General features: G+C 56.7%; 52 protein-coding genes, 3 tRNA genes and 2 riboswitches (2 of these 57 running past the window's edge). Of the genes, 32 read left to right on the top strand and 23 right to left on the bottom strand.

Annotation, left to right across the window (positions count from 1 at the left end; all coding sequences use genetic code 11):
- The 6 genes from BM347_RS14735 to dgoD all read right to left on the bottom strand — a co-directional run.
- Positions 1–519 carry the 5' portion of a DUF5060 domain-containing protein gene (locus tag BM347_RS14735; RefSeq protein WP_093917256.1) on the bottom strand. The gene continues 1,008 nt to the left of window position 1, outside the view, so only the first 519 of its 1,527 coding nucleotides appear in the window; it begins with the start codon at positions 517–519; its stop codon lies off the left edge, out of view.
- Complete coding sequence (locus BM347_RS14730) at positions 516–1,613, bottom strand: ABC transporter ATP-binding protein (protein ID WP_093917255.1); 1,098 nt, start codon at positions 1,611–1,613, stop codon at positions 516–518. Before BM347_RS14730 ends, BM347_RS14735 begins: the two co-directional genes overlap by 4 nt.
- Before the next feature lie 45 nt (positions 1,614–1,658).
- Positions 1,659–2,510: a carbohydrate ABC transporter permease gene (locus BM347_RS14725; protein ID WP_093917254.1), complete on the bottom strand. Its 852-nt coding sequence runs from the start codon at positions 2,508–2,510 to the stop codon at positions 1,659–1,661.
- Positions 2,507–3,406: a carbohydrate ABC transporter permease gene (locus tag BM347_RS14720; RefSeq protein WP_093917253.1), complete on the bottom strand. Its 900-nt coding sequence runs from the start codon at positions 3,404–3,406 to the stop codon at positions 2,507–2,509. The genes BM347_RS14725 and BM347_RS14720 overlap by 4 nt, the downstream gene beginning before the upstream one ends.
- An 85-nt stretch (positions 3,407–3,491) precedes the next feature.
- On the bottom strand, positions 3,492–4,727 hold the full coding sequence (locus BM347_RS14715; protein WP_093917252.1) for an extracellular solute-binding protein: 1,236 nt from the start codon (positions 4,725–4,727) through the stop codon (positions 3,492–3,494).
- A 73-nt stretch (positions 4,728–4,800) separates the two neighbouring features.
- Complete coding sequence (gene dgoD, locus BM347_RS14710) at positions 4,801–5,976, bottom strand: galactonate dehydratase (protein ID WP_093917251.1); 1,176 nt, start codon at positions 5,974–5,976, stop codon at positions 4,801–4,803.
- A gap of 212 nt (positions 5,977–6,188) precedes the next feature.
- On the opposite strand from dgoD, the gene BM347_RS14705 reads away from it, so the two are divergent.
- Entirely contained in the window at positions 6,189–6,980 is a 792-nt protein-coding gene (locus BM347_RS14705; protein WP_093917250.1) for a FadR/GntR family transcriptional regulator, read from the top strand.
- Between the two features lie 186 nt (positions 6,981–7,166).
- Here BM347_RS14705 and BM347_RS14700 read toward each other — a convergent pair.
- A tRNA-Leu gene (locus tag BM347_RS14700) sits at positions 7,167–7,252 on the bottom strand.
- Between the two features lie 204 nt (positions 7,253–7,456).
- On the opposite strand from BM347_RS14700, the gene BM347_RS14695 reads away from it, so the two are divergent.
- On the top strand, positions 7,457–8,440 hold the full coding sequence (locus BM347_RS14695) for a complex I NDUFA9 subunit family protein (protein ID WP_093917249.1): 984 nt from the start codon (positions 7,457–7,459) through the stop codon (positions 8,438–8,440).
- A gap of 53 nt (positions 8,441–8,493) precedes the next feature.
- On the opposite strand, the gene BM347_RS14690 is transcribed toward BM347_RS14695, so the two are convergent.
- Positions 8,494–9,297 (bottom strand): undecaprenyl-diphosphate phosphatase, encoded by an 804-nt coding sequence (locus BM347_RS14690; RefSeq protein ID WP_093917248.1) that lies wholly within the window; start codon positions 9,295–9,297, stop codon positions 8,494–8,496.
- 225 nt (positions 9,298–9,522) lie between these two features.
- Here BM347_RS14690 and BM347_RS14685 point away from each other — a divergent pair, with 225 nt between their 5' ends.
- The 7 genes from BM347_RS14685 to BM347_RS14655 all read left to right on the top strand — a co-directional run bounded on the left by BM347_RS14685 (position 9,523) and on the right by BM347_RS14655 (position 20,705).
- Complete coding sequence (locus tag BM347_RS14685; RefSeq protein WP_093917247.1) at positions 9,523–10,956, top strand: NAD(P)-dependent oxidoreductase; 1,434 nt, start codon at positions 9,523–9,525, stop codon at positions 10,954–10,956.
- 33 nt (positions 10,957–10,989) lie between these two features.
- On the top strand, positions 10,990–11,433 hold the full coding sequence (locus tag BM347_RS14680; RefSeq protein WP_245764285.1) for a GFA family protein: 444 nt from the start codon (positions 10,990–10,992) through the stop codon (positions 11,431–11,433).
- A complete protein-coding gene (gltB, locus tag BM347_RS14675) occupies positions 11,430–15,962 on the top strand; it encodes a glutamate synthase large subunit (protein WP_093917245.1) in 4,533 nt (1,510 codons plus the stop codon). The genes BM347_RS14680 and gltB overlap by 4 nt, the downstream gene beginning before the upstream one ends.
- Positions 15,963–16,090: 128 nt before the next feature.
- Positions 16,091–16,816: a monofunctional biosynthetic peptidoglycan transglycosylase gene (gene mtgA / locus BM347_RS14670; RefSeq protein WP_093917244.1), complete on the top strand. Its 726-nt coding sequence runs from the start codon at positions 16,091–16,093 to the stop codon at positions 16,814–16,816.
- A 58-nt stretch (positions 16,817–16,874) separates the two neighbouring features.
- The gene (gene fzlA / locus BM347_RS14665) at positions 16,875–17,540 is read left to right on the top strand and encodes an FtsZ-binding protein FzlA (protein WP_093917243.1); all 666 of its coding nucleotides are present in this window, start codon (positions 16,875–16,877) and stop codon (positions 17,538–17,540) included.
- Positions 17,541–17,603: 63 nt separating this feature from the next.
- Positions 17,604–18,632: a tRNA epoxyqueuosine(34) reductase QueG gene (gene queG / locus BM347_RS14660; protein ID WP_093917242.1), complete on the top strand. Its 1,029-nt coding sequence runs from the start codon at positions 17,604–17,606 to the stop codon at positions 18,630–18,632.
- 66 nt (positions 18,633–18,698) lie between these two features.
- Positions 18,699–20,705, top strand: a complete 2,007-nt coding sequence (locus BM347_RS14655; protein WP_093917241.1) for a hydantoinase/oxoprolinase N-terminal domain-containing protein — start codon at positions 18,699–18,701, stop codon at positions 20,703–20,705.
- A gap of 283 nt (positions 20,706–20,988) precedes the next feature.
- Here BM347_RS14655 and msrA read toward each other — a convergent pair whose 3' ends face one another.
- The 6 genes from msrA to ade form a co-directional block, all read right to left on the bottom strand.
- Positions 20,989–21,498 (bottom strand): peptide-methionine (S)-S-oxide reductase MsrA, encoded by a 510-nt coding sequence (gene msrA, locus BM347_RS14650; protein ID WP_093917240.1) that lies wholly within the window; start codon positions 21,496–21,498, stop codon positions 20,989–20,991.
- Entirely contained in the window at positions 21,495–21,944 is a 450-nt protein-coding gene (gene msrB, locus BM347_RS14645; protein WP_093917334.1) for a peptide-methionine (R)-S-oxide reductase MsrB, read from the bottom strand. Before msrB ends, msrA begins: the two co-directional genes overlap by 4 nt.
- Positions 21,945–22,040: 96 nt before the next feature.
- Positions 22,041–22,910, bottom strand: a complete 870-nt coding sequence (locus tag BM347_RS14640) for a DMT family transporter (protein WP_093917239.1) — start codon at positions 22,908–22,910, stop codon at positions 22,041–22,043.
- 132 nt (positions 22,911–23,042) lie between these two features.
- Entirely contained in the window at positions 23,043–23,333 is a 291-nt protein-coding gene (locus tag BM347_RS14635) for an HU family DNA-binding protein (RefSeq protein WP_175498591.1), read from the bottom strand.
- A gap of 128 nt (positions 23,334–23,461) precedes the next feature.
- Positions 23,462–24,925 (bottom strand): AMP nucleosidase, encoded by a 1,464-nt coding sequence (locus tag BM347_RS14630; RefSeq protein ID WP_093917238.1) that lies wholly within the window; start codon positions 24,923–24,925, stop codon positions 23,462–23,464.
- Positions 24,922–26,724, bottom strand: coding sequence for an adenine deaminase (gene ade / locus BM347_RS14625; RefSeq protein ID WP_093917237.1), 1,803 nt, complete (start codon positions 26,722–26,724; stop codon positions 24,922–24,924). The genes BM347_RS14630 and ade overlap by 4 nt, the downstream gene beginning before the upstream one ends.
- An 87-nt stretch (positions 26,725–26,811) precedes the next feature.
- On the opposite strand from ade, the gene BM347_RS14620 reads away from it, so the two are divergent.
- The 7 genes from BM347_RS14620 to BM347_RS14590 all read left to right on the top strand — a co-directional run bounded on the left by BM347_RS14620 (position 26,812) and on the right by BM347_RS14590 (position 34,626).
- Positions 26,812–27,567, top strand: a complete 756-nt coding sequence (locus BM347_RS14620; RefSeq protein ID WP_093917236.1) for a class II aldolase and adducin N-terminal domain-containing protein — start codon at positions 26,812–26,814, stop codon at positions 27,565–27,567.
- A 24-nt stretch (positions 27,568–27,591) separates the two neighbouring features.
- The gene (locus tag BM347_RS14615; RefSeq protein ID WP_093917235.1) at positions 27,592–28,752 is read left to right on the top strand and encodes an acyl-CoA dehydrogenase family protein; all 1,161 of its coding nucleotides are present in this window, start codon (positions 27,592–27,594) and stop codon (positions 28,750–28,752) included.
- A gap of 276 nt (positions 28,753–29,028) precedes the next feature.
- Complete coding sequence (locus BM347_RS14610) at positions 29,029–31,044, top strand: acetate--CoA ligase family protein (RefSeq protein WP_093917234.1); 2,016 nt, start codon at positions 29,029–29,031, stop codon at positions 31,042–31,044.
- 12 nt (positions 31,045–31,056) lie between these two features.
- Complete coding sequence (locus tag BM347_RS14605; RefSeq protein WP_093917233.1) at positions 31,057–31,836, top strand: carnitinyl-CoA dehydratase; 780 nt, start codon at positions 31,057–31,059, stop codon at positions 31,834–31,836.
- 70 nt (positions 31,837–31,906) lie between these two features.
- Positions 31,907–33,166, top strand: a complete 1,260-nt coding sequence (locus BM347_RS14600; RefSeq protein WP_093917232.1) for a glycosyltransferase family 4 protein — start codon at positions 31,907–31,909, stop codon at positions 33,164–33,166.
- 7 nt (positions 33,167–33,173) lie between these two features.
- Positions 33,174–34,028, top strand: coding sequence for an SDR family oxidoreductase (locus BM347_RS14595; RefSeq protein WP_093917231.1), 855 nt, complete (start codon positions 33,174–33,176; stop codon positions 34,026–34,028).
- A gap of 13 nt (positions 34,029–34,041) precedes the next feature.
- Positions 34,042–34,626, top strand: a complete 585-nt coding sequence (locus BM347_RS14590; protein WP_093917230.1) for an exopolysaccharide biosynthesis protein — start codon at positions 34,042–34,044, stop codon at positions 34,624–34,626.
- Here the strand turns inward: BM347_RS14590 and BM347_RS14585 are convergent, their stop codons facing one another.
- Genes BM347_RS14585 through thiB form a run of 3 tightly spaced genes read right to left on the bottom strand, consistent with a single transcriptional unit; the run spans position 34,627 to position 37,815 of the window.
- A complete protein-coding gene (locus tag BM347_RS14585) occupies positions 34,627–35,319 on the bottom strand; it encodes a thiamine ABC transporter ATP-binding protein (protein WP_093917229.1) in 693 nt (230 codons plus the stop codon).
- On the bottom strand, positions 35,306–36,862 hold the full coding sequence (locus BM347_RS14580) for a thiamine/thiamine pyrophosphate ABC transporter permease ThiP (protein ID WP_093917228.1): 1,557 nt from the start codon (positions 36,860–36,862) through the stop codon (positions 35,306–35,308). Before BM347_RS14580 ends, BM347_RS14585 begins: the two co-directional genes overlap by 14 nt.
- Positions 36,838–37,815: a thiamine ABC transporter substrate binding subunit gene (gene thiB, locus BM347_RS14575; protein WP_093917227.1), complete on the bottom strand. Its 978-nt coding sequence runs from the start codon at positions 37,813–37,815 to the stop codon at positions 36,838–36,840. Before thiB ends, BM347_RS14580 begins: the two co-directional genes overlap by 25 nt.
- A 34-nt stretch (positions 37,816–37,849) precedes the next feature.
- A riboswitch (TPP riboswitch) is annotated at positions 37,850–37,949 on the bottom strand.
- A gap of 92 nt (positions 37,950–38,041) precedes the next feature.
- Here thiB and aroC point away from each other — a divergent pair.
- The 3 genes from aroC to BM347_RS14560 all read left to right on the top strand — a co-directional run bounded on the left by aroC (position 38,042) and on the right by BM347_RS14560 (position 41,288).
- Positions 38,042–39,142, top strand: a complete 1,101-nt coding sequence (aroC, locus tag BM347_RS14570) for a chorismate synthase (RefSeq protein ID WP_093917226.1) — start codon at positions 38,042–38,044, stop codon at positions 39,140–39,142.
- Between the two features lie 103 nt (positions 39,143–39,245).
- Positions 39,246–40,223 carry a DMT family transporter gene (locus tag BM347_RS14565; RefSeq protein ID WP_093917225.1) on the top strand — a complete coding sequence of 326 codons (978 nt, stop codon included), beginning with the start codon at positions 39,246–39,248 and terminating at the stop codon, positions 40,221–40,223.
- Positions 40,224–40,340: 117 nt separating this feature from the next.
- Positions 40,341–41,288 carry a cyclase family protein gene (locus tag BM347_RS14560; RefSeq protein ID WP_093917224.1) on the top strand — a complete coding sequence of 316 codons (948 nt, stop codon included), beginning with the start codon at positions 40,341–40,343 and terminating at the stop codon, positions 41,286–41,288.
- A 76-nt stretch (positions 41,289–41,364) separates the two neighbouring features.
- Here BM347_RS14560 and BM347_RS14555 read toward each other — a convergent pair whose 3' ends face one another.
- Complete coding sequence (locus BM347_RS14555; protein WP_093917223.1) at positions 41,365–42,234, bottom strand: branched-chain amino acid aminotransferase; 870 nt, start codon at positions 42,232–42,234, stop codon at positions 41,365–41,367.
- Between the two features lie 162 nt (positions 42,235–42,396).
- On the opposite strand from BM347_RS14555, the gene BM347_RS14550 reads away from it, so the two are divergent.
- The 5 genes from BM347_RS14550 (at position 42,397) to dxs (ending at position 46,831) form a co-directional block, all read left to right on the top strand.
- Entirely contained in the window at positions 42,397–42,909 is a 513-nt protein-coding gene (locus BM347_RS14550) for a MarR family winged helix-turn-helix transcriptional regulator (RefSeq protein ID WP_093917222.1), read from the top strand.
- Positions 42,906–43,607 carry a response regulator gene (locus BM347_RS14545; protein ID WP_093917221.1) on the top strand — a complete coding sequence of 234 codons (702 nt, stop codon included), beginning with the start codon at positions 42,906–42,908 and terminating at the stop codon, positions 43,605–43,607. The genes BM347_RS14550 and BM347_RS14545 overlap by 4 nt, the downstream gene beginning before the upstream one ends.
- Positions 43,608–43,749: 142 nt before the next feature.
- Positions 43,750–43,992 carry an exodeoxyribonuclease VII small subunit gene (locus tag BM347_RS14540; protein WP_093917220.1) on the top strand — a complete coding sequence of 81 codons (243 nt, stop codon included), beginning with the start codon at positions 43,750–43,752 and terminating at the stop codon, positions 43,990–43,992.
- Positions 43,979–44,884, top strand: coding sequence for a polyprenyl synthetase family protein (locus BM347_RS14535; RefSeq protein WP_175498590.1), 906 nt, complete (start codon positions 43,979–43,981; stop codon positions 44,882–44,884). Before BM347_RS14540 ends, BM347_RS14535 begins: the two co-directional genes overlap by 14 nt.
- Positions 44,885–44,902: 18 nt before the next feature.
- Complete coding sequence (dxs, locus tag BM347_RS14530; protein ID WP_093917219.1) at positions 44,903–46,831, top strand: 1-deoxy-D-xylulose-5-phosphate synthase; 1,929 nt, start codon at positions 44,903–44,905, stop codon at positions 46,829–46,831.
- Positions 46,832–46,850: 19 nt separating this feature from the next.
- On the opposite strand, the gene BM347_RS14525 is transcribed toward dxs, so the two are convergent.
- A complete protein-coding gene (locus tag BM347_RS14525; protein ID WP_093917218.1) occupies positions 46,851–47,285 on the bottom strand; it encodes a 6,7-dimethyl-8-ribityllumazine synthase in 435 nt (144 codons plus the stop codon).
- Between the two features lie 82 nt (positions 47,286–47,367).
- Positions 47,368–47,521, bottom strand: a riboswitch (FMN riboswitch).
- A 66-nt stretch (positions 47,522–47,587) separates the two neighbouring features.
- Between BM347_RS14525 and BM347_RS14520 the strand changes: the two genes are divergently transcribed.
- The 5 genes from BM347_RS14520 (at position 47,588) to BM347_RS14500 (ending at position 51,843) form a co-directional block, all read left to right on the top strand.
- Complete coding sequence (locus BM347_RS14520) at positions 47,588–48,211, top strand: FMN-binding negative transcriptional regulator (protein ID WP_093917217.1); 624 nt, start codon at positions 47,588–47,590, stop codon at positions 48,209–48,211.
- 74 nt (positions 48,212–48,285) lie between these two features.
- Positions 48,286–48,897 carry a glutathione S-transferase gene (locus tag BM347_RS14515; protein WP_093917216.1) on the top strand — a complete coding sequence of 204 codons (612 nt, stop codon included), beginning with the start codon at positions 48,286–48,288 and terminating at the stop codon, positions 48,895–48,897.
- 175 nt (positions 48,898–49,072) lie between these two features.
- Positions 49,073–49,633: a ubiquinol-cytochrome c reductase iron-sulfur subunit gene (gene petA, locus BM347_RS14510; RefSeq protein ID WP_093917215.1), complete on the top strand. Its 561-nt coding sequence runs from the start codon at positions 49,073–49,075 to the stop codon at positions 49,631–49,633.
- Between the two features lie 12 nt (positions 49,634–49,645).
- Entirely contained in the window at positions 49,646–50,989 is a 1,344-nt protein-coding gene (gene petB, locus BM347_RS14505; protein WP_093917214.1) for a cytochrome b, read from the top strand.
- Positions 50,990–50,994: 5 nt separating this feature from the next.
- Complete coding sequence (locus BM347_RS14500; RefSeq protein WP_093917213.1) at positions 50,995–51,843, top strand: cytochrome c1; 849 nt, start codon at positions 50,995–50,997, stop codon at positions 51,841–51,843.
- A 330-nt stretch (positions 51,844–52,173) separates the two neighbouring features.
- Here BM347_RS14500 and BM347_RS14495 read toward each other — a convergent pair whose 3' ends face one another.
- From BM347_RS14495 to dapF, 3 genes are all read right to left on the bottom strand, one after another.
- Complete coding sequence (locus tag BM347_RS14495; RefSeq protein ID WP_483883288.1) at positions 52,174–52,866, bottom strand: Crp/Fnr family transcriptional regulator; 693 nt, start codon at positions 52,864–52,866, stop codon at positions 52,174–52,176.
- A gap of 104 nt (positions 52,867–52,970) precedes the next feature.
- Complete coding sequence (gene mtaB, locus BM347_RS14490; RefSeq protein WP_093917212.1) at positions 52,971–54,227, bottom strand: tRNA (N(6)-L-threonylcarbamoyladenosine(37)-C(2))-methylthiotransferase MtaB; 1,257 nt, start codon at positions 54,225–54,227, stop codon at positions 52,971–52,973.
- Positions 54,224–55,105 (bottom strand): diaminopimelate epimerase, encoded by an 882-nt coding sequence (gene dapF, locus BM347_RS14485; RefSeq protein ID WP_093917211.1) that lies wholly within the window; start codon positions 55,103–55,105, stop codon positions 54,224–54,226. The genes mtaB and dapF overlap by 4 nt, the downstream gene beginning before the upstream one ends.
- Before the next feature lie 66 nt (positions 55,106–55,171).
- Between dapF and BM347_RS14480 the strand changes: the two genes are divergently transcribed.
- Positions 55,172–55,247, top strand: a tRNA-Lys gene (locus tag BM347_RS14480).
- A gap of 107 nt (positions 55,248–55,354) precedes the next feature.
- Here the strand turns inward: BM347_RS14480 and BM347_RS14475 are convergent.
- Positions 55,355–55,431, bottom strand: a tRNA-Arg gene (locus tag BM347_RS14475).
- Positions 55,432–55,574: 143 nt separating this feature from the next.
- Here BM347_RS14475 and BM347_RS14470 point away from each other — a divergent pair.
- Together BM347_RS14470 and BM347_RS14465 are read left to right on the top strand one after the other, a co-directional pair.
- The gene (locus BM347_RS14470; protein WP_093917210.1) at positions 55,575–56,612 is read left to right on the top strand and encodes a LacI family DNA-binding transcriptional regulator; all 1,038 of its coding nucleotides are present in this window, start codon (positions 55,575–55,577) and stop codon (positions 56,610–56,612) included.
- Positions 56,609–57,671: the 5' portion of a winged helix-turn-helix domain-containing protein gene (locus BM347_RS14465; protein ID WP_093917209.1), read on the top strand. 158 nt of this gene lie beyond the right edge of the window; only the first 1,063 of its 1,221 coding nucleotides appear in the window; the start codon lies at positions 56,609–56,611; its stop codon lies off the right edge, out of view. Before BM347_RS14470 ends, BM347_RS14465 begins: the two co-directional genes overlap by 4 nt.

Raw genomic sequence — 57,671 nt, 5'->3', positions numbered from 1 at the left:
TCCATCCGGCTTGACGGCATATACATCATGCAGCGGATCGTTCTGGTTGTAGGGGTAATGCTTTGGAAACACGCACATCCGCATCTTGTTGAACGCACCGCATTCCAAAGATTTCAATGTCTGTTCTTGCATCTCAACCGGTTGGTGGGTCCATGCGTAGCAGGTGGTGGTAAACGGCGCATAGGGCGTGCCATCGGCATAGGCAAAGTGAAATTTATTTCGGACACCCACGGGGCCATGCACGCCTTCGCGGGCCTCGGTCACTGTAAAATTTGCGGTTTTACCGTCTAGATCGGCGACATCGGATTGCGTTGTAACGGACCAGTTTCCCGTCTGGTCGGGGCTGAATCGCACCTTGAAACTACCGTCTCCATCATAAAAACCCGGCACCCGAATTTGACGGTTTCCTTGCGAAAAGACCCCCCAGATTTCTGTATCCAAATAAGGATTGCCGGGGACATCTGCCTTGGCTTCAAATTCAAAAATGTCCCATTTAGCGACCTGTGTCGTGGCGTTCATTTTAGACTCCTTTCGGTTGGGTTAGATGTTGGCAGTCGGGCCTCGGTCACCGCATCAAAGAAATGTGCGTTCGGTGTTTTGAACGAGATCCGGATTTCGTCTCCGACGGACATTGCGACACGTTGTGCCAAAACGCAGGTCACTTCGTGGCCGGCGACATCGACCAGAACATGGGTGTCCGCGCCTGTCGGTTCGATCAGCTTGATGGTTCCGGGCGTGCCGTTTTCTGGATCGATCTCTATGTCTTGAGGGCGTACGCCCAAGGTAACGGGCGCTTCGGCTGCACTGTCGGGGCGCACGGCAAGCTCCACCGTGGCACCATTACCAAGGGTCAAGGAAGACGATCCATCCTGCGCGAGATGACCTTGCAAGAAATTCATCGCGGGTGAGCCCAAAAACCCGGCCACAAACAGGTTCACCGGATTATCATAAAGCTCAAGCGGGGATCCGATCTGTTCGACCTTCCCGGCCCGCAGCACAACAATCCGGTCCGCCATCGTCATGGCTTCGATTTGATCGTGGGTGACATATACGATTGTCGATCCCAGACGTTGATGCAGCGCCTTGATCTCAGCGCGCATTTTGACCCGCAGGTTTGCATCGAGGTTGGACAGTGGTTCATCGAACAAGAACACATCCGGATCACGCACAATGGCCCGCCCCATCGCGACCCGCTGGCGTTGCCCGCCAGACAGCTGCGAGGGCTTGCGATCCAGCAGCGGCGTTAACCCAAGCGTTTCGGCGGTTTCTTCGACCTTAACCGCGATCTCCGCTTTGCTCATCTTATTGAGCTCGAGTGAGAATCCCATGTTCTGGGCCACGGTCATTTGCGGATACAAAGCGTAGTTCTGAAACACCATCGCGATGTTGCGTTCCTTGGGGGACAGGTCGTTAACCACTTGGCCGCCGATTGAAATGGTGCCGGCGGTGATGTCCTCAAGCCCTGCAATCATCCGCAGCATGGTTGATTTCCCACATCCTGACGGGCCGACAAGGATAATGAACTCACCATGGTCAAACGCCATGCTCACGTCATGAACAACCTCAAGCCCGCCATAGCTCTTGTGCAGGCCATCTATGTCTAGTGTTGCCATTTTCTACGCCCTCTTTCGCGTGTCGTATGTGTTGAATTGCATGGGTCAGCCTTTAACCGCGCCGGATGTCAGCCCGCTGACAAAGTATCGTTGGAAGATGAGGTAAACGAGTGTCGCAGGAAGAACCGTCATCACGATCGCTGCGTTTAACTCACCATAATTGCTTGAAAACTGCCCTTGGAAGGACATCAACCCCAAGGGAAGCGTCCACATGTTTTTGTCCTGCAACAACACCAGCGCCATGGCGAATTCGTTCCACGTGGACACAAAATCTAGGATCAGCAATGCCGCCAGTACCGGCAGTGAAACCGGCAGGAATATGCGCCGGAAGATCGTGAAATGCGTAGCCCCATCGATCAACGCAGCCTCTGTTAGCTCTTTGGGGACGGCCCTAAAAAAGCTGTGCAAGATAAAGACCTGATACGGGACGCCAAATGCCAGATAGGGCAGGATCACACCGGGATATGTGTCGATCAGATCAAGCGAGTTCACAAGGTTGAACAGCGGTGCCAGCATCACCTGAAACGGCAACATCGCCCCGAAAAGAACGAACAATAGCAGCGCCTTGTTCCATCCCAGCTTGATTTGCGCCAAGGCGTAGGCCGCCATCGCCGAGATCAGCAGTCCCAGCGGCACCTTGACCAGCGTGATCACCGTACTGTTGAAAAACGTCTGGCTGAAATTGCCCTTGATCCATGCGACGCCAAAGTTTGACCATTCGATTGCGGATGGCACGGAAAACGCCGCTGTGCTGAATATCTCGGCCTCGGATTTCAACGCTGTGAAGGTGATAAAGACAACGGGGGTCAGCCAGACCAGTGCCACCAGCGCCAAGGATATCCAGAGGCCGATCAGCACCGGATCGCGCCGCTTCATGTTCAGTGCGGGGGCGATCATTGCGCATCACTTTCTTGTTTTTGTGACCAGCGCATGTAGGGGATCACGACGGCCAGCGTCAGCAATAGAAGCACCACCGACACTGCGGACCCACGGCCGTAATCGAAAATTTCCATTGATTGCGTAAAGGCCCAGAGCGCCAGCATCTGCGTAGATTGCGCCGGTCCGCCGCCTGTCATGCCATAGATAATGTCAAAGGCTTTCAGCGATGAGATCGTCGACAAGACCAGCACAATGGTAATTGTCGGCCGCAGTGCTGGCAGCGTGACATTCTTGAAAACCTGCCGCCGGTTCGCGCCGTCAATATGCGCCGCGTCGATCAGCGAACTATCCACGCTTTGCAAGCCGGCCAAAAACAACACCATCGAAAACCCGACGTTCTGCCAGACGTAAGCCACGAAAATAGAATACAGCGCCACATCTCGATCACCTAGCCAATCAACCGCCCAGGATGACAGCCCTAAATCTGCAAGTAACTGGGCAAACAGGCCAAAGAACGGATCATACATCCAGCGCCACATCGTCGCCACCGCGATCGGTGCGATGATCACGGGCAGATAATAGATCGCCCGCAATGGCGCGCGCAGGATCAGTTTCTGGTTGAGCCCTAGGGCCAATCCAAGGCCAAGCAAGGGGGGAATAACCACCGAAAGAACGGTCCAGATAAACGTGTTCTTGAACGCGACCCAGAACACAGGGTCGTTATAAAGGATATGGTAATAGTTGCGCAGCCCGACCCACTCGCGGTTTTCGGTGATCCCGTTCCAGTCCTGAAAACTAAGGATAAGCACGTCAATCATCGGCCATATGGCAAACATCGCGTAGACCCCAAGCGCGGGGGTCAAAAGCAAAATCCCTTGGGTGCGAGGGCTCCGGAACCGTGAAATCAACGTCATTTTATATCTCTCAGAACGACTGCCAATAATCGTAATTGGGTCCGCAAAATGGTCGTATTGCCATCCTGCGAACCCCGCTCAAACCTTAGTGGTTTGAGATGAACCCAGCCATTGCGTCGGCTGCGGCCTGCGGCTCCAGATCGCCAGAGGCGAGTTCATTGATCACACGGAAGTATTCCGTCGTGACATCCAATGGGAACGCTTGGTCACCGTTAACGAAGGTTCCTTCGGCTTGGGCAAACACCTCCAGCCATTCACGGTGCAATGCCAGCGCATCGTCACCCTGCTTGACGTTCTTGTTCACAGAAAGCGCCCCGAACGCACCCAAGTGGGCCGTCTGGAATTCGTCCGATGTGAACATATCAAGGAACTTTGCCGCCAGATCTGCTTGGTCCGATTTTGTCGAAACATACATGTATTCGGCAAAACCATACAAACGCCCGGTGCCGGTTGGGAATGGGAACAGGCCAAAGTTTTCCATGTCGGCATTTTCGTCAATGGTCGGAACGTGCCAGTCGCCTTCCAGCATCATCGCGGCCCGGTTGGCAAACCACAACGTAGTCGACTGACGGTTATCGATGCCCATGAACGGTTTCAGGAAATGATCATCCGTCCACCATTTCATCTCGGTAAATGCTTCGAGGGCGCAAGGCTCTGTTGCCCAATCCAGTTCCATCGCCATCAGGGCGTCATGTTTGTCTACACCACAGGTGGTTTCCAAAATAACGTCCATAAGACGCATGACGTGCCAGTTGACCGTGCCGCCAAAGGTAAATGCCGGAATGCCCGCTGCTTTCAATGCAACCGCGGCTTCCTTCAGTTCCTCATAGGTTTGCGGCTCAGACTCGATGCCCGCCTTCGCAAACAGCTCTTTGTTGTAATAGACAGCCTCGCCCGAGAACCGGAACGGGATGCCGTGTTTGCCTTCTGCGAAGCTTTCGGAGAACGCCTGCGATGGGGCTGTCAGGCGGTCAGACCACCCGTAGCTTTCATAGTATGGCGACAGATCGGTGCTAAGCCCGGCCTGCACATATTCCCCGCCAAGGCCCAGACCGGCCCAGTAGGCATAGATATCCGGACCAGTATCGGACCCGGCAGCGACCCGCAGCGCGGTTTTGTGTTCGTCGGTGCCGCGCATCACAATTTCCACGTCCACGCCGGGCATCAGCGCCTCGAACTCGGCCTCGGCCGCTGTCAGTGCGGACACTTGCCGGTCAGATGTGTAGTTGATCGTCCAGATTGTCAGTTCTTCAGCGCTAAGCGAAGTGCCGCACAACAAAAGTGCCGCCGCAGAGCCTTTAAGTAATGTCGTAGCTTTCATCTTCTCTCTCTCCCTTGTTATTCGTCTTGTCGTTTTCACCCGGCCTAAGCATGTGAATGCGCAGCCGCGTGAGTCACCAATTGGCGATAGTTCCGTCCTCCAAGATCGCATCCATTGCCAGTATATGTTCTGGCTTAAACGGATGTTTTGCCGCCTCTCTTTCGTCAATTTCGATACCTGACCCGGGCGCATCGGGAATATCCCAAGCACCATTTGTTAGCTTGATCGGATAGGTCGCGCAGATGTCCTCGAACCATGGCACAACGCCGACGCATTCTTCCTGAATGACAAAGTTGGTCGTCGCCGCGTCAAACTGCAGTGCAACGGCGCTGGCCACGGGACCCATAGGATTATGCGGACAAACCCCGATGCCCCGGGCCTGTGTGATCGCGGCAATCTTTCGACCACCGGAAAAGCCCATGCAATGCGCCAGATCGGGCTGCGCAAACGTCACAGCCCCCAGTTCGGCAAGTTCTGAAAACTGCGCAGCTTCAAAAAGCCGTTCTCCCGTCGCGAGCGGGCAATCAACCCTGCGTCCCAGCTCTGCCATAGCCTGTGCATTGCCCGGTTGGAGCGGCTCTTCGATGAACATCGGATTGATCGGGGCAATAACGTCAATATAGGCCTTTGCGGCCGCCAAACTTTCGGGGCGACCGTGGAAATCCGTCATAATATCGACGTCATCGCCGACCCTCTCGCGGATCGCTTCCGCAAGCTTGGCCACATGGCGGACGTCCTTTAGCGGCGCGTCATAGCCCGTGTAGGGCACCAGACCGACCTTAACGGCGTTGTACCCCATTTCGACAGTCGCTTGGATGTCGTCACAGACCGCAGATATGTCACTGCTTGGCACCAGCCGCTTTAAATCACCACGCAACGGGTGCGTATAAACCCGCACGTTGTCGCGCACCCGTCCGCCCAGCAATTGCCAAACCGGAACACCAAGGGATTTACCTTTGATATCCCACAGCGCCATTTCGATCCCTGACGCCGCACTCATCCCGATTGCGCCAAGATTCCAGAAGCTGAACCGCGACATCCTGTTGACCAGATGATCAATGCGCAGCGGATCCTGCCCCACCAGAAAAGGCGCGAGATCTTCAATACACCCAGTCACGGCGCGGGTCTTCCATTCCAGCGTCGCTTCGCCCCATCCCCACAGACCGGGCTGATCGGTTTCGACTTTTACAAAGACCCAATTGCGGATGAATGCATTGACGATAACGGTTCTGATTGCTGTGATTTTCATCAGACAGACACCAGACACGGCTTGGATAGTAATGCTGGCTTACTCCGGTGCATCAAATCTGTTGTGTCCCTTTTGCGCCCGTCAAAACCAAGGTATCGAAGATTGAAACGGCGGATTTTTACTTTAGCTTAAGATTTGCTATCATAGATACCATCTAGAGTCTAGATACCATCTAGAATTTGTGGATATGTCGACGGAAAAGGAAAGCTCGGATGATAAAAAATGTTGCTGCACGTGGGCTTAACTTTACAACGCCACTGGATGCGGGATCGTCTTTGCCGACCGGCGTTGCCAAAGAGGCTGTTGAAAAACTGGGCCGTGCAATCGTTAACGGTGACTATCCAGAGGGTGAACCTATGCCGATGGAATCAGATCTGGCTGATGCATTAGGCTTCAGCCGGAACACCATCCGTGACGCAATTAAGGTGCTATCCGGCAAGGGAATGGTTCGCACGGCGCGCCGCTACGGCACCCGCGTGCGCCCGGTCAGTGAATGGAGCCTGTTGGATGCTGACGTTATTTCGTGGCACAACGTCGCCCAGAGCGGCATCGGCAGAATGTTTGTCGAAACCACCGAGCTGCGATGCATCATTGAACCGGCCGCTGCCGAACTTGCCGCTGAACGTGCAACACCTGAACAGGTGGGCGAGATATTAAAAGCCGCCGACGCCATGTCGCCCGGCAGCATGGATGTGACCGAACTTTACGCGGCCGACTGCCTGTTCCATTGCACAATTCTTGATGCGACCGGTAACCGGATGATGCGCCAGCTGCGGCCCATCATCATAGGTATTCTACGAATTTCTTACGAATACGGCGTTCAAACCGACAATGGCACACCCGTTTCAAGAGAAGGCCACACCCGTGTTGCAGAGGCTATCCGTGACCGAAGCGGTGCCGACGCCAAGCGCGAAATGGAAAAGATGCTGGATGCAAACCGGCACACCGCGAAAGAGTACTGGGAAAAACGAACGTCCGGCGCAGGCACTACAACCGAAGAATGAGAGATATGCTCAGGCATTTGAGGGAAGCTCGCGACCCTGCAGTCCGGCTTTGTTGCACAAAGCCAAAGATCGTGCCCGATCCTTACTCTTGGCGGCATCTTTAGAATGATGTCTGAAAGGGGGATTTAAAGGTGGATGAGGAAATTACAATTCCAGATAATGTTATAATAAATTATTTGGAAAAATTGGTGCCCAGAAGAGGACTCGAACCTCCACACCGTTGCCAGTACTAGCACCTGAAGCTAGCGCGTCTACCATTCCGCCACCTGGGCACAGGGGGGTTGTGAAGGCTGCTCTAATCGTGCGGGGCGTAGGTGTCAATTGGATTCGCTGACATTCTTTGATCTAGTTGCCATGCGCGGCAAACGCTGGTGTATGGTCTTAACCAGTTCGATCAAACTGGTCTGATTTGAAGCTTGTTCCCAAACTGGCAAAACTGTATCTATCGATCATATTTTCTGGACAGGAGCATCATCATGTCAAAGCTGGTCACGATCTATGGTGGCTCGGGGTTTGTGGGGCGTTACATTGTGCGCCGTATGGCCAAGGCAGGATGGCGTGTTCGTGTTGCGGTACGCCGCCCGAATGAGGCTATTTTCGTGCGCCCATATGGTGCCGTCGGTCAGGTTGAGCCTGTTTTCTGCAACATTCGTGACGATGCGTCGGTGCGTGCCGCAATGCAGGGGGCCGATGCTGTTGTGAATTGCGTGGGTATTCTGGCCGAAACGGGTAAAAGCACCTTTGAGGCAATTCAATCGGATGGTGCCGAACGGATTGCACGAATTGCGGCCGCGGAGGGTATCAACCGGTTGGTTCATGTCTCGGCGATTGGCGCGGATACTGAATCGGCAAGCGAATACGCGCAGACCAAGGCGATGGGCGAGGCGGCTGTATTAAAGCACGTACCTGATGCCGTTATTTTGCGTCCCTCGATCGTGTTCGGGCCGGAGGATGAATTCTTTAACCGGTTTGCGGGTATGACACGGCTTAGCCCAGTTGTGCCCGTGATCGGCGCGGATACGCTCTTTCAGCCGGTATATGTGGATGATGTCGCGCGCGCGGCTGAGATGGGCGTGCTTGGTGATGCGCCGGCAGGCGCTTACGAACTTGGCGGCCCGGATGTGGAGAGTTTTCGCGCCCTGATGAAGCGGATGCTGGATGTTGTACATCGCCGCCGTTTGGTATTGGCGGTCCCGATGTTCGTGGCCAAGATTATGGCATTCGCCTTTGATCTTTTGCAGTCGGTTACGCTGGGCTTGGTCAAAAATGGCGTGGTGACCCGTGATCAGGTCAAAAATCTGGGCAATGATAATGTGGTCGCAGAGGGTGCTAAAGGCTTTGATACGCTTTGTATTACTCCTGTGTCGATGTCATCGGTTCTGCCGGATTATCTGTGGCGCTTCCGCCCTGCGGGTCAATATGATGACATCATGGCCTCGGCCAAGGATCTGCGCAGCTAATTAACTTATTTTTGTGGAAAAGGCCCTGCCGAAACTGGCGGGCCTTTTTGCATTTATGAATAGGCGTAGGTCAGCAGCGCAATCCCCAAAATGATGCGGTAAATCACATAGGGTGTAAAACTGACGCTGCGCAGCAGGCGCATCATAAATACCAGCGCCAACAATGCCGCGACAAAGGCGAATGCGGCAGCAATTGATGCGTCTTTGGCTAGTTGCCAGTTGGCCTCACCTATGACGTCCAGAGACAGCAAGGCACCAGATGCAAGGATCGTCGGGATCGACATGAGCATCGACAGCGTGGCAGCGCTTGTGCGGTCATAGCCCAGCTTGCGCGCTGCCGTAATCGTGATGCCCGAGCGGGACGTTCCGGGGATCAGCGCAACGGCTTGGGCAAGACCCATCCAGACTGCATCCTTCATTTGCCAATCACCGGCATCGCGTGATTTGCCGCCCGTTTTGTCAGCCCAATACAAGAGAAGGCCAAAGATCAACATGGTCCAACCAATCACGGCGACTGACCGTAGCATTTCATCGATGCCCAGCAGTTTGAACAGCAGCCCCACCACCAAAACTGGAATGGTCGCGAGGATCAGCAAAAGCGCGGTGCGCGCACCGGGGGTGTCGACTTTGCCCCGCAGCAGGCGGCCAAGGCCAAGGGTGGCTTCGGCGACTTCGGCCCGGAAATAAATGATGACTGCCAGTAAGGTGCCAACGTGAACCGCAACATCAATTGCCAGCCCTTGATCGGGGCCACCTGTTACGAAGGGAAGCAGAATGAGATGACCTGACGATGAAACCGGCAGAAATTCCGTCAGGCCCTGAATGATTGCGACGAGCAAAAGTTGAAACAAAGTCATTGTCTTGGCCTGCGGTTTTTATGGTTTGCATGAGGTATAAACCCACCACAACGAATGCAAAGCACTATATTTAAATCCGAATCGGACCTAATTTGTGGCGAAATTTACGGTGCGCACCCTGACCCACCAAAATTATTTACATAAAGGTCAACAATACTGCCTTTATTATCTTTCACCACCTGTGTAAGGGAGGTTAACACAGTTTTTCTGGCGGAGATTTCAACCATGGCCAAGCAGCCCATGCTCAAGTTTATAACGGTTTCACGGGACATGCCTGAAAAAAGGCTCCCGAATCTGCGCCGTGAAGATTTCAACGAAATCTATGCCGAATACGCGGATGAGAAAGCGAAAGAGCAGTCCAGCCGTTGCAGCCAATGCGGCGTTCCCTATTGTCAGACCCACTGTCCGTTGCACAATAACATCCCCGACTGGCTGCGCCTGACCGCCGAAGGCCGCCTGAAGGAAGCGTATGAAGTGTCGCAAGCCACCAATACTTTCCCCGAGATTTGCGGCCGCATCTGCCCGCAGGATCGCTTGTGCGAAGGCAATTGCGTGATTGAACAATCCGGCCATGGCACCGTGACAATCGGGTCGGTCGAAAAATACATCACCGACACCGCGTGGGAAAAAGGCTGGGTTCAGCCGATCTCACCCCGGGCCGAGCGTTCCGAATCCGTTGGTATCATCGGCGCGGGCCCCGGTGGTTTGGCTGCTGCCGACGTGCTGCGCCGTCAGGGCGTTCAGGTCACCATCTACGACCGCTACGACCGCGCGGGCGGGTTGCTGACCTACGGTATCCCCGGCTTTAAACTGGAAAAAGACGTGGTGATGCGCCGCAACGACCAGCTTGCCCAAGGTGGGGTCAAGTTTGAACTGAACTGCGATGTCGGCGTCGACATCAGCTTTGCCGATATTCGGGCCAAGCATGACGCGGTGATCGTCGCGACCGGCGTTTATAAAACCCGTGAAATTCAGGCCCCCGGTGTGGGCGGCGTCGGGCTTGAGCGCGCGATTGATTTCCTGACCGTCAGCAACCGCAAAAGCTTTGGTGACACGGTCGAGGAATTTGAATCCGGTCGTTTCAATGCCCATGGCAAAAAGGTCGTTGTCATCGGCGGCGGCGATACGGCGATGGACTGTGTGCGCACATCTATCCGTCAGGGTGCTACATCGGTGAAATGTCTGTACCGCCGTGACCGCGCCAACATGCCGGGCAGCCAGCGCGAAGTACAAAACGCCGAGGAAGAAGGCGTGGTCTTCGAATGGCTTTCCGCGCCCAAAGGTTTTGTCGGCGATCCAGTGACCGGCGTCATGGTGCAAAAGATGCGTCTTGGTGCGCCGGATGCCACAGGCCGTCAGGCACCCGAGGTGATCGAGGGGGCTGACTACGTAGAAGAGGCCGATCTGGTCATCATGGCGCTTGGCTTTGAGCCTGAAGATCTGCCAACGCTTTGGAACACGCCGGAACTGCCCGTGAACCGCTGGGGCACGATCAAGGCCGATTACATTACGGGTGCAACCGAACTTGATGGTGTCTATGCCGTGGGTGACATCGTACGCGGTGCGTCACTGGTTGTATGGGCGATCAAGGACGGGCGCGATTGCGCGCAGGCGATCCTCGAGAAGATGGGCGCGATGACCGCTGTCGCGGCCGAATAAGCGACCAATCGCCACCAGACTAGGAAGCACAGATTGAACGAAGATAAGACACCATTGGAATTGTCAGGCCGCTGCTTATGCGGTGCAGTCACGGTCACAGCGACCGCGTCTGACCCCATTTTGCGGGCCTGTCATTGCACCATGTGTCAGCAACATACGTCTTCGGTTTTTGTGAACATCCGCGCGGATCAGGACAGCATTGTTATGAATGGCCCTGTCAAAGTCTTCAAATCCTCGGATTGGGCACAACGCGCCTTTTGCGAGGATTGCGGATCGACGCTTTGGTACGGGTTGATCCACGACAATTCGCGCAACCTGGCCGCTGGCCTGTTTGAAAACGCAGGCGGTGCCACTTTGGCGATAGAATATTATACTGATGTCTGCCCACAGGGATACGCCCTTGCTGGTGATCATCAGAAACTGACTAGAAAACAAACTCTCGCGCTGTTTGCGCCCGATGAAGGAGAAGCCCAATGACCAAGTATGATGACGCCTGGGTGGCCCGCGAAGAAGCGAAACGCGCATATATGGCCGAGAACGGTCTGTATTCCGAGGAAGAAGAGCATTCTTCCTGTGGTGTTGGCCTGGTTGTAAACATTGACGGTTCGTGCAGCCGCGATGTGGTTTTGTCGGGGATCAAGGCGCTCAAGGCGATCTGGCACCGTGGTGCTGTCGATGCCGACGGTAAAACCGGCGATGGCGCGGGTATCCACGTGCAAATCCCAGTTAACTTTTTCTATGATCAGGTGCGTCGCACGGGTCACAGCCCTCGCGAAGGTGAACTGATTGCCGTTGGTCAGGTATTCCTGCCGCGCACCAACTTTGCCGCGCAGGAAACCTGCCGGACCATCGTCGAGACCGAAGTCTTGCGTATGGGGTACTACATTTACGGCTGGCGCCACGTGCCGGTCGACATCTCGGTGCTGGGTGAAAAGGCCAACGCGACCCGTCCCGAGATTGAACAAATTCTGATCTCGAACGCCAAGGGCGTGGACGAAGAAACATTCGAGCGTGAGCTGTATGTGATCCGCCGCCGGATCGAAAAGGCCGCGCTCGCCGCGCAGGTGCCAACGCTGTATATCGCGTCGATGTCCTGCCGGTCGATCATCTACAAAGGCATGATGCTGGCCCAGGATGTGGCCACCTTCTACCCCGATCTGATGGATGACCGCTTTGAATCCGCCTTTGCGATCTATCACCAGCGTTATTCCACCAACACTTTCCCACAATGGTGGCTGGCACAGCCCTTCCGCATGTTGGCCCATAACGGCGAGATCAACACCCTTAAGGGTAACCTGAACTGGATGAAGTCGCACGAAATCCGCATGGCGTCTGGCACATTCGGCGACATGGCCGAAGACATCAAACCAATCGTCGCTGCGGGGTCGTCTGACTCGGCTGCTTTGGACGCGGTGTTCGAGGTTCTGGTCCGTGCAGGGCGCAACGCGCCGATGGCAAAAACCATGTTGGTGCCTGAATCATGGTCCAAGCAAGCGGTTGAACTGCCCGAAGCATGGCGCGACATGTATTCTTATTGCAACTCGGTGATGGAACCATGGGACGGCCCTGCTGCCCTTGCCATGACCGATGGCCGTTGGGTCTGTGCCGGTCTTGACCGCAACGGCCTGCGCCCGATGCGCTATGTTGTTACCGCCGATGGCATGCTGATTGCCGGGTCCGAGGCCGGGATGGTCCCGCAGGATGAGGCGAATGTCGTGCACAAAGGCGCGCTTGGCCCCGGTCAATTGCTGGCTGTGGACATCGAAGAAGGCAAGATGTTCGGCGATACCGAGATCAAAGACAAACTGGCGGCGTCCCGTCCGTTTGGCGAATGGGTCGGCAAGATCAACGAACTTGACGAAGCGCTGGCTGACATTGACGAAAAGCCATTGTTCGAAGGCAATGAACTGCGCCGTCGTCAGGTGGCCGCAGGCTATACCATCGAAGACCTTGAGCAGATCCTTGCCCCGATGGCCGAAGATGGCAAAGAGCCGTTGGCCTCCATGGGCGACGATACCCCGTCTGCGGTTTTGTCAAACCAGTACCGCCCGCTGAGCCATTTCTTCCGTCAGAACTTTAGCCAGGTCACCAACCCGCCGATCGACAGCTTGCGTGAATTCCGGGTGATGAGCCTGAAAACACGCTTTGGTAACCTGAAAAACGTGTTGGATGAATCCAGCGCCCAGACTGAAATTCTGGTGCTGGACAGCCCGTTCCTTGCTAACGCGCAATTCGATCAGCTGATGGGGGAATTCAACGCGGATTCCGTCACCATCGACTGTACCTTTGAACCCGGAGGCAGCAACCTAAGCGCAGGTTTGGCCCGTATTCGCGACGAGGCAGAAGACGCCGTGCGTTCCGGTGCAGGGCACATCGTGCTGACCGATCAGTTCAGCGGCGAGGGCCGCGTGGCCATGCCGATGATTCTGGCGACCTCAGCCGTACACAGCCAGTTGACCCGCAAGGGTTTGCGTACATTTACATCGCTGAACGTGCGATCGGCGGAATGCGTTGATCCGCATTACTTTGCTGTTCTGATCGGCTGTGGTGCGACCGTGGTGAACGCCTATCTTGCCGAAGATTCGCTGGCTGACCGTATCGAGCGTGGCCTGCTGGACGTGAACCTGACCACAGCAATGGCCCGCTACCGCGAGGCGATTGACCAAGGGCTGCTCAAGATCATGGCCAAGATGGGCATTTCCGTCGTGTCGTCCTATCGCGGCGGTCTGAACTTTGAGGCTGTTGGCCTAAGCCGTGCAATGTGTGCCGAATATTTCCCCGGTATGACCAGCCGTATCAGCGGCATCGGTACCACAGGTATTCAGCGCAAAGCTGAAGCCGTTCATGCCCGTGGCTGGCAAGGTGACGGCGCCGTGCTGCCCATCGGTGGCTTCTACAAGGCACGTACATCGGGCGAGACCCACGCATGGGAAGCGTCGTCAATGCACATGTTGCAAATGGCGTGCAACAAAGCGTCTTATCAGATGTGGAAACAGTACAGCGCCAAGATGCAAAGCAACCCACCGATCCATCTGCGTGACTTGCTGGATATCAAGCCGCTCGGTGCGGCGATCCCGATTGAAGAGGTCGAAAGCATCACCGCGATCCGCAAGCGTTTCGTGACCCCGGGCATGTCGCTGGGTGCCCTGTCGCCAGAGGCGCACAAGACATTGAACGTCGCGATGAACCGTATCGGGGCCAAGTCGGATTCCGGCGAGGGCGGCGAAGATCCTGCGCATTTTGTACCTGAATCCAACGGCGATAATCCGTCGGCCAAGATCAAACAGGTGGCATCAGGCCGTTTCGGCGTGACAGCAGAATACCTAAACCAGTGCGAAGAGCTTGAGATCAAGGTCGCCCAAGGCGCCAAGCCCGGCGAAGGTGGCCAGCTGCCGGGGATGAAGGTCACCGACCTGATCGCCCGTCTGCGCCATTCGACCAAGGGTGTGACGCTGATTTCCCCGCCGCCGCACCACGATATCTATTCGATCGAAGACCTTGCGCAGCTGATCTATGACCTCAAGCAGATCAACCCGCGTTGTAAGGTCACCGTGAAACTGGTGGCATCCTCCGGTGTTGGCACGATTGCCGCAGGTGTGGCCAAGGCCAAGGCGGACATCATCCTGATTTCTGGCCATAATGGCGGGACTGGCGCATCGCCTGCGACCTCGATCAAATATGCGGGTTTGCCGTGGGAAATGGGCCTGACCGAAGCGCATCAGGTTTTGTCGATGAACCACCTGCGCGACCGTGTCACCCTGCGCACCGATGGCGGTTTGCGCACGGGTCGCGACATTGTCATGGCGGCGATGATGGGGGCCGAAGAATACGGCATCGGCACTGCTGCGCTGATCGCCATGGGCTGTATCATGGTACGTCAGTGCCAATCGAACACCTGCCCCGTGGGCGTCTGTACCCAAGACGAGGCGCTGCGCGGCAAGTTCACCGGCAATGCGGATAAGGTCGTAAACCTCATCACCTTCTACGCCACCGAAGTGCGCGAATTGCTGGCGTCCATCGGCGCGCGCAGCCTTGATGACGTGATTGGTCGTGCCGATCTGCTGGCGCAGGTCAGCCGTGGCTCTGCACACTTGGATGATCTGGACCTTAACCCGCTGTTGATCACCGTCGATGGCGCGTCCGAGATCGTTTATGACCGCAACAAGCCACGCAATGCTGTGCTGGATACGCTGGATGCAGAGATCGTGCGCGACGCCGCGCGGTTCCTTGAAGAAGGGGAAAAGATGCAGCTAAGCTATGCGGTGCAAAACACGCACCGTACCGTTGGCACGCGGACATCCAGCCATATCATTCGCCGCTTTGGCATGAACAACCAGCTGCAACCTGATCACCTGACGGTGAAGCTGACAGGCTCTGCCGGTCAAAGCCTTGGCGCATTTGCTGCACCGGGTCTGAAACTGGAAGTGTCCGGCGATGCCAATGACTATGTCGGCAAGGGGCTGTCGGGGGGTACAATCGTTGTGCGCCCGTCGATGGCCAGCACGATCACAGCGGCTGAGAACACCATTATTGGGAACACCGTTCTATACGGTGCGACCAAAGGGTTCTTGTTCGCAGCGGGTCGCGCCGGTGAACGTTTTGCCGTTCGCAACTCGGGCGCGCATGTCGTGATCGAAGGCTGCGGCAGCAACGGGTGTGAATATATGACCGGTGGTGTTGCCGTGATCCTTGGCAGCATCGGTGCCAACTTTGGCGCGGGTATGACAGGTGGTATGGCCTATCTGTATGATCCAGAGGGGCGGGCGGATTCGATGTTGAACACCGAAACGCTGGTGACCTGCCCGGTCACTGTGGATCATTGGGAGGCCGAGCTAAAGGGCCTGATCGAGCGGCATTTGGAGGAAACCAACAGCCGTAAAGCCGCTGATATCTTGCAGCACTGGCCGATTGAAAAGGATCACTTCATTCAGATCTGCCCAAAAGAGATGCTGGTTCATATTCCGGCACCGCTAAGCCACGATAACAAGGCGATCCCAGCGGAGTAAGCCCTTGGTACTGGCCGGGCATGATGCGCAATCATGCCCGGCCCATGATGCCGCGCACCCGGCAAAAGGCGCGTTCACGGTGTAACACCCGTTCACAACCTCCGCGCTGGGCAGTATAGCTGGTGCCCATGGCAAAACGCGCATCATCGAAAAAGAACAAGGCTGCTGTGAGACAGCGCCGAAGCTTTAAGCAGCGCGTGGTGCGTGCGGCGCTGAAGGTGGCGCTGGTTATTGTCGGAATTTTACTGGCATTTATCCTGCTGTTCGCAGTCATAAATCCGCCCACGACACCCTATATGTTTAGCGAAGCACGCAGGTTGGGCGGCGTCGACCATCAATGGGTCCCGCTTGAGAGTATCGCGCCGGTTATGGCCCGGTCTGTCGTTGCGGCGGAGGACGCGAATTTCTGCAACCATTGGGGTTTTGACCTGCCAGCGATCAAAAAGGCAATTTCCGAAGGGTCAAACCGTGGCGCATCTACCCTTAGCCAGCAGACAGTCAAGAATGTCTATCTTTGGCATGGCCGGACATGGGTGCGAAAAGCATTGGAGGCGGCGATCACCCCGCTTGTTGAGGCGATCTGGTCCAAGCGCCGTATTGTCGAGGTTTATCTGAACGTGGCCGAATTTGCCGAAGGCGTGTTTGGCGTGGATGCTGCGGCACAGTATTACTTTGGTGTGACCCCTTCCAACCTTTCAGCGACGCAAGCCGCGCGGCTTGCCGCGATATTACCCTCCCCGAAAACCCGCTCTGCTTCAAATCCCGGCAGCTATACCAAAAAGCGCACCGCGCGTATCCGCGACGGGGCGGCGACAATCAGCAAGGATGGGCGTGCTGCTTGTTTCGAGAGTTGAAAATGCCAGTTAACACAGGCATGAGTGGAAAAACCTAACCCTAGTTCTGGATCCTCATATGGCCCGCCTGTTTCATGTTCCTCTTTCTCCTTTCTGCCGAAAGGTCCGGCTTAGCCTTGCCGAAAAGAAGATCGAGGTAGAACGGGTAGAAGAAAGATATTGGGAGCAAGACCCTGATTTCATGCGTAGAAATCCCGCTGGAAAGGTGCCCGTTTTGCAACTCGACGGGGTTATGATGTCGGAAAGCGCGGCGATCTGCGAATATATCGAGGAAACGCGCCCCGAGCCGCCGTTGATGCCCAGCGATCCGGCACAGCGCCTTGAAGTGCGACGCCTGGTCAGTTGGTTTGATGATAAATTTCACGCCGAAGTCACATCAAAGCTGCTCTACGAGCGGGTGAATAAAAAGGTCATGGGGCAAGGTTTCCCTGACAGCCGCAACGTCAAGGACGGTGCCAAAGCGATCAAATACCACATTGATTACATGGCGTGGTTGCTGGACCATCGCCGTTGGCTGGCTGGCGATGTCATGACGCTGGCCGATTTCGCGGCGGCCGCGCATCTGTCGTCGCTTGATTACATCTCGGACGTGGATTGGAACCGATCTGACGTGGTCAAGGACTGGTACGCCAAGATCAAATCGCGCCCGGCCTTTAGATCGCTATTGGCCGATCAGGTGCCGGGATTTCCGCCGCCAAAGCATTACAATGACCTTGATTTTTAAGCGGAAAGCGTTGGGGGCTGTCTGCCCCCAAACCCCCGAGGATATTTCGGAGCCAGAGAAGACATGGACGATTTAAAGGATCGTTTGGTGTCTCAGGCTTTGGCCGAGGGGTTTGTGGCCTGCAAGATCTGCCGCCCCTGGGATGTACCGGAGGTTCCCGCGCGGCTCGCCGCCTTTGTTGAGGCCGGGTATCATGGGCAGATGTCATGGATGGCAGACCGGATGGCATGGCGCGGCAATCCGGCGGATTTGTGGCCCGAAGCGCGGTCGGTCATTATGTTGGCTGAAAGCTATGCGCCTGAGCATGATCCGAGGGCTGTACTCGCGCATTCGGATAAGGCCGCAATATCGGTATATGCCCATGGCCGCGATTATCATGATATCGTTAAAAAGCGGCTCAAGCGGTTGGCGCGGTGGTTGATCGAACAGGAAACCTGCGAAGTGAAGGTTTTTGTCGATACCGCGCCCGTGCCGGAGAAGGCGTTGGGCCAAGCGGCCGGGCTGGGATGGCAGGGCAAACACACCAATTTGCTGAGCCGTGATTGGGGAAACTGGGCTTTTCTAGGTGCCATTTTCACCACGCTTGAGCTGCCTGTGGACGGTGCTGAGGTTGATCATTGTGGGTCTTGTAGGTCTTGCTTGGATGCCTGTCCGACAGATGCATTTCCCGCGCCCTACCGGCTGGATGCGCGGCGCTGCATTTCCTATCTGACGATTGAACACAAAGGCCCCGTTGATCTGGAGCTGCGCAGTAAGATGGGCAGCCGGATTTACGGTTGCGATGATTGCCTGGCCGCTTGCCCCTGGAACAAGTTCGCCGTCGCCGCCAGCGATATGCGCTATCACGGCGGGGTGGGGGCGCCTGATCTGGCAGAGCTTGCCGCGCTGGATGACACAGCATTTCGCGCGCGGTTTTCAGGATCGCCGATCAAAAGGATCGGGCGGAACCGGTTTATTCGCAATGTCCTTTATGCCATTGGGAATTCGGGCAAGCCGACGCTTTCTGATACCGCGCAAAGCCTCGTGCAGGACCCCGATGCAACGGTGGCGGAGGCCGCACGTTGGGCAGTGGCCCGCTTGGCCGCAAAATGACGCAAACGGGCTGGACCTGAACGGGGTTATCACTACACCCGTGCCAAATAGTTCAAGGAGAAGACGATGGCGTTGCTTCTGGGTGTTGATACCGGCGGAACCTATACGGATGCGGTTTTGATCCGTGACGAAAAGACTGTGATTGCATCTGCCAAGGCGCTGACGACCCGGAATGATCTTGCGATTGGTGTCGGAAATGCCCTGCGTGCGGTGTTGACCAAGGCGAGTGTCCGCGCGGCTGATGTGTCGCTGGCATCCTTGTCGACAACGTTGGCGACGAATGCGCTGGTCGAGGGTCAAGGCGGTCGTGTCGCGCTGATCTATGTCGGCTTTAAGGAACGGGATTTGCAGGCCCATGGCTTGGCCGACGCGTTAAAGGGCGATCCGTATCTGATCTTGGCGGGCGGTCATGACCACGCGGGCAGCGAAGCAACCCCGCTGGATGAGAGTGCATTGGTTGCGTTCCTTGAGCAACACAAGGGTGACGTTAGCGGTTTTGCCGTCGCCAGCCAGTTCGCCACGCGCAACCCTGCGCATGAGCTGCGTGTCGCCGATCTTGTGACGCAATTGACGGGCAAGCCGGTGTCATCATCGCATCAATTATCGGCCAAGTTGAACGGGCCAAAACGCGCGCTGACGGCTGTTTTGAACGCGCGGTTGATCGGGATGATAGACCGGCTGATTGGCCGCGCCGAAGATGTGCTGACCGAGATTGGCGTAACGGCCCCGTTGATGGTGGTGCGCGGGGACGGGGCGCTGATTTCGGCGGCCCAAGCCCGCGCCTGCCCGATTGAGACGATCCTAAGCGGGCCTGCGGCATCCATCGTCGGGGCGTGTTGGATGACGGGGGCAGATCATGCGTTGGTCAGTGACATCGGGGGGACCACCACAGATGTGGCCTTGGTGCGGGGCGGGCGGCCTGCAATTGATCCTGCGGGCGCGCAGGTCGGCCCTTATCGTACGATGGTCGAAGCGGTTGCCATGCGAACGACCGGTCTGGGCGGTGACAGCGAGGTGCATTTCCTGACCGAAGGGTTACAGGGCGGTATCACGCTGGGGCCAAGGCGTCTGCTGCCGGTATCGTTGGTCGCCGTTGATGCGCCGGACGTTGTGCATGCTGCCTTGGACGCACAGTTGCGCAGCGCGACACCCGGCGAATTTGACGCGAGATTCGTGCGTGCCGTTGCCGGACAAACCCATGAAGGTATTGGCCCCCGCGAAACCATCCTGTTGGAACGTATCGGTGATGCTGTGCATCCGCTTGGCACTATCCTGCGCTCGCGGATCGAGACGGGCGCGTTGCAACGGTTGGTGGAACGCGGGCTGGTTCAGATTGCGGGGGTGACGCCAACGGATGCCAGCCATGTATTGGGCCGGGTGAATACTTGGGACGCAGATGCAGCGCGCAAAGCCTTGGCCCTGTTCGGCCGTCGGCGGACGGGGGCGGGCAATATGTTGGCACCTGATCCTGATTTAATGGCGCAGATGATCGTTGATCAGCTGACCAGGCAAACGGCACTGGCGCTGCTGGAAACCGCCTTTGCCGAGGAAGATCCGGCATTTGATGTCGCCCCCGATGTGTTGGCACGGCATGTTTTGCTGCAAAGGGGTTTAGCAGGCCATCGCGGGCTTTTGCGGATTGATGCCGCGTTAAATGTCTCGGTGATCGGACTTGGTGCCTCGGCGGCGACCTATTACCCGGTTGTTGGAACAATGCTTGGGGCGCAAATGATCTTGCCGGAGCATGCGGATGTGGCAAACGCCATTGGCGCGGTGGTTGGCCGCGTCACAATGCGTGAAAGCGGCACCGTTACATCGCCGGGCGAGGGCAGATACCGGGTGCATTTCGACAGCGGGCCACAGGATTTCACGGATCAAGCCAGCGCGATTGCGCGGCTGGAGGAGGCCTTGCGCCAAAAGGCGATAGCGGCCGCGCAAGCCGCTGGTGTGGGGGACATCCAAGCAAATTCAGTACATGACATTCGCACCACCAAGGTCGAGAGCCGCGAGATTTTTATCGAAGCCGTGATTACGGTCGAGGCGACGGGACGCCCCAGGATTGCAAATGAATGAAAAGTAATGCAAATTTATTTGCGTTAACCTTTTATTAATAATTGCGTTGTGACCATCGTATCGCCATATTTGAATTTTAGTCGTGCGCGCAGCATCGGGGCGCAGCGACTATAATTGCTGACCACCCTGGTGCCAGATAACCAGTAGGCGCGTGTTTCTCATGCGAAAGTTGCGGGAATGCGTGACCACACGTTAAAAAGTAAGCCGCCAGTGAAGAAATTCACTGGCGGTACTTTAACGAATAGGGGCAGCTGCCACAGTTTTAGCCGGTCGTTATCGTCGCTTATTCAGCGGCAGCACGTTTGGGCAATACCCAGTCCGGACGGGGGAAATGGCAGGTATAGCCGTTTGGAATACGCTCAAGATAGTCTTGATGCTCGGTTTCTGCTTCCCAGAAATCGCCAACGGGTTCGACTTCGGTCACGACTTTGCCAGGCCAGATGCCGGACGCGTCTACGTCAGCGATTGTGTCCAAGGCGACGGCCTTTTGATCGTCGTTCTCATAGTAGATTGCCGAGCGGTAGCTTAGCCCGCGGTCATTCCCCTGACGGTTTAGGGTCGACGGATCATGTATCTGAAAGAACAGTTCAAGCAAGTCACGATGGCTGAGCACCGCGTCATCAAAGATCACTTCGATCGCTTCTGCGTGGGTGCCGTGATTGCGATAGGTTGCGTTGGGCACGTCGCCGCCGGAATATCCGACACGGGTTGAAATGACCCCATCGCGTTTACGGATCAAATCCTGCATCCCCCAAAAGCATCCGCCTGCCAATACTGCGCGTTGTTGTGTCATGCTACGTCCTCCACCTGATTGATGTAATCGCCATAACCCTCGGCCTCCATATTGTCGCGATGAACAAAGCGGAGCGAGGCCGAGTTTATACAATACCGTAGCCCACCACGGTCTGGTGGACCATCAGGAAAGACATGCCCCAAATGGCTGTCGCCATGGGTGCTGCGCACCTCGGTGCGGATCATGCCTAGGGTGTCGTCGCGCAATTCGTTCACATGTGCGGGTTCAATCGCTTTGGTAAAGCTGGGCCACCCGCAACCGGATTCGTATTTATCGGCGGACGCGAACAGCGGCTCGCCTGATACGATGTCTACGTAAATGCCCGGCTCTTTGTTGCTTAGCAGTTTACCGGTGCCGGGGCGTTCGGTTCCGCTTTGCTGGGTGATGCGATATTCTTCGGGCGACAGGGCCGCGACGGCGTCGGGTGTCTTTTGATACTTTGCCATGGAGGTCTCCTTTGCGATCTTCATACATTAGATGGGGTGGCGATGGAATTTTTCAAAAATTCCAGCCCGTTTTCTTTCAAAGAAAACGATGGTGTCTCAGGCCGTCCGTTGCCGTGAAATTTGAACGGCGAGAATGCCAAAGGTGATGATGGCCACGCCGAGGAGATCTTGCCCGCCCAAGGGTTCACTGAGCAATACACCAGCAATTGCCACGCCGAAAAACGGATTCAAAAAGTGGAATGTCGCCGCCCGCGTTGCGCCGATCCGGTTGACCAGCCAGAACCAGACCACAGTTGCCAGCAGGCCGGGCACCAGACAGGTATAGGCAAACGCCGCCAACAGCGTCCAGCTTGGTGTGATGTGCGGGGTTTCGAACAATACTGTCGCGAGCGATAGCGTCACGCAGCCCACCAGCATTTGCAGCCCCACAACCATCATAAAGTTACCGCCCGACGTAGCACCGCGCACCAGCAAGGTCGCCGCGGTCAAGGCCAGTACGCCAATTCCGCATAGCATCAAGCCCATGAGATCAACGCCACCGCTGATCCGGGCACCCATGATAATCGACACACCGACAACGCCCGCGACCAAACCGGCAATGCCCAATGGTTTTAGCTTTTCACCAAGAAACAGCCATGTCGCCAAGCCAACCAACAAGGGCATGGTCGACGCAATAATCGCGGCCAGTGAGGCCTGCACCGTCTGCATCGCGATAAAGTTCAGGCCCAGATATACAGCGTTTTGCAAGATGCCAAAGATGATCGTCGCGCGCCATTGAGTCTTGGTCAGCCGCCATGTTTGCCCCATGGCCAGCGCAATACCTACGCCCAGCAAGCCCGAAATGAGGTAGCGCGCAGAAAGCGCCATCAGGGGCGAGGCATCTGCCACGATGATACGCGCCGAGGTAAAGGCCGAGGACCACATAAAGGCAAAGGCCAGCCCCACGAGAATTGCGCGAATGTCCATGGCGGGGCCTTTCTGAAACCTTGGTCGGCCGACCTTTTCGCAGATGGGTTTGATGCGCAAGGGGCGGTGCGCGCGTGGCAACAAAAAAGGGCCGCCCGAAGGCGACCCTTTTGGATAAATCAGTTGCCAGACTTAGCCGTTAACGCTGTCTTTCAACGCTTTCGCGATGGTCATCTTAACGACCTTGTCCGCTTCTTTTTTGAACTGTTCGCCAGTCGCAGGGTTGCGTACCATGCGCTCTGGACGCTCACGGCAATAGATTTTGCCGATGCCAGGAAGGGTCACAGCGCCGCCGCCGGAGACTTCTTTTGTGATCAAAGCACATACTGCATCAAGTGCAGAACCAGCCGCTTTTTTGTCTGTGCCCATTTCATCGGCCAGAGCTGCGACGAGCTGGGTTTTTGTCATTGGTTTTGTAGCCATCTTTTTTTCTCCTTCGTCCGCCCGAATTAGGGCCTCACGTGCAGAATGTAACGGTATGTTGTGTCAGAACACAACGAATAGGTGCTGATAATGAGCGAAAACATGCGCTTTTATGCGTTTTTACACGTTTAAAGGAAGGCAGTTTCCTCAAATGAACGTAGTTTTCGGCTGTGAAGGCGTTCAAGTGGCATATCACGCAGCAGTTCCATGGCGCGAATTCCGATCATCAAATGGCGTGCAACTTGCGTTTTGTAGAACCCCGACGCCATGCCTGGCAGTTTCAATTCGCCGTGCAGGGGTTTGTCGGACACGCATAAAAGCGTCCCATAGGGCACCCGGAAGCGATATCCGTTTGCTGCGATTGTGGCGCTTTCCATGTCCAACGCGACGGCGCGTGATTGCGACAGGCGTTGCACGGGGCCGGATTGATCGCGCAATTCCCAGTTACGGTTGTCGATGGTTGCCACGGTGCCGGTGCGCATGATGCGTTTCAGCTCATACCCTTCAAGTTGGGTCACCTGTTCGACCGCGTCTTCCAGTGCGATCTGGATTTCGGCCAGCGCGGGGATAGGCACCCAAACCGGCAAGTCATCGTCCAGCACGTGATCTTCGCGCAGATAGGCGTGGGCCAGTACAAAATCGCCAAGCTGCTGCGTGTTGCGCAGACCTGCACAGTGGCCGACCATCAACCATGCATGTGGGCGCAACACAGCGATGTGGTCGGTCGCTGTTTTTGCGTTCGACGGACCAACACCAATGTTAACCAGCGTAATCCCAGACCCGTTTGCCCGTTTCAGGTGATAGGTAGGCATTTGCGGTGTCTTGCCCGTGCTTGGCAAAGGCGCGTCGCCATCGGTGATCTCAACATCACCGGTGGAGACAAAGGATGTATATCCACTGTTGGGATCGCGCAGCATGGCGCGTGCATATTCTTCGAATTCGGTCACATAGAACTGATAGTTGGTAAACAGCACGTGGCACTGGAAATGATCGGGATCGGTCGCCGTGTAATGAGCCAGCCGCGCCAATGAATAGTCGACACGTTGGGCCGTGAATGGGGCCAAAGCGCCCACGCCATCTAATGGCGTATACGTGCCGTTTACGATGTCGTCGTTCGTGGTGCTTAGGTCAGGAACATCGAACACATCCCTTAGGGTGAATTCTGCGGCACCATCGTGAGGGACCGTAATCGCGGCATCGCCTGACACAGCAAAGTGCACAGGGATCGGCGTATCAGAGACGTCAATGACAACAGGCTGGCCATGGTTCTCAATCAGCAGGTCGATTTGTTGGGTCAGATAATGCTTGAACAATTCGGGGCGTGTAATGGTGGCGGCATATGTGCCGGGGTTCGAAACATGACCAAATGAAAGCCGCGAATCAACCTGCGCATAGGTTGATGTGGTAAAGCGGATTTCAGGGTAGAACGCTCTGATCCGGGTGTCCGGCACCGCGTCATCCATCGCTTTCTGAAAATGTTCCGTCAGAAAACTTGTCGCTTGCTGGTAAAGCAAGATCAGCCGCTCGACTGCTTTTGTCGCATCGGTAAATTGCTCAGCGGGGGGGCTGTCGGGGCTTAGGATACGGGTCATGACTGTGGCTCCAACAGTGGGATAAATTCAAAACTACGGACATCGACAAGCCCAAGGTCCGAGATGCGTAATTCGGGGATCACGACAAGGGCAAGCAGGGAATGCTGCATATAGGCGTTGTTCAGGGTGCACCCGCAGTCGCGCATCGCTTGCATCATGGCTTCTGTCTTTTGGGCGACTTCGGACGCCGGGCTGTCGGACATCAGGCCAGCGATGGGTAGTTCGACCAGCGCCAGTTCTTTGCCGTCTTTAAAGATTGTGATGCCACCGCTGACCTCGCCCAGCCGGTTCGCAGCCATCGCCATGTGCTCGGCATCGGTGCCGACAACAATCATGTGATGGCTGTCATGGGCAACGGTTGATGCCATGGCCATCGGTCCCGTATAACCGAACCCCGAGACAAATGCGTTCACCACAGTACCCGTTGCGCGGTGCCGTTCCACCAGCGCGATCTGACATACTTCGCCAGTGGCCTGCACACGTCCTTCGGTCACAGGCAGTTCGAATTTCAGCGCGCGGGTAGGGGCCTGATTTTCGACCACGCCAATGACATTAGCGGTGACCGCATTCGCGCCCTTGGGGGCAGCAATCTCAAAGTCTGACGCATCAAGCGTCTTGCCCATATGCACGGTTTGTCGCGCGGCGTCCGGCCAGTCGTAATGCGGACAATCCGCCACACATTCGCCAGCCTGCGCCACGATCTGCCCGCGGGCGATCACAGTCTCGATCGGTAGGGTCTTCAGGTCAGAGGTCAGGATGACATCCGCCCGCCGGCCGGGGGTCAGCGAGCCAATCTCGCGTTCTAATCCGAAATGCGTTGCCGTGTTGATCGTCGCCATTTGCAAAGCAACAAGTGGGTCACAGCCACACTCAATCGCGTGACGCACGACCCGGTTCATATGCCCGTCATTGACCAAGGTGCCGGAATGACAATCATCGGTGCACAGGATCATATTGCGCGAATCCAGCCCCTTTTCCGTGATCGCTGTAATTTGCGTTTCCACATCATACCATGCCGACCCGAGCCGGATCATCGACCGCATCCCCTGACGCATCCGCGCAATCGCGTCGGCCTCGCAGGTGCCCTCGTGATCATCCGCTGGCCCGCCCGCCACATAGGCGGCAAAGGCCGGCCCCAGATCGGGCGAGGCATAATGCCCGCCAACCGTCTTGCCGGCCCGTTGTGTCGCTGCGATTTCAGCCAGCATCTTCTCGTCGCCGTTGGTCACGCCGGGAAAATTCATCATCTCGCCCAGACCAATGATGCCGGGCCATTCCATCGCCTCGGCCACATCTTCGGCGGTGATCTCAAAACCCGTCGTCTCCATCCCCGGCGCTGAGGGCGCACAAGACGGCATCTGGGTGAAAATATTGATCGGTTGTAAAAGTGCCTCGTCATGCATCATCCGCACACCTTCGAGGCCCAAAACATTGGCGATCTCATGGGGGTCAGTGAACATCGACGTGGTCCCATGCGGGATCACCGCGCGGGCAAATTCAGCGGGCGTTAGCATGCCGCTTTCGATGTGCATATGCCCGTCACATAAACCGGGGATCATATAGCGCCCCTTGGCGTCGATCACCCGTGTGTCATCGCCCTTACAATGCTGTGCATCGGGGCCAACAAACGCAATGCGGCCTGCGGCAATGGCAATGTCATGATCGGGCAAAACTTCGCGCGTGTGCACATTAACCCACGCGCCGCCGGTAATGATCGTATCCGCTGCCGCGCGCCCCGCTGCGACTGATACCAGTTGGGCAGCCACATCGGGCCAGGAGGGAAAAGGAGTATGTGTCATGCCTGACGTTGACACGAAGATTGCACGAGGTTCAAGGTGATGCGACGCAAGGGCAGCCGATCACTTGTGCAAAACAGGGAGACACCGATGACCGTGACGCAAATCCGTCATAACATGGACCACTGGCAGGAACGGGTGGATATGGCCGCCGCGTTTCGTTGGACAGCGCGGCTTAACATGCATGAAGGCGTGGCGAACCACTTTAGCCTTGCTGTCAATGACGATGGTACCAAGTTCCTGATGAACCCGAACCAAGTGCATTTTTCCCGCGTCAAAGCCAGTGATCTAATCGAGGTGGATGCCAATAACCCCGACACGCTGAAAGGCCCCGATGCGCCTGATCCCACCGCATGGGGATTGCATGGCGGCGTGCACCGCGCCTGCGCCCACGCGCGTTGTGTGATGCATGTGCATTCAATCCACGCGACGGTGCTGGCATGCTTGCAAGACAGCCGTCTGCCACCGATTGATCAAAACTGCTGCACGTTTTTCAACCGCGTTGTAATTGACGAAGACTATGGCGGGCTGGCGTTCGAGGACGAAGGCGCGCGCTGTGCCGGATTACTGACCGATCCCAAGCAAAAGGTGATGGTCATGGGCAGCCACGGTGTGCTGGTGATTGGCGATACGGTGGCCGACACATTCAACCGCTTGTTCTATTTCGAACGCGCCGCCGAGACGTATATTCGCGCCCTGCAAACCGGCATGCCCTTGCGACGCATCCCCGACGATATCGCGGAAAAAACCGCGCAAGAGCTTGAGGCTTACCCGGAACAAGATCAGCGCCATCTGGCAGAGCTTAAGGCAATACTAGACGAAGAAGGGTCGAATTATGCGCAATAACCTTGGTGGTTCAGGAGGCCAGAAATGAATTACGGTCTGTCCGAAGAGAACCTGATGATCGCCGACACCGTGCGCAGTTTTGTCGAAAAAGAGATTTACCCTCACGAGACATTGGTCGAACAAACCGGCGAGGTCCCGCAAGAGATCGCGGATGAGATTAAGCGCAAGACGATCGAGCTAGGGTTTTACGCCTGCAACTTCCCCGAAAGCGTCGGCTGCGCGGGGCTGAACCATCTGGAATTCGCCTTGGTCGAACGTGAGTTGGGGCGCGGGTCGATGGCGCTGAACCACTTTTTCGGACGCCCGCAGAATATACTGATGGCCTGCGAGGGCGAGCAAATCGACCGCTATCTGATGCCGGCTGTGCGCGGCGAACGTATGGATGCGCTCGCGATGACAGAACCCGGTGCCGGATCGGACGTGCGCGGCATGAAATGCATGGCGCGGCGCGATGGCGGTGATTGGGTTGTTAACGGGACCAAACATTTCATCTCGGGGGCGGATCACGCCGACTTCATCATCGTCTTCATCGCAACCGGCGAAGATATGACGCCCAAGGGCCCCAAAAAGCGGATCACTGCGTTTTTGGTGGATCGCGGCACGCCGGGCTTTACGATCCGCGACGGGTATAAATCCGTCAGCCATCGTGGCTATAAAAACATGATTCTGGAATTCGACGATTGTCGTCTGCCGGACGCGCAGGTGTTGGGCGAAGTCGATAGCGGGTTCGACGTGATGAACACATGGCTTTATGCAACCCGTATCACGGTCGCGACAATGTCGGTTGGGCGTGCGCGCCGGGTGTTTGACTATGCAATGGACTACGCGGCAACCCGTGAACAGTTCGGTCAGAAGATCGGCAAATTTCAGGGTGTGAGCTTTCAACTTGCCGATATGATCACCGAGATTGACGCGGCTGATCTGCTGACATTGGCCGCTGCAGGCCGGCTCGACAAAGATTTACCCGCCAACCGAGAGATCGCCAGCGCCAAGCTCTATGCCTCGGAAATGCTTGCCCGTGTGACTGATGCAACACTCCAGCTACATGGGGGGATGGGCCTGATGGACGATTACCCGATTGAACGTTTCTGGCGTGATGCCAGAGTAGAACGGATTTGGGACGGCACCAGCGAAATCCAGCGCCATATTATCAGTCGCGAGATGTTGCGTGCGCTGGGAGCCTAAAGTTCCGCTGCCTTGCGGCATCGGCCGGAGAGGGGGGCCAGCCCCCCTGGGCTTGCGCCCCTCCCCCCGGGATATTTCTCAGCCAGAGAATGCGGGGTTTAAGCCTTTATTCAGCATAAGTGGGATAGCTTATCTGGGCGGTACAGGCGGGGACGCCGATGGCCGCAGCCGGAGAAGCCCCTCATCTGAGCGAACGGGTGGGGGGCGGACCCGTATTCTCTGGCTTTTAAATATCCTCGCCGAAGGCATAGAATCTCTTTTCCGGCGTGGCAGGATATGAGGCGTAACCTTGATAGATTGTTGCGGCCAAAATCGATTGTTTTGATCGGTGGGGGCGCGTGGGGCGCGCAGGTTATCCGGCAGTCCCAAAAAATGGGATTTCAAGGTGCGCTTTATGTTGTGCATCCAAAAGGGGTGAGCATAGAGGGTATCAACGCTTTTCGATCTCTGGATGAATTACCTGAGGTCCCAGATGCTGCTTTCATTGGTGTTAACAGGCGCGCCACCGTTGACGTGGTTGCCCAGTTGTCGGCTATGGAGGCGGGCGGCGCAGTGTGTTTCGCATCGGGGTTCTCGGAGGCGGAAGCCGAGGATAACACCGCAAGTGCGCTGCAGACGCAGTTGGTGACAGCGGCAGGGACGATGCCGATTTTGGGGCCTAACTGTTATGGATTAATCAATGCCTTGGATGGCGCGCTTTTGTGGCCGGATCAGCATGGCTGTACGCCTGTGGACCGCGGCGTCGCGATTCTGACCCAGTCGTCAAACATCGCGATCAATTTGACCATGCAACAGCGTGGTTTGCCGATTGCCTATATGGTGACCTGCGGCAACATGGCCCAGACCACGCAGGCCGAGATTGCTTTGGCTTTGCTGGACGACCCGCGTCTCACCGCCATCGGTCTGCATATCGAGGGGTTTTCGGATACCTCTGCATGGCACAGGCTGGCCATCGCGGCAGCAGCGAAAAACATCCCCTTGGTGGCGCTTAAGGTCGGCGTGTCGGATCAAGCGCAGCAGGCAGCCGTATCACACACCGCGTCCCTTGCAGGTGGGGATGCGGCTGCGGGTGCCTTGTTGCGCCGGTTGGGGATTGCCCGGCTGAGAGATTTGCCCAGTTTTCTGGAAACTCTGAAGGTTCTGCATGTAAACGGGCACCTGAACGGTGCGCTTTTGTCGTCAATCAGCTGTTCCGGTGGGGAGGCAAGCCTGACAGCAGACACAGCGCATGGCGCAGAGGTGTCGTTCCCCGCTTTGACCGAGGGGCAAATGTTGGCATTACGTGATACGCTTGGCCCCATGGTCGCGCTTTCCAATCCGCTTGACTACAACACCTATATTTGGCGCGATGTTGAGAAAATGACAACGGCGTGGTTGCCGATGGCGGCTGATCATATCGGTCTGACATTGGTGATTGTTGATTATCCGCATACGGACGCTGATGATTGGGAATGTGCAACACAAGCTGCGCTGAACCTTCGCGAACGTTCCGGACGGCCGGTTGCTGTCGTTGCGACATTGCCAGAATTGATGCCCACTAACGTGATGGAGCGTCTGATTGCTGGGGGCGTCACCCCGATCTGCGGCCTGAGCGAAGCAATCGCAGCGGGAGAGGCGGCGGCGTTCGATGTGCCACCTGACCCAGTGCCGCCCTTACAGCCCGGTGCTGACCGCGACGCGCAGTTGATATCCGAGGGCGCGGCGAAACAGATGTTGGCAGAGTTTGGGCTTCGGGTGCCGAAAGGGCATGTCGCAAACACCCCTGCTGAGGCTGGCGCGATTGCCATCAAAATTGGCGGTTTGGTTGTGCTGAAAGGCCAAGGGTTGGCCCACAAATCCGAGGCAGGCGCGGTGGTCGTGGGGATTGCCTCTGACGCGGTCGAGGCTTGCGCCAACGACATGCCGACCGACAGTTTTCTGGTTGAAGAAATGGTGCAGAATCCCGTTGCAGAGCTGCTGATCGGTGTGACCCGTGACCCCGTCCATGGGTTTTTGCTTACCATCGGGGCGGGCGGGGTTCTGACCGAGCTTTGGCAAGATACCGTTTCAATGCTTTTGCCCGTGACGCCTGCGCAGATCCAAGACGCGCTGCAAAAGTTGCGCATTACGCCGTTGCTGAACGGGTATCGGGGCAAACCGGGCGCTGATCTTGGGGCGATTACCAAGGCGATCATGTCGGTTCAGGCCTATGTGATTGCGCATCAAGATGCGATCAGCGAGGTTGAGGTTAACCCGCTAATCTGCGGGACCGGCAGCGCCATCGCTGTCGATGCCCTGATCCGCCGCAGCTAAAAGGAACATGTCATGAGTGTTGTGAAAACCGAAACCGACGGAAGCATTCTGCTGGTGACTTTGGACCGGCCCAAAGCGAATGCAATCGATCTGGAAACCTCGCGGTTGATGGGCGAGGCGTTTCGCGATTTTCGCGATAACCCAGACCTGCGCGTGGCAATCATCACGGGGGCGGGGGGTAAATTTTTCTGCCCCGGCTGGGACTTGAAAGCCGCCGCCGGGGGTGATGCGGTGGATGATGACTATGGCGTGGGCGGCTTTGGCGGCTTGCAGGAGCTGCGCGGTATGAACAAGCCGGTGATTGCGGCGGTAAACGGTATCGCCTGTGGTGGCGGGCTTGAACTGGCGCTGAGTGCAGATATGATTTTGGCAGCGGATCACGCGACGTTTGCGCTGCCTGAGATCCGGTCAGGCACGGTGGCGGATGCCGCGAGTGTGAAACTGCCCAAGCGTATACCTTATCACATCGCGATGGAGCTTTTGCTGACCGGCCGTTGGTTTGACGCCCCGGAGGCGAAAGGCTGGGGTCTTGTAAATGAGATCGTGCCTGCCGACCAGTTGATGGATCGGGCATGGGAACTGGCGCGGCTGTTGGCATCAGGCCCGCCGCTGGTCTATGCCGCTATCAAAGAAATCGTGCGCGACGCCGAGGATTCCAAATTTCAAGATGCCATGAACCGGATCACGGGGCGGCAGTTGGAAACCGTTGACCGGCTTTATGCATCCGAGGATCAGTTGGAAGGGGCCCGCGCCTTTGCCGAGAAACGCGACCCCGTTTGGAAAGGTAAGTAACGGCAGTGTTTGCAATGCGCGGCTGGCTTGGGCTATCTGAAATCGCAGCGGTCACTTTCGGGCGAAACTTATGAAGATCATGTTTGTTCACCAGAATATGCCGGGCCAGTATCGCGAGCTGGTGCAATGGCTGGCGCATACAGGTGAACATCAGATCTACTTTCTCACGCAGCGGCAAAAACCGCCCAGCTTTGAGGGCGTCGCCACACGTATTTACAAACCCCATCACAAACCTGCCGAAGGCGCCTATGGTCTGTCCAAGAACTGGGAAGAATCTGCTGGCAATGGTCTGGGGGCTGCTCGTGCTGCGCGCCGGATTGAGAAAACCGAAGGGTTCAAGCCGGATATCGTGATTGGGCATGTGGGCTGGGGCGAGCTTACCTTTTTCAAAGACGTTTGGCCGGATGTGCCTATCATTGGTTTCTTTGAATATTTTTACAGCGACAAAGGCGGCCCTGTCGGGTTCGATCCAGAAGATCCGGTGACCGATGATACCGCGTTCTTGCTGCGGGCGCGCAACGCTGTGCCGTTGGCGAATATCGAAACCGTCGATCTGGGGCTTAGCCCGACGTATTGGCAGCGCGACCGCTTCCCCCAAAGCTTTCATGACAAACTATATGTGTGCCACGATGGTATTCGCACAGATCAGCTGAAACCGAACCCCAAAGTGACGTTAAAGCTGGGCCGGCTGGACCAAGAGCTGACCCGCGACGATGAGATCGTGACTTATATCGCCCGCAATCTGGAACGGACGCGAGGGTTTCATGTGTTCATGCGCGCCCTGCCCAAAATCCTGAAAGAACGCCCCAATGCGCGGGTGTTGGTGCTGGGGGGGAATGAAACGTCCTATGGGAGCAAAAGCAAACACCCCGGCGGGCTGCGCGCCGAGATGGAGGCCGAGGTTGGCAAAGACATCGATTGGGGCCGGGCGCATTTTCTGGGCAAGTTGCCGTACGCTGAATACCAGAAGGTCATTCAGATCAGCCGCTGCCATCTTTATCTGACGATGCCTTTTGTGCTGTCTTGGTCCCTGCTAGAAGCCATGTCGATGGAGGCAACAGTTGTCGCGTCCGATGTGGCACCCGTGCGCGAAGCGATTACCCATGGCGAAACCGGTTTGCTGTGTGACTTTTTCAAACCCGAAGCGCTGGCCGATCAGGTGGTTGACGTGTTGGCCAACCCCACCAAATACGATCACCTAGGGCCAACAGCACGTAAGCATGCGATTGAAAATTATGATTTTACAACAAAATGTCTGCCTGAGCATATCGCGCGGATCAACGGTTTGGTCAGCGAAGAAAAGCAGATAAAACTGCCGCTGGGAATGTGATGGGGTGATGGAAAAAACGCTTTTATCAATTGGCCATGGCTTTAGTGCGCGGGCCTTGGCAGCGCGGTTGGTGCCGCAAGGGTGGCGCATCGTTGGAACCACCCGCAGCGCCGATAAGGCAGATCAGATCGCGGCGACTGGCGTCGAACCCGTGGTCTGGCCGGGCGCTGATTTATCGGCGTTGGTGGCAGAGTTTCCCAACATCCTGGTGTCAGCCGGACCAGGGCCGGACGGTGATCCGGTGTTGAACGCGGTGCAACAAGATATCGCCCGCGCAGCGCCCAATCTGCGCTGGCTTGGCTATCTGTCGACCACGGGCGTTTATGGCGATCATGGTGGCGATTGGGTGGATGAAACCACGCCGCTCAGCCCCGCTACCAAGCGGGGGCAGGCGCGAGTAGAGGCTGAGGCACGCTGGCAGGCGATACCTGATGTGCCGCTGCATATTTTCCGGCTTGCGGGCATTTACGGTCCCGGCCGCGGCCCCTTTGCCAAAGTACGCGCGGGGACGGCGCGTCGGATCATCAAGGACGGTCAGGTGTTTTCACGTATCCATGTCGATGACATCGCCCAAGCGTTGGAGCTGTCGCTGAACAGCCCGAACCCCGGCGCGATCTACAATCTATGCGACGATGATCCGGCCCCGCCCCAGGATGTCATAGCCTATGCGGCCGAACTGTTGGGGGTTTCGATCCCGCCTGCCATCGCGATTGAAGACGCTGAGATGACCCCGATGGCGCGCAGTTTTTATGCCGAAAGCAAAAAGGTTCGGAACGACATGATCAAGCAGGCGTTGGGTTGGACGCCGAGCTACCCGACATACCGTGCCGGGTTGAACGCGATGCTTGCCTTGGAAGACTGATCTTGAGGGTCTGATGCTGACTGCGACCAACAACAGTTTGAACGACCTGCTGGACGGGATGCAAAGTGCTGCCGAGCGCGATAACGTTACGCTGCGCGATGTTCTGGACGAATTCGGCGACCGGTCGATCACCCCGTTTATCTTGCTGGCGTCCCTCTTGCTGGTATCGCCCCTGTCCGGTGTGATCGGGATGTCGACCTTTATGGCTGTCTTGGTATTTATCCTGTCGGCGCAGGCGCTGTGGGGGCGTAAACGGCTGTGGCTGCCGGAATTCCTGCTGAGCAAACAGATGAAATCAGCCCATCTTCATCGGGTTGTTCAGTGGCTACGCAAGCCGTCTTCGTTTTTTGATCAGCATTCTGGTAAACGCTTGCAGTTTATGACGACGGGGCCGATGCGCGCGCTTACATTGCTGGTGTGTACCGTTTTGCCCATCGGGTGGCCGTTTCTTGAGTTTGTGCCCTTTGCGTCGTCAACTGGCGGGGCCACGGTGGCGCTGTTCTCCTTTGGGCTTTTTACGCGGGACGGGCTTTATGTGCTGTTGGGCTATCTGATGATGGTGGCCGTCGCGTTGGCATTTTATCTGGTGTTTTTCTAACTATCCCAGATAGCTGCGCAGTTCTGCTGGCGGGTTCTCCATCAACGCCTTGGCGGGTTGCGGGGCATGTGCGATGCCGCCCGCGACAAATATTACCTCATCCGCGATGCGCGCCACGTCTTTGGGATCATGGGTGACCATGATCAACGATGCGTTCGTTTCCGTGACCAGTTGTTGCACCAAGTCCAACATGCCATTTCGCAATGCAGGCCCAAGGGCGGCAAAAGGTTCGTCCAGCAATACCAGCGGGCAGCCCTGAACCAAAACGCGCGCAAGGGCGGCACGGCTTTGTTGCCCGCCTGACAGCGATCCGGGCATTCTTTGTGCCATGTCCGTCAATCCGACGCGGCACAGCGCGCGTTCAACATTTTCCTTGTCCTTGGCTGTCAGTCGCAAGTCACGGCGCAGGCCCAGCCCGACGTTTTGCAAAATGGTGAGATGCGGAAACAGGTTGTTGTCCTGAAACAGCATCGTCATCGGCCGCACGCCGGGGGCATCATCGGTGATGTCGCGCCCATGCCATGTCAACCGACCCTCTACCATGGGAACAAACCCGCAAAGCGCCCCCAGCAGCGATGATTTGCCAGCGCCTGATGGACCGATGACCGCATATTTCTTTTGCGGCTCAATCGTCATATCTGCGTGCACTGAAAAATTGCCTTGGGTGATCAGCACCCGTTCAAGCTTGAGCATGGGCGCGTCCTGCCTTGTCGAAAATCCAAAAAATACCCAGCGATAGTGCCAGAAGAATAAGCGCCGCCCCGGCCGCGGCATCGATCTGGTAGCTGCCCATAAGCCGGTACATCTGCAATGGCAATGTGGTGTGGTTTTGAGCTGAGAATAGCGCGATCACGCCCAGATCGCCCATAGAAAGCGCCCCGGTCAGTCCCATCGCAAAGCCGATTTGGGGACGTAGCCGCGGAAGAATGACCCAACGCCAAAATGGCCAGCCCTGTAGGGACAGCGCTTGGGACAGACGCCCATAAACCTGCACGGTGTCGCGCAGCGGTGGCACAAGGATGCGCAGCGCAAAGGGCAGGGCCATCAACGCGTTTACCAAGGCCGTTACGGGCAGCGCAAATAACACAGGGTCCGCGACCGGATGGATCAGGATAAACCATCCGGTGCCGATCATCAGCGGCGAGGCCGCGATGCCAAAGAGCCCGATTGCCTCGACGCTGCCGCGTTTGGCGGTGGCGATCCAGCCGGCCATCGGCAAAGCCAGCAATAGCAAGACAGCCACACTGCACAAAGCAACACCAATGGAGATAACCGCCGATTGCCAGACGCTTGCCGGTGTTACCAATAATCCGCCCAAGCCCCGTATGATGACCGCGCTTAAGGGCATCAACAAAAACAACGCGCCGATTGTGATCGCGATACTGTCAACCAGTCGCTGAACGCCACCCCTTGCATCCCAACGCTGATGTGGGCGGTCCTGGCCGCCGCCTATGCTGATGTTCGGGATGATCCAAAGCGCAAGGAATGCGGCACTGCCGGCCAAGACAAGTTGGACCAAAGACAACAGCGCGGCGCGGCTTAGGTCGAAATCAAATCGAAATGCCTGGTAGATAGCCAACTCGATGGTTGTAGCGCGCGGCCCGCCACCAAGGGTCAGTGCGACGGCAAAGCTGGTCAGGCAAATCACAAAGATCAATGCGGCCGTACCCGGCAATGTCTGGCGCAGCATAGGCCATTCGATCGCTCGGAAAACGGCGCGCGGCGTGAGATCAAGCTGTCCCGCCAACCTGAACCGTTCAGCAGGAAGCGTTTGCCAGGCTTGCAACAACAGCCGCGTCGCAAGCGGGAGATTGAAAAATACATGCGCCAACACGACCCCATGCAGCCCGTAAATGGATATCGTGGGCAGGTTCAAACCAGCCAGCGCCATGTTCAGCCAACCCGCTCGACCAAAGACGGCCAACAAACCCAGAACAGCAACGATAACCGGCAGAATGAAAGGCGCGCCAAGCAGGGTGACCAGCAATCCGCGCCCGGCGAACTGCCTGCGTGCCAATGCGCGGGCAACAGGAATGGCCATCACCGTTGAGATGCCGGCAGACAGCGTGGCTTGGACGATGGTAAAGTGGATTGCTGACCATTCAGCGGGGCCCAAGCCGCTGCCGTACTCTGCGCGCGTCAAAACGGCCCAAAGTGCGGCAAGGATCAGCAGGGCCACCAAAGCAGCCGCGCTGACCCCTGTTCTTGTACTTATTGCGAAAGGGCGGAGAGCCATTCAGCCAGCGCCTCTTTTCGAAGGGCAGGGACGGCTTCGTTAGGGATCAAAAGCGCCTTTCCGGGTTCAATGGATTGGTCAAAGGCGGCTGGTAGTCCTTCTTTTGGCATCACGGCAGGATACATCCAGTTTGTTGTTGGCAAGATGGATTGTGCTGCATCCGACACCATGAATTTCATGAACGCGTCGGCCAGATCGCTTTGATCGCTGTTCGCAAGTTTGCCGACAACCTCGACCTGCATATAATGACCTTCGTCAAAGGGGGCCGCGACCTTTGTTTCATCCTCTTCGGCGATGATGTGGTAGGCGGGCGATGTGGTATAGCTTAGCACCATATCGGCCTCGCCCTCAAGGAACAGGCCGTATGCTTCGGACCAGCCTTTCGTCACGGTGACGATATTGTCGGCCAAGCTGTTCCATATTGCAGGTGCTTCATTGCCATACGCCTCTTTTACCCACATCAGCAGGCCCAAGCCGGGGGTGGAGGACCGCGGGTCTTGGATGATGATTTTGACATCGCTGTCGCCTAGCTCGCGAAAGTTGTGGGGCGGCGTCAGATCGGTCTCGTGAACAAATGCGAAATAGCCCCAGTCGTAGGGGACAAAGCTTTCGTCGTTCCACGCGATGGGCAGGTTATACTCGGCGCTAACGTCAGTTGATGCAAATAGGTCGGTTGCCTTGGCCGCCGCGATCAGGCTGGTGTCCAGACCCAGCACGATGTCGGCATCAGATCGCGCGCCCTCAAGCTTGAGGCGGGCCAGCAATGCAGGACCATCCCCCATGCCGACAAATTTCAGATCGCAGGCGCAGGTTTCCTCAAACGCCTTTTCGATCACCGGGCCGGGGCCCCATTCAGCAACGAAGCTGTCATAGGTATAGACCACCAGTTCGGGCGTGTCGGCATAGGCCGATGTGGCAAGAAACGTTGTGGCAGCAAGTGTAAGATACTTCATGGCATCCTCCAAAATGCGGCGTCAGAAAGCGTTGGAAGCATGTCCAGACCTTCCCTCCGCCGGTGTTAACCGGTTCAGGTTCTACGGGTCAGCTTTCGCAATCTCAGCACAACAGTGCCCCCCGAGGTACCCAAAGACGTAGGAGGCTTGTGCGCCCTTGGCAAGCCAAAACCCCTTGAGGCATGCCGCCAGCCCCGTTAATGCGGAGGGCAAAGGAGCATCCCATATGTCGATCAACAGCTTTGGCCATCTTTTCCGCGTGACCACCTGGGGCGAAAGCCACGGGCCTGCTTTGGGTGCCACGGTTGATGGCTGCCCGCCCGGCGTGCCGGTCGATGCGGAGATGATCCAGCACTGGATGGACAAGCGTAAGCCTGGCCAGAATAAATACACCACGCAACGCCGCGAGGCCGATGAGGTGCGCATTCTGTCGGGTGTATTCGAAGGGGTGACAACCGGAACGCCGATCCAGTTGATGATCGAGAACACCGATCAGCGGTCAAAAGACTACGGTGATATCAAGGACAAGTTCCGTCCCGGCCACGCCGATATCACCTATTTTCAGAAATACGGTATCCGCGATTATCGTGGCGGTGGCCGGTCATCGGCGCGGGAAACCGCGTCACGGGTGGCAGCAGGCGGATTGGCCCGCGAGGCGATCAAGGCGATTGCCCCGAACGTCCGGATCACCGGCTATATGGTGCAGATGGGTGCCCATAAGATTGACCGCGATGCCTTTGATTGGGACCAGATTGAACAGAACCCGTTTTGGGTGCCCGACGCCCGCGCGGCGGCGGATTGGGCTGACTATCTGGACGGGTTGCGCAAGTCCGGTTCGTCGGTTGGTGCGATCATTGAAGTGACGGCGCGTGGGGTGCCTGCCGGTATTGGTGCACCTGTATACGGTAAGCTTGATACCGATCTGGCCGCCGCAATGATGAGCATCAACGCCGTCAAAGGGGTAGAGATCGGCGAAGGTATGTCTGCCGCGATGCTGACGGGCGAATTGAACGCCGATGAGATCAGCATGGGCCCGGATGGCCCTGTTTATTCGTCGAACCATGCGGGCGGTATCCTGGGCGGGATCAGCACAGGGCAGGATATTGTCCTGCGGTTCGCGGTTAAACCGACATCGAGCATCCTCACGACGCGCAAGACGATCACGAAATCGGGCGAAAATACCGAGATCATTACCAAGGGCCGCCATGATCCCTGCGTGGGGATCCGCGCGGTTCCAGTGGGCGAAGCGATGATGGCCTGTGTGTTGCTGGATCACATGTTGCTGCACCGGGGGCAGGTTGGCGAAAATCAGGGCGTCATCGGCTAAGTCAGCCAAAAAATTCAAGTTTTTTGGATCGGAACATTCGAAAATTGCTGCATGCGGCGCGCGGGGTCTTGAACTTTGATCCGCAGGGGCGCAAGCATCCGGTATGGCAGCAACAATGACTGAACACCGCCCGGGACGGGCAATTACCCTTAAACTGGGGGCGGTCTTTTTATTCACGGCCATGGCGGCCATCATCAAGACCGCGACCGATACGGTCCCGGCCGCGCAGGCTGTGTTCTTTCGGTCGTTCTTTGCCTTTCCGGTTATTATTTTGTGGCTCTGGCAGCGTGGCGATCTGCGCCACGGGTTAGAGCCGTCAAATCTGATGGGGCATGTCTGGCGCGGGGTGTTTGGCACCACGGCCATGGGGCTGACCTTTGGCGGGCTTAGTTTGTTGCCGTTGCCCGAAGTCACAGCAATCGGTTATGCGACGCCCTTGTTTACCGTTGTTTTTGCCGCGATCTTTCTGGGCGAACGGGTGCGCCTGTTCCGCCTGTCTGCGGTTGCCGTCGGCTTGGTGGGGGTTTTGATCGTGCTCTACCCGCGCTTTACGATTGGGGGCGATACGGTGTCGCAGATGGCGACGATGGGCGCGTTTATGGTTCTTGGCGCGTCGATCATGCGGGCCATGGTGCAAATTCACGTACGCCGGTTGGTGCAAACCGATAGCACCGCAGCGATCGTGTTCTTCTTTTCACTGACGGCGACTGTGCTTTCCTTCCTTACATTGCCTTTGGGGTTGATCCTGAATTGGTCGCCTTTTGTATGGGTCATGCCGGGGCTTGGGGTAAGTGCCTTGTTGGTTGTCGCCGGGCTGATTGGTGGGATTTCGCAAATTATGATCACGTCCTCTTTTAGGTTCGGGCCTGTTTCGATGCTGGCCCCGTTCGATTATGCGTCGATGATTTTCGCGACCCTGATCGGGTGGTTGATCTTTAGCGAAGTGCCGACGCCCGCCATTCTGATCGGTGCCGGATTGGTGATGACCGGCGGCGTGCTGATCATTTGGCGGGAACGGCAACTGGGGCTGGATCGGTCAAAAGCCAAAGCCAGCAGCCCCCCGCAAGGCACGCCCAGCTAGGCTATTCGACGTTGCGTCACACGCGCGTTGGTGGAAATCGTGTTAGCCTGATCTTCTGGACATGCGGAATCATCCTCAAAGAAGGGGCCGCATTTATTTTCTGGGAGGAGAAGAACCATGACGTTGAAATCAATTATCGTGGCGACAATCGCATGCGGCTTTGCGGCCAGCACCGCTTTTGCGCAGGATTGCGCGCCATCGAAATGGGGTGCGGATGATCAGATCGGATCGGCCAACCTGATCAGTGCCGAGCGGACGCTGGAGGCGTCAAAGCTGATCAAGCGCGGTAAATCTATGCCGCTTGGTATCGTGATCGGCCCTGACACGCCGGCCTTTCCACCACGGTCCCTGAACCTGCAGATCGTGCAGCCGAACCAGCAAGGCGGGCAAAAACTGTCTGCCTTCGGGTATGAAGGGAATTATAACGACGACATCATCCAGACGTGGATCGGCATCGGTTCGCAACTGGATGGTTTGGGGCACTTGGGTGAAAACGGCCGGTACTACAACTGCCTGGATGAGAAAGAGATTTCGGCAATTGGCGGGCTGACCAAATTGGGCACACACGCCGTGCCGCCGCTTGTTGCACGTGCCGTGATTGTCGATATGGCGAAACATTTCGGCAAAGACGTGTTGGCCGCTGGCGAGCATTTCGGCGAGGCCGAGATCAAGGCAGCAATGGACGCCCAAGAGATCACGGTGAACGAAGGCGATATCGTCATGTTCCACACCGGATGGACCGACGGCATGCTGGAAAGCAATCCTGCCGCATGGGGGTCCTCCGAGCCGGGTTTGGACAACGAAGGCGCTGTTTATCTGGCATCGTTGAACCTGATGGCCGTCGGTGCGGATACCTGGGGGCTAGAGGCCATTCCAGCCAAAGAGGGTGACAAGGTTTTCTATGGTCATGTCACACTGCTGAAAGACAACGGTATCTATATTCTTGAGGCCATGAACACCGGCCCCTTGGTACGCGACGGCGTGAAGGAATTCATGTTTGTTCTGGGCCAGCCGCTGATCAAAGGCACGGTGCAGGCGATGATCAATCCGGTCGCGTTGTACTAAGGCTTTATCGAAACAGAAAACGGCGCGGGGATGAACCGCGCCGTTTTTGTTTGGTTAAGGTGGGTTGGCACCCACCCTACGTCCGTACCAGCTTTTCGTAGGCTTCCGAGATATCGCGGGTCAGGGCACCGACCTCAAACGTGTAATCAGCTATCTGGCCAACGGGTGTAACCTCGGCGGCGGTGCCAGTGAGCCAGCATTGTTCAAAGCCTTCAAGCTCTTCCGGCATGATCCGGCGTTCGTGAACCACCAGACCTTTTTCCTTGAGCATCCCGATCACCGTCTGACGTGTCAGACCGTTCAGGAAACAGTCAGCCAGCGGCGTGTGCACTTCGCCGTCTTTGACGAAAAAGATGTTCGCGCCTGTCGCTTCGGCCACATAGCCGCGGTAATCCATGAACAACGCGTCAGAGCATCCCTTGGCCTCGGCCGCGTGTTTGGAGGTGGTGCAGATCATATAAAGACCGGCGGCCTTGGCGTGCACCGGGATCGTCTCGGGCGAGGGGCGTTTCCATTTGGAAATATCGAGCTTTGCCCCCTTCATCTTGGCGTCGCCGTAATAGTTGCCCCATTCCCAACCGGCAATTGCCAGACGCACGGGGTTGCGCGCGGCAGAGACGCCCATGTCAGGGCCAGCACCACGCCACGCCACTGCGCGCACATAAGCATCTGTCCAGCCATTTGCCTGCAGCATTTCGTATTTTGCGGCCTCGATTTCATCGACAGTATATGGGATCTCGAAATCCAGATATTGCGCGGATTTGCGCAGACGTTCGGAATGCTCAGGGCCTTTGAAAATCTTGCCGTTATAGCACCGCTCGCCTTCGAATACAGAAGAGGCATAGTGCATTGCATGGGTCAGAATATGGACATTGGCGTCACGCCAATCGACCATCTTGCCATCCATCCAGATCTTGCCGTCGCGATCATCATATGCACCGTCCATGGTGAATCCTTCCTTGATCCGTCATTGTATTTTACGAATGTTGCGCGATTTGCGTCCATATCGGACATTTTCTTACGCAAAACTTGAGATTCGTTAGCCTTTGCCACTTGGAAAGTCAACAAGGCTGACGTAAACTCTGAACCAAAGTTGCAGGAGACAAGAATGGCAGACGGACGCGGCACATCTTCTCACTCCGGTGAAAATCTGCTTTTTTTGACGGATGAACAGTTGCGACAAGCAATCGAGGCGATGTTTTTCGCCTATCGTGGCTTTACCGCTGACCCTGACCGGATTCTGGTGGATATGGCCTATGGCCGCGCTCATCATCGCGCGATCCATTTTATTAACCGTGCACCGGGTACAACAGTGAATAACCTGTTGGGCCTGCTGGGTGTTACAAAACAGTCCCTAAATCGTGTGTTGCGCACCTTGATTGCCGATGGTCTGGTGGAAAGCCAGGTGGGAAAATCAGACAAGCGGGAGCGGCATTTGTACTTGACCGAAGCAGGCCGCGCGCTTGAACAGACATTATCGGACGCGCAGCGGGTACGGATGCGTAGCGCCTTTCGCGAAGCGGGCCCCGAGGCCGTCGCAGGGTTTCGCAGCGTGCTGGAAACGATGATGGACCCTGAGATGCGCCATAGCTACCAGCGTTTGAAAGAAAATAGCGGATGAATAGCATGGATGCGCATCTGCTGATCGTTGACGATGACGAACGTATTAGGACGCTGCTGCAGAAATTTCTGATGCGGCATGGGTTTTTAGTGACTGCTGCCCGCGATGCGGCGCATGCACGGCGTATTCTGGCCGGGCTTGATTTCGATCTGATCGTGCTGGACGTGATGATGCCGGGCGAAGATGGCGTGAGCCTGACCCGCAGTTTACGCGAAACATTGGCGACGCCGATCTTGTTGCTGACCGCCAAGGGCGAGACGGACAACCGGATCGAAGGGCTTGAAGCGGGTGCAGATGACTATCTGGCCAAACCGTTCGAGCCAAAGGAACTGCTGCTGCGCATCAATGCGATTTTGCGGCGCATGCCCGATACGAGTGTGTCAGATAATGCGCCAAAGGTGCTTTCGATGGGGCCGATCCGCTATGACATAGAGCGCGGGGAGCTGTGGCAGGGAGATGATCTGGTCCGGCTGACGGCAACCGAGATTCAATTGATGCGTATTTTCGCAGCGCAACCTGGCGCGGCGCTGAGCCGGTCAAAGCTGGTTGAGGAATTGGGTCGCGATCGCGGGCAGGCGCAGGAGCGTGCTGTTGATGTGCAAATCACCCGGCTGCGGCGCAAGATCGAGGACAATCCAAAACAACCGCGCTATCTGCAGACCGTGCGCGGTGCGGGCTATATGCTGGCACCTGATTAATTCAGCTGCCGCCCGATGGGGGTTTCACACCCCCAAACCCCCGTGGGATATTTTTGAGCCAGAGAAGTTGTGATCGGCGACTGGAAGGCGCGGGCCATGCGAGGTATGGTTGGGAAAGATTTAAGTATGAAGGTTGGCAGACATGACTGAAACTGCGGTAGACGAGATGAGCTTTGAAGCGGCGATGGCCGAGCTTGAAAAAGTATTGGGCCAGCTGGAACGTGGCGATGTCGCCTTGGATGAGAGCATTGCGCTGTATGAACGTGGAGCTGCGTTGAAAAAACGCTGTGAAACCAAGTTGAAAGAAGCAGAAGAGAAGGTTGCCCAGATTACCTTGGACGGGGAAGGTAACCCCACAGGGGTGGCGGCCGTTGGCGGGGTTTGACGTTCATTTGGACGCAGAGCTGACCCGCAGGCCATTTGATCAGGCACTGGGCCATGCCGCCGATTTGGCGACCGGACAGGTTTTGCATGGGCTTGGCGGTGTGGACGGTACGGTTGCCGAGGCGATGCGTTATGCTGTGGCAGGTGGCAAAGGATTGCGCGCCTTTCTCGTGATCGAGAGCGCCCGGTTGCATGGTATTCTGGATGCGCATGCGGCCCCCTGTGCCGGTGCGATCGAGGCGCTGCATGCCTATTCGTTGATACATGATGATTTGCCGTCAATGGATGATGATGATCTGCGCCGCGGGCAGCCGACGGTCCATGTCAAATGGGACGAAGCGACGGCCATTCTGGCCGGGGACGCATTGCAAACATTGGCGTTTGAATTGCTTGCCCATGCCGGATGCCCTGATGCTGCGCGTGTGGCTTTGATCGCGGGGTTGGCCGGTGCGGCCGGCGTGCGCGGTATGGTCGGCGGGCAGGCGATGGACATCGCCGCCGAAACGGCCAGCCAGCCACTGACGCTCGAACAGATCAGCGTTTTGCAGGCGGGCAAAACAGGCGCGTTGATTGAATGGGCCGCGACCGCCGGACCGGTGATGGCAGGTGCCGATGCTGGCCCGCTGCGGCGCTATGCCCGCGATCTTGGGCTTGCCTTTCAGATTGTCGATGACATCTTGGATGTTGAGGGCGATGTGGCAACCGTTGGCAAAGCTGTCGGCAAAGATGCAGGTGCCGGTAAGGCGACATTCGTATCGCTGCTGGGGTTAGAGCAGGCCAAGGCGCGTGCTGGTGCGTTGGTGGATTCTGCTTGTGACGCTTTGACCCCTTACGGCGACGATGCTGAAACCTTGCGAGACGCGGCACGCTTCGTTATTGCGCGCAAAAGCTGACCCTTCGGAGGGGCCGAGATGACTGACAGACCCAAGACACCATTGCTGGACCGTGTGGCCCGCCCTGCGGACCTGAAACAGTTTTCCGACCCCGAGCTGATCAAGCTGTCGGACGAACTGCGCGCCGAGACGATTTCGGCTGTGTCTGAAACTGGCGGGCATCTGGGTGCGGGCTTGGGTGTGGTCGAGCTGACGGTCGCCTTGCATGCGGTTTTTGACACACCACGTGACAAGTTGATCTGGGATGTGAGCCATCAATGCTATCCGCATAAAATACTGACCGAACGGCGGGATCGCATTCGCACCTTGCGGATGAAGGACGGGTTGAGCGGTTTCACCAAGCGCAGTGAATCCCCCTATGACCCGTTCGGGGCCGCGCATAGTTCGACATCTATCTCGGCGGCGTTGGGCTTTGCCGTTGCGCGTGATCTGGGCGGCGTGGTGCCCGAGGGGCTGGGCGATGCGATTGCGGTGATCGGTGACGGGTCGATGTCTGCCGGTATGGCCTATGAGGCGATGAATAACGCGGGCCATCTGAAAAAGCGGATGATCGTGATTTTGAACGATAACGAGATGTCGATTGCCCCGCCTGTTGGCGCGATGTCGTCTTATCTAAGTCGTTTGTACGCCGAAGAGCCTTTTCAGAATTTCAAAGCGGCGGCCAAGGGGGCGGTTAGTCTGCTGCCCGGCCCGTTCCGTGAGGGGGCAAAGCGCGCCAAGGATATCCTGAAGGGCATGGCCGTTGGTGGCACTTTGTTCGAACAGTTGGGGTTCTCGTATTTGGGGCCGATTGACGGGCATGATCTGAACCAGTTGCTGCCTGTGCTGCGCACGGTTAAGGCGCGGGCGACGGGGCCGACGTTGATCCATGTGATCACCAAGAAGGGCAAGGGCTATGGCCCGGCTGAGGCGGCCCGCGACAAGGGGCACGCCACGGCCAAGTTTAACGTTCTGACCGGCGAGCAGAAAAAAGCGCCGTCGAATGCACCCAGCTATACGCGTGTATTTGCCGATAGCCTGATCGCCGAGGCGGCCAAGGACGATAAGATTTGTGCGGTCACGGCGGCGATGCCGGATGGTACCGGGTTGAATCTGTTTGCTGAACGCTATCCCAGCCGCTGCTTTGATGTGGGCATTGCCGAACAACATGGCGTGACATTTTCAGCCGCTTTGGCGGCAGGCGGGATGAAGCCGTTTTGCACAATGTATTCGACGTTCTTGCAGCGCGGCTATGATCAGGTTGTGCATGATGTCGCGATCCAGCGCCTTCCGGTGCGCTTTGCGATTGATCGCGCCGGATTGGTTGGTGCCGATGGGGCGACCCATGCAGGCGCATTTGATGTGGCGTTCTTGGCCAATTTGCCGGGTATGGTCGTGATGGCCGCCGCGGATGAGGCTGAGCTGGTGCATATGGTTGCTACCGCAGCGGCGCATGAGGACGGCCCGATTGCATTCCGTTTCCCGCGTGGCGAAGGCAATGGGGTTGATATGCCCGAGCGCGGCGTACCGCTTGAGATTGGCAAGGGGCGGATCATCGCAGAGGGCAAGCGCGTGGCCTTGCTGTCATTCGGCACCCGTTTGGCCGAGGTTGAAAAGGCCGCCGAGGCGTTGCGCGCCAAGGGCATTACACCGACCATTGCGGACGCGCGTTTTGCCAAGCCACTGGACCGGGACATGATCCTGACGCTTGCCGCTGATCACGAGGCGCTGATCACGATTGAAGAAGGCGCTGTTGGCGGCTTTGGCAGCCATGTTGCGCAATTGCTGAGCGATGAAGGCGTGTTTGACGAAGGGCTCAAGTATCGGTCGATGGTGCTGCCTGATACCTTTATTGATCAGGCAAGTCCGGCAGATATGTATGCTGTCGCCGGCATGAACGCCGAACAGATCGAGGCCAAGGTGCTGGATGTGTTGGGCGTTGCCAGTATTGCAGCGCAGCGGGCCTGACGTGCAGGCCCGCGCAGTATCAGGCGTCTAGCAGCTGACGCGCGGCAACGATACCAAGGGCTGCGGATGCGGCCTCGCGGCCTTTTTCCACAAAATGTGCGCGGTAGATCGCGTTGTGGTGGTCGGTTTCCTGATAATGATGTGGCGTCAGAGATACGGACAGGATCGGAACGCCGGTATCCAGTCCTACGCGCATCAACCCATCTACAACGGCTGATGCCACAAAATCGTGGCGGTAGATGCCACCATCCACGACAAAAGCCGCGCAAATAATGGCGTCGTATTTCCCTGATTTTGCAAGCGTCTGCGCCATCAAAGGCATCTCGAATGCGCCGGGTACATCGACCACGTCGATTTGGCCGGCTGGGATGGTTTCAGAAAATCCGTCATAGGCACGATCCACGATATCGGCATGCCAACGGGCTTTGATAAAGGCGTAGCGGGTGTGTGTCATAGTGATCTCCTTTTTAACGTCAGCGACACAAGTCACCCAAGGCGATCACGATTGCGGACGGCCCAGAATTGGGTCCGCGCAAACGCATTCTCTTTCATCCGGACTATGACCGTCGGCTCTGGCATCTCACCAGATCTGCTGACCAACCGACCCAAAAGGGGCGGTCGCGCTCGCGGGCTCGTGACGCAAGGCCACATACCGCCGGTGGGGAATTACACCCCGCCCTGAGAATATGTCTAAGTTGCCAAGCTGTGCGCGGGTCTGCAATACCAAAAGTGCACTTGCACGAAAGACGTAACGCCATGCACCCGAACCCGGTCTTCCATGATGCCGATACAGCCAAGAACATCACCTTTGCGCGGAAACGTGGATTTGGTGTGCTTGCCACGAATGGGGCTGCGGGGCCGTTGATGTCGCATGTGCCGTTTTTGTTGAACGATACGGGCGATATCGCCGACCTTCATTTGGTGCGATCCAATCCGATTGCGCGTGCACTGGCCGAACCGATTGCCGTGAAACTGGCCGTGGTTGGTGGCGATAGCTATGTCTCGCCAGATTGGTACGGGGTCGAGGACCAAGTACCGACGTGGAATTATGTTGCTGTGCATTTGACCGGCGTGTTGGAGCTGCGCCCCACCGAGGAACTTCTTGATTTGCTGAACCGTCAATCAGCGTTTTACGAAGACAGGCTGCTTCCGAAGCCGCCTTGGACCACGGACAAGATGCAAGATGAGACGATGCGCAAGCTGATGCGGATGATCGTGCCCTGCCGGATTACCATCACCAGCGTCGACGGCACTTGGAAGCTGAGCCAGAACAAACCGGACGCGGTGCGGTTGGCTGCAGCTGATGGTGTCGATCTGCATGGTTTCGGGGCCGAGACGGATATCATCGCGCAGATGATGCGCGCGGCCACAGGCGGCTGAACGAGCGGAACAACAAGTGATTGCACCAGCCTGCGTTGCCAGTGATATTGGCATAACTCTTGGAGGAGACAACGATGAAGCTCTATTATTCCCCGACCTCGCCCTATGTTCGCAAGGTCATGGTGTTGCTGCACGAAACCGGCCAGATCGATGATGTGACACTTGAGACTATGAACACAACGCCGTTGGCCCCTGATGCAGCGTTGCTGTCGAAAAACCCGCTGACCAAAGTCCCTGCACTTGAGCGCAGCGAAGGACCGACCTTGTATGACAGCCGGGTAATTTGTGCCTATCTGGATGACCGCGCCGGCGGCAAGCTGTACCCGGCGGCACCGCGCCGCTGGGATACCCTGACGCTTGAGGCGACGGCAGACGGAATATTGGATGCCGCGTTACTGATGGTGTACGAGGGGCGGATGCGCCCCGATGACAAACAGATGCCGGAATGGGCCGAAGGACAATGGGGCAAAATCGAACGCGCCGTTGCCGTGCTGAACAGCCGCTGGGTCAGCCATTTGTCTGGCCCGCTGGATATGGGGCAAATCGCTGTCGGTTGCGCGCTTTCCTATCTTGATTTTCGGCATGACGCGCGAAACTGGCGCAAGGGCAATGATGCGCTGGCGAATTGGGCAAAAACCTTTGATTCGCGGCCCTCAATGCAGGCAACCGTGCCACCTGCTGCATAAATTAGTAAAATTTCAGGATTTTAGGCCCATTGAAACACTAGCTGCGGCGGTTTGCGCATCAAAGGCATCTGGACGTGCGCAGTCCTTGAGGCTAGTAAACAACAGAACGACGGGAGGCGTGTTTTCGCCGCCCCTTGGATTAATGGCCTTTTGGCCCTCGATTTGGAGTTAACCCGTGTCCCAAGCAGAAGATCACGCAGGCACCCGGAGGGATTTCCTCTATTACGCTACGGCAGGTACAGGTGCAGTTGCAGTAGGTGCGGCAGCCTGGCCTTTGGTCAATCAAATGAACCCATCCGCCGATGTTAAGGCTTTGTCGTCCATCCGCGTAGATGTTTCCACGGTTGAGCCGGGCACCCAATTGACGGTCAAATGGCTGGGCAAACCAGTGTTTATCCGCCGTCGCACCGACGACGAGATCGCCAAGGCGCGCGCCGTTGAATTGTCTGAGCTGCCTGACCAAGGTGCCGAAAACGCGAATATCGCGGCTGATTCACCTGCAACCGATGAAAACCGCGCAATGGTTGGCAACGAAGAATGGTTGGTCATGATGGGCGTGTGTACGCACCTTGGCTGTGTGCCTTTGGGCGACGCGGGTGATTTCGGCGGCTGGTTCTGCCCCTGCCACGGCTCGCACTATGATACTGCGGGTCGCATCCGCAAAGGTCCAGCACCAACCAATCTGCCGGTGCCAATTGCAGAATTCGTGGACGAAACCACGATCAAACTGGGTTAAGGGAGAACTAGAATGGCTGGCATTCCTCACGACCATTACGAGCCAAAATCAAACGGCGAAAAGTGGCTGCACAGCCGCCTGCCGGTTGTTGGACTAATGTATGACACATTGATGATCCCGACCCCTAAGAACCTGAACTGGATGTGGATCTGGGGCATCGTTCTGACGTTCTGTCTGGCGTTGCAAATCATTACCGGTATCGTTTTGGCGATGCATTATACGCCGCATGTTGATCAGGCGTTTGCCTCGGTTGAACATATCATGCGCAACGTGAATGGCGGCTATATGCTGCGTTACATGCACGCAAACGGCGCATCGCTGTTCTTTATCGCTGTATATGCGCATATCTTCCGCGGCCTTTACTACGGTTCCTACAAAGCACCGCGCGAGGTGACGTGGATTGTCGGCATGCTGATCTATCTTTTGATGATGGGCACCGCCTTCATGGGCTACGTTTTGCCGTGGGGTCAGATGTCTTTCTGGGGTGCGACCGTTATTACCGGTCTGTTTGGTGCCGTACCATTCGTTGGCGACGCGATCCAAACCCTGCTTTTGGGTGGACCAGCGGTTGATAACGCAACGCTGAACCGTTTCTTCAGCCTGCACTATCTGTTCCCCTTTGTGATTGCCGGTCTGGTTATCGTTCACATCTGGGCGTTCCACACCACGGGCAACAACAACCCAACCGGTGTTGAGGTCCGTCGCGGATCGAAAGAAGAAGCAGAGAAAGACACGCTGCCTTTCTGGCCATATTTCGTAATAAAAGATCTGTTCGCGCTGGCCGTGATTTTGGTGATCTTCTTTGCGATCGTCGGTTTCATGCCAAACTACCTTGGTCACCCTGACAACTACATCGAAGCGAACCCGCTTTCGACACCTGCGCATATTGTTCCTGAATGGTACTTCCTGCCGTTCTACGCAATTTTGCGCGCCTTTACTGCCGAAGTTTGGGTGGTTCAGATCGCGTCCTTTGTGACGGGTGGCATCATTGACGCCAAGTTCTTTGGTGTGTTGGCTATGTTTGGTGCGATTGCCGTGATGGCCTTGGTGCCTTGGCTCGATACATCTTCGGTGCGCTCGGGTCGGTATCGTCCGATGTTCAAATGGTGGTTTGCCCTGCTGGTTATAGATTTCTTTGCGCTGATGTGGCTGGGTGCCATGCCTGCCGAAGAACCTTATGCCAGCCTTTCGCTGATCGCTGCGGCCTATTGGTTCGGTTACTTCCTGGTCATCATGCCGTTGCTTGGTGTGCTTGAGAAACCTCTGGCTCAGCCCGAAACCATCGAGGCCGATTTTGCATCGCATTACGACGCGAAAACCGGCGGCACCAAGACGCTGGTCAACCCAGCAGAGTAAGGACCATGACAATGATCAAGAAAACTTTCATATCGGCTGTTGTCGCCTTGGGCCTTACCGGGTCTGCCGCTTTGGCGGCGGGTGGTGCAGCGCATGTAGAAGACTTTGACTTCTCTTTCGAAGGCCCGTTTGGGGCCTACGACACCAACCAGCTTCAACGTGGTCTTCAGGTCTATACCGAGGTCTGTTCGGCGTGCCACGGTCTGAAATTCGTACCTCTGCGCACATTGGCAGATGAGGGCGGCCCACACATGCCAGAAGACCAAGTGCGCGCCTATTCGGAACGCTACGAAGTCTTTGACGCCGAGCTGGACGATTTCCGCCCGGCAACACCGGTTGACCACTTTCCGGTCTCTGCGCTCGATACAGCGCCTGACCTGAGCTTGATGGCCAAGAAGCGTGCTGGTTTCCATGGCCCTTATGGTCTGGGTATCAATCAGTTCCTCAAAGGCATCGGCGGGCCGGAATACATCGCGTCCCTGATGGTCGGCTATGAAGAAGCGCCAGAATGCGCGCCCGAGGATTTCCCCGGCTCGTATAACAAAGCGTTCGCAAATGGCGGGATCCCTGATTCTTGTAAAGACGATCACGGCCACTCCATGGTCGAGGGTAGCTGGATCTCCATGGCACAGCCGCTGTACGGCGATGATGTTGAATATGCCGACGGTCACTCGGCCGATCTGCATCACGAGGCTGCGGATGTTGCCGCCTTCCTGATGTGGACAGCGGAACCCAAGATGATGGCACGCAAGCAGGCTGGTTTTGCCGGCGTGATTTTCCTGACGCTGCTGTCGGTGCTGCTGTACCTGACAAACAAGCGGCTTTGGGCCCCTGTAAAATACAAGAAAGACTGATCCAGTCAGTCTTTCGATACCGCGAAAAAATAAAGCCTTCTGGACCGGGACTGATCCAGAAGGCTTTTGCGTTTGTGCGAAGTGGGGAGCCTTCTTGTGATGCACAAACAAAATGGCCGTTTAAAAAGAGAGAGAAGGGCAAGCATTCAGATCAATTGAACGCCCTGACGAAGGCGGATAACTACCTTGGCCGAACCCTGTCCCTCTGTCTCTAAACCGGGCCAACATCATCCAGACTAGAAGGATGATTTTTATCGCTGTCCCGCGTTTCAATGTATTAATTTTTAGTTAACTAAAGCTCACGCGTCTGTGATCTGGATCACATAACGGTCAGATAATCTCGGAAGCGGCTATTTTTTCGAGATTTTCTTTCTCAAGAATACGCAAGGATCCGCGGCTGAGATCAATCACCCCTTCGCGCTTCCATATGGCGAGGGTCTTGGAAACCGATTCCCGGCTGACCCCGACAAATTCGGCCAGTTCGGCCTGTGATAGCTTGAGAACGTTATCATGGGTGCCATTGTGCATGGCGAGATATAGGATTTTTTGCGCGAGCCGCATCGTCAAAGGCAAGAAAACCTGATCCCGAAGTTGTTGACCCATCCACCGCATGCGCCGCCCGGCCAGCTGGATCATATCCACCCCCAGTTCGGGGCGTTCTCTCAATGACGCCAGCACATCAGTGTTTTTGACCCCCCACACGGTGGCCGCTTCTAGGGCGATAACCGTTGCAGTTCGGGGGCCGGGGGAAAACAATGCGATCTCGCCAAAAATCGCGCCCTTGTTCATCACGTCAAGGATCAGCTTGCGGCCATCGGGCGATAGTACGCTAAATTCCAATGTACCGCTTCCGATTGCATACAAGGTCTCGCCGGGGTCGCCCTGTTCAAACAGGACCTCGCCCTTTTCCAATCGCTTTTCAGTCGCCAACTCTGCCATAAACTGTTTCAGAACGTCCGACTCGTTCGAGAAGACGCCGTTCTCGATCAGTTTTCTTAGGTTCTTGGGCGGTGAAACAGGCAATGTTGGATATCCATCTTGGGCGAGGTGAGGCTATGCCTTCAACCTTCTACAAACCCACTGGAAAACGCAATCATAGGTTATGCTTTAGAACAGCATAATGTCAGCTAACCGACCAACAGATGCTTATTATTGTGATCTGTGATCTTCGCACCGACGATGTTCCCCTCGGTTTGGGGGGTTGAAAAATGCACTTCGGTGAACTGTTCTGTCCGGCCCATAACTGTGCTTTCCATCAGCACACGGTGATCGACACCCTGCTGGGCGGTCAGGTGTCTGGCCACTTGCCGTTCTCCTGCTTCCCGCAGCCGGGCTGCACGGGCTTTGATCAAGGTACCGTTCACGGCGGGCATGCGCGCGGCTGGCGTGCCTTCGCGGGCCGAGTAGGGGAACACATGCAACCAGGTCAGATCGCATTCATCGACCAGCTTGAGAGAGTTCGCGAACATCGCCTCGGTTTCCGTCGGGAAGCCCGCAATAATATCGGCCCCAAAGGTCATGTCCGGCCGTAGTTTACGCGCCTCTTCGGCAAAGCGGATCGCATCATCGCGTAAATGCCGCCGTTTCATCCGCTTGAGGATCATGTCATCGCCATGCTGCAAGCTAAGGTGCAAATGCGGCATTAACCTGGGTTCGGTTGCAATGGCCTGCATCAGGTTGTCGTCGACCTCAATCGAATCGATTGAGCTGATTCTCAGTCGAGGCAAATCAGGGACGAGCCGTAATATCCGCATGACCAGATCACCCAGTTTCGGTTCTGATGGTAAATCAGCCCCCCAGCTCGTTAGATCCACGCCGGTCAGCACGACCTCGTTAAAGCCCTTGTCGACCAACCGCTTGATTTGATCGACGACAACACCGGCAGCGACAGAGCGCGAATTGCCCCGCCCATAGGGAATGATGCAAAAGGTACAGCGGTGATCACAGCCGTTTTGCACCTGAACATACGCCCGGCTGCGCGTGCCGAAGCCGTCAATCAAATGGCCAGCGGTTTCGGTGACCGACATAATGTCATCGACCTGTACGGTCTCGCTTTCGCCGATAAAATCGGCAGCCAGCCCTTGCCACGTCGCGCCAACCATCTTTTCGGTGTTGCCGATCACGGCATCCACTTCGTCCATTTTGGTGAAGGTGCCGGGTTCCGTCTGGGCAGCGCAGCCGGTGACGATCAACCGGGCATTTGGGTTGGCTTTGCGCAGCTTGCGGATATCCTGACGGGCCTTGCGCACGGCCTCGGCGGTGACCGCGCAGGTGTTAACGACAATAGCATTTTCCAGACCCGCCTGCTGGGCAAGGTCCTTCATCGCCTCAGTCTCATACGCGTTCAGACGGCAACCGTGGTTTGAGAAAATCGGCGCGGTCATTTCAGGCTGTCCAAAAATGCAGGTGTCAGGGTGCCGCTGAAAACATGGGCGGTGGGCCCTGTCATCCAAACGCCATCCTCGCGCCAGTCAATCTGCAGCGTGCCACCATCAAGATCGATGCGCAGTTTGCGCCCTGTCAGCCCCCTACGGGCCGCAGCGACGGCTGTGGCGCAGCTGGACGACCCGGAGGCCAGTGTAACACCCGCGCCCCGTTCCCAGACGCGCATGCGGATATGATCTGGCCCGACAATTTGCGCGACCTGTACGTTGGTACGTTCGGGGTAGAGCGGATGATGTTCGATCTCGGGGCCAAAGCTGGCCAGATCGACGGCGGCCACGTCATCCACAAAGAACGTGCAATGTGGATTGCCCATCCCGGTCGCCGTTGGCGCGCCCTCAATAGGCAGCTCCAAGGTATCCATCGCATGGGCCAGAGGGATATCCTGCCACTCAAGCTGCGGCTGCCCCATGTTCACGGATGTCTGGCCGTCACCCAGATCGCGGGCTTCCAGATCGCCTCGATCCGTGGTCAGATGCAGCGATGATTTCCCTGTCTCGTCCATCAGAAACCGCGCAATACAGCGGGTTGCATTGCCACAAGCCGCAGCTGTCGAGCCATCCGAATTATAGAACGTCAGATGCGCATCGCCCTTGCCATTCGAAATGATGGCAAGCTGATCGAAGCCAACACCAAAATGCCGATGTCCGATGGCTTTGGCCAAGGTGGGTGTTACGGAAAACGATTCCGCACCCGCCTCGCGCCCATCCAGCACGACAAAGTCGTTTCCCAGCCCATGCATCTTCATAAAGGGCAAACCGTTGGTGATATCACTGCACATTTGGCGCATATAACGTGGCGAATGAAACTTATCCAGCATGTGCGGAAAATTTCGTACGTTAAGGGCTTGACCCCACCGCGCCACCTTTCTAGTAAGCCGCCTAGTGGGCCTGTAGCTCAGTTGGTAGAGCAACTGACTTTTAATCAGTAGGTCTCCGGTTCGAACCCGGACGGGCTCACCATTTTTACATACGAATTTGAGCAGTCGTATATTTTTCGCTCCAAACCGGTTGAACATCGCGGATGTCTGCAAGCGTTTTAGGGTCTGTCTGTAAATGGGTGATAGTTTTGGTGACCCCGGCAGGATTCGAACCTGCAACCTGCCCCTTAGGAGGGGGCTGCTCTATCCAGTTGAGCCACGGGGCCGATGATTTAGCTTTAGCAAGCCAGGATAGGGGCGTCACCTGCAAAAACGGGGTGGTGGTTTTGGGGCGCGGCATCGTGATGCCTTGCGCCCTGCTCACAATCTACGTTAGCGTAAAGTTCTGGTTGAATAGTAGGATATTGCGTTGTCACAGACCCCAAAACGCCCGTTAACACTTCGCGATGTATCTGATGCCTGCGGCGTATCCGAGATGACAGTCAGCCGGGTGTTGCGCAAACGGGGTGATGTGTCAGAGGCGACGCGCCTGCGGGTTTTGGCCGCCGCGAAAGAGCTGGGATATGTGCCCAACCAGATCGCAGGATCGCTGGCTTCGCAGCGGGTGAACCTTGTTGCCGTTATCATCCCGTCCCTATCGAATATGGTGTTTCCCGAGGTGCTGAACGGCATCAATCAGGTGCTCGAGGATACGCCGCTGCAGCCTGTTGTCGGGGTGACGGATTACATGCCCGAGAAGGAAGAGCGTGTTTTATACGAAATGCTGTCCTGGCGGCCGTCGGGTGTGATTATCGCGGGGCTTGAGCATTCGGACGCCACCCGTGCCATGCTGAAAAACGCGGGCATTCCGGTCGTCGAGATTATGGATGTCGATGGGCGTCCGATTGACGCGGTCGTGGGGATTTCGCACCGTCGCGCGGGTCAGGAAATGGCCAAGGCGATCCTGAAAGAGGGCTACGAGCATATCGGGTTTATGGGCACGAAAATGCCGCTGGACCACCGCGCCCGTAAGCGTTTCGAAGGATTCACCGAAGGTCTGGCGAAGGCCGGGATCGAGATTGAGGACCGTGCGTTTTACTCAGGCGGGTCGGCGCTGGCCAAGGGCCGCGAGATGACCCAAGACATGCTGGAACGGTCGCCCGATCTGGATTTTCTGTATTACTCCAATGACATGATTGGTGCGGGCGGCCTGCTGTACCTGATCGATCAAGGCATTGATATTCCTGGGCAGATCGGGTTGGCGGGTTTTAACAACGTCGAGCTGTTGCAGGGTTTGCCACGACAATTAGCTACAATGGATGCCTGCCGCGCCGAAATCGGGCGTGCTGCGGCGCAGATCATTCTGAATGATACATTGGATGAACCTGACCCTGATTTGCAGACCCATGTGACGATGACGCCAACCCTGTCATTGGGGGATACGTTGCGCCGCAAACGCAGCGGATGAATACGCTCACGCTCAGCAACAAAGATGCGCGACGTCTGTTCCTGCACCGTCATTTGCTAAGTGACACGCCGCAGGGCGATGCAAAAGGGGACGCGCTGCTGAAGGTGATCGAGGGCTTGGGCTTTGTCCAGTTGGACAGCATCAACACGGTCGCCCGGGCGCATGATCTGATCCTGTTTTCCCGCAAGCCCCGCTATCGCCCCAGCGGATTAAAGCGTCTCTATGAAAAAGACAGCGCGTTGTTCGAGCATTGGACCCATGACGCGGCTGTCATTCCGATGGGCTATTATTCCTATTGGGAAATGCGCCGACAGCGCGATGCTGAAACCCTACGCAAGCGGTATCGCAACTGGCATCAGCATGACTTTGAAACAAGGTTCAGCCAGCTGTTGGATCAGATCCGCGAACAGGGGCCGGTTTGTTCTGCCGATGTCGGCAAAGATGAGAAACGGCCAAACAGCGGCTGGTGGGATTGGCACCCGTCAAAGACCGCGCTGGAATACCTGTGGCGCACTGGCGCGCTGCATGTGGTTGGCCGGGATGGTTTCCAGAAACGCTATGACCTGACCGAAAACGTGCTTGAGGCGCATTTATGTGATCCCGCCGCGGTGCCGGATGAGGCGGCGACAATCGACTGGTGCTGCAACGGCGCGCTTGAGCGTCTTGGCTTTGCCACCCATACCGAATTGGCCGCGTTCTGGGACCACATCAGCCCCGCCGAGGCGAAGGATTGGGTGCGCGGAGAGCTGACCGCAGGTCGGTTGCAACCTATTCTGGTCACCTGTGCGAATGGCGAAACGCGCGATGCCTATGCCCGCCCGGACATCGCGGATGATCCAGCGGTGCACATCGAGCCGATCCAGCGGTTGCGCGTGCTCAGTCCCTTTGATCCGGCCTTGCGTGACCGCAAGCGGGCGGAACGGCTGTTTGGCTTTAACTACAGGGTGGAAATGTTCGTGCCCGAGGCCAAGCGTACCTATGGTTATTATGTTTTCCCGATCCTGCAGGGTGACAGTATCATTGCCCGCGTCGATATGAAGGCGTTTCGCGATCGTGATA

The sequence above is a fragment of the Sulfitobacter marinus genome, from assembly GCF_900116285.1.
GTDB classification, from domain to species: Bacteria; Pseudomonadota; Alphaproteobacteria; order Rhodobacterales; family Rhodobacteraceae; genus Sulfitobacter; species Sulfitobacter marinus.
Note: the sequence above shows the minus strand (reverse complement) of the source record. Positions and strands in the feature narration are given on the sequence as shown.

Bases quoted from the DNA above. Each gene is read 5' to 3' on its own strand.
- BM347_RS14730 (WP_093917255.1), bottom strand. From the start codon at position 1,613: ATGGCAACACTAGACATAGATGGCCTGCACAAGAGCTATGGCGGGCTT.
- BM347_RS14725 (WP_093917254.1), bottom strand. From the start codon at position 2,510: ATGATCGCCCCCGCACTGAACATGAAGCGGCGCGATCCGGTGCTGATC.
- BM347_RS14720 (WP_093917253.1), bottom strand. From the start codon at position 3,406: ATGACGTTGATTTCACGGTTCCGGAGCCCTCGCACCCAAGGGATTTTG.
- BM347_RS14715 (WP_093917252.1), bottom strand. From the start codon at position 4,727: ATGAAAGCTACGACATTACTTAAAGGCTCTGCGGCGGCACTTTTGTTG.
- dgoD (WP_093917251.1), bottom strand. From the start codon at position 5,976: ATGAAAATCACAGCAATCAGAACCGTTATCGTCAATGCATTCATCCGC.
- BM347_RS14705 (WP_093917250.1), top strand. From the start codon at position 6,189: ATGATAAAAAATGTTGCTGCACGTGGGCTTAACTTTACAACGCCACTG.
- BM347_RS14695 (WP_093917249.1), top strand. From the start codon at position 7,457: ATGTCAAAGCTGGTCACGATCTATGGTGGCTCGGGGTTTGTGGGGCGT.
- BM347_RS14690 (WP_093917248.1), bottom strand. From the start codon at position 9,297: ATGACTTTGTTTCAACTTTTGCTCGTCGCAATCATTCAGGGCCTGACG.
- BM347_RS14685 (WP_093917247.1), top strand. From the start codon at position 9,523: ATGGCCAAGCAGCCCATGCTCAAGTTTATAACGGTTTCACGGGACATG.
- gltB (WP_093917245.1), top strand. From the start codon at position 11,430: ATGACCAAGTATGATGACGCCTGGGTGGCCCGCGAAGAAGCGAAACGC.
- mtgA (WP_093917244.1), top strand. From the start codon at position 16,091: ATGGCAAAACGCGCATCATCGAAAAAGAACAAGGCTGCTGTGAGACAG.
- fzlA (WP_093917243.1), top strand. From the start codon at position 16,875: ATGGCCCGCCTGTTTCATGTTCCTCTTTCTCCTTTCTGCCGAAAGGTC.
- queG (WP_093917242.1), top strand. From the start codon at position 17,604: ATGGACGATTTAAAGGATCGTTTGGTGTCTCAGGCTTTGGCCGAGGGG.
- BM347_RS14655 (WP_093917241.1), top strand. From the start codon at position 18,699: ATGGCGTTGCTTCTGGGTGTTGATACCGGCGGAACCTATACGGATGCG.
- msrA (WP_093917240.1), bottom strand. From the start codon at position 21,498: ATGACACAACAACGCGCAGTATTGGCAGGCGGATGCTTTTGGGGGATG.
- msrB (WP_093917334.1), bottom strand. From the start codon at position 21,944: ATGGCAAAGTATCAAAAGACACCCGACGCCGTCGCGGCCCTGTCGCCC.
- BM347_RS14640 (WP_093917239.1), bottom strand. From the start codon at position 22,910: ATGGACATTCGCGCAATTCTCGTGGGGCTGGCCTTTGCCTTTATGTGG.
- BM347_RS14635 (WP_175498591.1), bottom strand. From the start codon at position 23,333: ATGGCTACAAAACCAATGACAAAAACCCAGCTCGTCGCAGCTCTGGCC.
- BM347_RS14630 (WP_093917238.1), bottom strand. From the start codon at position 24,925: ATGACCCGTATCCTAAGCCCCGACAGCCCCCCCGCTGAGCAATTTACC.
- ade (WP_093917237.1), bottom strand. From the start codon at position 26,724: ATGACACATACTCCTTTTCCCTCCTGGCCCGATGTGGCTGCCCAACTG.
- BM347_RS14620 (WP_093917236.1), top strand. From the start codon at position 26,812: ATGACCGTGACGCAAATCCGTCATAACATGGACCACTGGCAGGAACGG.
- BM347_RS14615 (WP_093917235.1), top strand. From the start codon at position 27,592: ATGAATTACGGTCTGTCCGAAGAGAACCTGATGATCGCCGACACCGTG.
- BM347_RS14610 (WP_093917234.1), top strand. From the start codon at position 29,029: ATGAGGCGTAACCTTGATAGATTGTTGCGGCCAAAATCGATTGTTTTG.
- BM347_RS14605 (WP_093917233.1), top strand. From the start codon at position 31,057: ATGAGTGTTGTGAAAACCGAAACCGACGGAAGCATTCTGCTGGTGACT.
- BM347_RS14600 (WP_093917232.1), top strand. From the start codon at position 31,907: ATGAAGATCATGTTTGTTCACCAGAATATGCCGGGCCAGTATCGCGAG.
- BM347_RS14595 (WP_093917231.1), top strand. From the start codon at position 33,174: ATGGAAAAAACGCTTTTATCAATTGGCCATGGCTTTAGTGCGCGGGCC.
- BM347_RS14590 (WP_093917230.1), top strand. From the start codon at position 34,042: ATGCTGACTGCGACCAACAACAGTTTGAACGACCTGCTGGACGGGATG.
- BM347_RS14585 (WP_093917229.1), bottom strand. From the start codon at position 35,319: ATGCTCAAGCTTGAACGGGTGCTGATCACCCAAGGCAATTTTTCAGTG.
- BM347_RS14580 (WP_093917228.1), bottom strand. From the start codon at position 36,862: ATGGCTCTCCGCCCTTTCGCAATAAGTACAAGAACAGGGGTCAGCGCG.
- thiB (WP_093917227.1), bottom strand. From the start codon at position 37,815: ATGAAGTATCTTACACTTGCTGCCACAACGTTTCTTGCCACATCGGCC.
- aroC (WP_093917226.1), top strand. From the start codon at position 38,042: ATGTCGATCAACAGCTTTGGCCATCTTTTCCGCGTGACCACCTGGGGC.
- BM347_RS14565 (WP_093917225.1), top strand. From the start codon at position 39,246: ATGGCAGCAACAATGACTGAACACCGCCCGGGACGGGCAATTACCCTT.
- BM347_RS14560 (WP_093917224.1), top strand. From the start codon at position 40,341: ATGACGTTGAAATCAATTATCGTGGCGACAATCGCATGCGGCTTTGCG.
- BM347_RS14555 (WP_093917223.1), bottom strand. From the start codon at position 42,234: ATGGACGGTGCATATGATGATCGCGACGGCAAGATCTGGATGGATGGC.
- BM347_RS14550 (WP_093917222.1), top strand. From the start codon at position 42,397: ATGGCAGACGGACGCGGCACATCTTCTCACTCCGGTGAAAATCTGCTT.
- BM347_RS14545 (WP_093917221.1), top strand. From the start codon at position 42,906: ATGAATAGCATGGATGCGCATCTGCTGATCGTTGACGATGACGAACGT.
- BM347_RS14540 (WP_093917220.1), top strand. From the start codon at position 43,750: ATGACTGAAACTGCGGTAGACGAGATGAGCTTTGAAGCGGCGATGGCC.
- dxs (WP_093917219.1), top strand. From the start codon at position 44,903: ATGACTGACAGACCCAAGACACCATTGCTGGACCGTGTGGCCCGCCCT.
- BM347_RS14525 (WP_093917218.1), bottom strand. From the start codon at position 47,285: ATGACACACACCCGCTACGCCTTTATCAAAGCCCGTTGGCATGCCGAT.
- BM347_RS14520 (WP_093917217.1), top strand. From the start codon at position 47,588: ATGCACCCGAACCCGGTCTTCCATGATGCCGATACAGCCAAGAACATC.
- BM347_RS14515 (WP_093917216.1), top strand. From the start codon at position 48,286: ATGAAGCTCTATTATTCCCCGACCTCGCCCTATGTTCGCAAGGTCATG.
- petB (WP_093917214.1), top strand. From the start codon at position 49,646: ATGGCTGGCATTCCTCACGACCATTACGAGCCAAAATCAAACGGCGAA.
- BM347_RS14500 (WP_093917213.1), top strand. From the start codon at position 50,995: ATGACAATGATCAAGAAAACTTTCATATCGGCTGTTGTCGCCTTGGGC.
- mtaB (WP_093917212.1), bottom strand. From the start codon at position 54,227: ATGACCGCGCCGATTTTCTCAAACCACGGTTGCCGTCTGAACGCGTAT.
- dapF (WP_093917211.1), bottom strand. From the start codon at position 55,105: ATGCTGGATAAGTTTCATTCGCCACGTTATATGCGCCAAATGTGCAGT.